This is a genomic window from Sphingobacterium corticibacter, from assembly GCF_003076635.1.
GTDB classification, from domain to species: Bacteria; Bacteroidota; Bacteroidia; order Sphingobacteriales; family Sphingobacteriaceae; genus Sphingobacterium; species Sphingobacterium corticibacter.
Map to the genome: position 1 here is coordinate 115,343 of NZ_QDKG01000008.1, position 48,057 is coordinate 163,399.

The 48,057-nt window shown below is 43.4% G+C and carries 40 protein-coding genes (1 of these 40 running past the window's edge); 24 read left to right on the top strand and 16 right to left on the bottom strand.

What is annotated here, in order from left to right:
* The 12 genes from DC487_RS16475 to DC487_RS16530 all read left to right on the top strand — a co-directional run.
* Positions 1-263: the final stretch of a cell division protein FtsQ/DivIB gene (locus tag DC487_RS16475; protein WP_116777072.1), read on the top strand. The gene continues 562 nt to the left of window position 1, outside the view; the window shows 263 of its 825 coding nt (coding positions 563-825); its start codon lies off the left edge, out of view; it ends in the stop codon at positions 261-263.
* A gap of 32 nt (positions 264-295) precedes the next feature.
* Entirely contained in the window at positions 296-1,678 is a 1,383-nt protein-coding gene (gene ftsA / locus DC487_RS16480) for a cell division protein FtsA (protein WP_116777073.1), read from the top strand.
* Positions 1,679-1,818: 140 nt separating this feature from the next.
* Complete coding sequence (gene ftsZ, locus DC487_RS16485) at positions 1,819-3,597, top strand: cell division protein FtsZ (protein ID WP_116777074.1); 1,779 nt, start codon at positions 1,819-1,821, stop codon at positions 3,595-3,597.
* Between the two features lie 189 nt (positions 3,598-3,786).
* Positions 3,787-4,332: a bifunctional pyr operon transcriptional regulator/uracil phosphoribosyltransferase PyrR gene (pyrR, locus tag DC487_RS16490; protein WP_116777112.1), complete on the top strand. Its 546-nt coding sequence runs from the start codon at positions 3,787-3,789 to the stop codon at positions 4,330-4,332.
* A gap of 24 nt (positions 4,333-4,356) precedes the next feature.
* Positions 4,357-5,292 (top strand): aspartate carbamoyltransferase catalytic subunit, encoded by a 936-nt coding sequence (locus DC487_RS16495; RefSeq protein WP_116777075.1) that lies wholly within the window; start codon positions 4,357-4,359, stop codon positions 5,290-5,292.
* A gap of 237 nt (positions 5,293-5,529) precedes the next feature.
* Positions 5,530-8,559, top strand: a complete 3,030-nt coding sequence (locus tag DC487_RS16500) for a tetratricopeptide repeat protein (protein WP_116777076.1) — start codon at positions 5,530-5,532, stop codon at positions 8,557-8,559.
* A gap of 16 nt (positions 8,560-8,575) precedes the next feature.
* Complete coding sequence (locus DC487_RS16505; RefSeq protein WP_116777077.1) at positions 8,576-10,303, top strand: TonB-dependent receptor; 1,728 nt, start codon at positions 8,576-8,578, stop codon at positions 10,301-10,303.
* 43 nt (positions 10,304-10,346) lie between these two features.
* Complete coding sequence (locus tag DC487_RS16510) at positions 10,347-12,002, top strand: HU domain-containing protein (RefSeq protein WP_116777078.1); 1,656 nt, start codon at positions 10,347-10,349, stop codon at positions 12,000-12,002.
* 39 nt (positions 12,003-12,041) lie between these two features.
* Positions 12,042-12,740, top strand: a complete 699-nt coding sequence (locus DC487_RS16515) for a MotA/TolQ/ExbB proton channel family protein (RefSeq protein WP_116777079.1) — start codon at positions 12,042-12,044, stop codon at positions 12,738-12,740.
* Positions 12,741-12,766: 26 nt separating this feature from the next.
* Positions 12,767-13,174, top strand: a complete 408-nt coding sequence (locus DC487_RS16520; protein WP_066755546.1) for an ExbD/TolR family protein — start codon at positions 12,767-12,769, stop codon at positions 13,172-13,174.
* Positions 13,175-13,242: 68 nt separating this feature from the next.
* Positions 13,243-14,067: an energy transducer TonB family protein gene (locus tag DC487_RS16525; protein ID WP_116777080.1), complete on the top strand. Its 825-nt coding sequence runs from the start codon at positions 13,243-13,245 to the stop codon at positions 14,065-14,067.
* Between the two features lie 18 nt (positions 14,068-14,085).
* Positions 14,086-15,402 (top strand): bifunctional folylpolyglutamate synthase/dihydrofolate synthase, encoded by a 1,317-nt coding sequence (locus DC487_RS16530; RefSeq protein ID WP_116777081.1) that lies wholly within the window; start codon positions 14,086-14,088, stop codon positions 15,400-15,402.
* Positions 15,403-15,439: 37 nt separating this feature from the next.
* Here DC487_RS16530 and DC487_RS16535 read toward each other — a convergent pair whose 3' ends face one another.
* Positions 15,440-18,157, bottom strand: coding sequence for a DNA gyrase/topoisomerase IV subunit A (locus DC487_RS16535; RefSeq protein WP_116777082.1), 2,718 nt, complete (start codon positions 18,155-18,157; stop codon positions 15,440-15,442).
* Between the two features lie 134 nt (positions 18,158-18,291).
* On the opposite strand from DC487_RS16535, the gene DC487_RS16540 reads away from it, so the two are divergent.
* The gene (locus DC487_RS16540) at positions 18,292-19,107 is read left to right on the top strand and encodes an alpha/beta hydrolase (RefSeq protein ID WP_239016412.1); all 816 of its coding nucleotides are present in this window, start codon (positions 18,292-18,294) and stop codon (positions 19,105-19,107) included.
* 56 nt (positions 19,108-19,163) lie between these two features.
* Here the strand turns inward: DC487_RS16540 and DC487_RS16545 are convergent, their stop codons facing one another.
* The 5 genes from DC487_RS16545 to DC487_RS16565 all read right to left on the bottom strand — a co-directional run bounded on the left by DC487_RS16545 (position 19,164) and on the right by DC487_RS16565 (position 25,807).
* A complete protein-coding gene (locus DC487_RS16545; RefSeq protein WP_116777083.1) occupies positions 19,164-20,186 on the bottom strand; it encodes an asparaginase in 1,023 nt (340 codons plus the stop codon).
* 6 nt (positions 20,187-20,192) lie between these two features.
* Positions 20,193-20,975: a TatD family hydrolase gene (locus DC487_RS16550; protein WP_116777114.1), complete on the bottom strand. Its 783-nt coding sequence runs from the start codon at positions 20,973-20,975 to the stop codon at positions 20,193-20,195.
* A 96-nt stretch (positions 20,976-21,071) separates the two neighbouring features.
* The gene (locus DC487_RS16555) at positions 21,072-22,061 is read right to left on the bottom strand and encodes an FKBP-type peptidyl-prolyl cis-trans isomerase (RefSeq protein WP_116777084.1); all 990 of its coding nucleotides are present in this window, start codon (positions 22,059-22,061) and stop codon (positions 21,072-21,074) included.
* Between the two features lie 26 nt (positions 22,062-22,087).
* Complete coding sequence (locus DC487_RS16560) at positions 22,088-23,098, bottom strand: DHH family phosphoesterase (protein ID WP_116777085.1); 1,011 nt, start codon at positions 23,096-23,098, stop codon at positions 22,088-22,090.
* An 84-nt stretch (positions 23,099-23,182) separates the two neighbouring features.
* Positions 23,183-25,807, bottom strand: coding sequence for an outer membrane protein assembly factor BamB family protein (locus DC487_RS16565; protein ID WP_116777086.1), 2,625 nt, complete (start codon positions 25,805-25,807; stop codon positions 23,183-23,185).
* A gap of 136 nt (positions 25,808-25,943) precedes the next feature.
* Here DC487_RS16565 and DC487_RS16570 point away from each other — a divergent pair, with 136 nt between their 5' ends.
* Together DC487_RS16570 and priA are read left to right on the top strand one after the other, a co-directional pair.
* Positions 25,944-26,333 (top strand): DUF423 domain-containing protein, encoded by a 390-nt coding sequence (locus tag DC487_RS16570; RefSeq protein ID WP_116777087.1) that lies wholly within the window; start codon positions 25,944-25,946, stop codon positions 26,331-26,333.
* 74 nt (positions 26,334-26,407) lie between these two features.
* On the top strand, positions 26,408-28,894 hold the full coding sequence (gene priA, locus DC487_RS16575; protein WP_116777088.1) for a replication restart helicase PriA: 2,487 nt from the start codon (positions 26,408-26,410) through the stop codon (positions 28,892-28,894).
* Positions 28,895-28,993: 99 nt separating this feature from the next.
* Here the strand turns inward: priA and DC487_RS16580 are convergent, their stop codons facing one another.
* The 6 genes from DC487_RS16580 to blaOXA all read right to left on the bottom strand — a co-directional run bounded on the left by DC487_RS16580 (position 28,994) and on the right by blaOXA (position 35,180).
* Positions 28,994-29,434, bottom strand: coding sequence for a hypothetical protein (locus DC487_RS16580; protein WP_116777089.1), 441 nt, complete (start codon positions 29,432-29,434; stop codon positions 28,994-28,996).
* Positions 29,435-29,510: 76 nt separating this feature from the next.
* Positions 29,511-30,254, bottom strand: coding sequence for an MIP/aquaporin family protein (locus tag DC487_RS16585; protein WP_116777090.1), 744 nt, complete (start codon positions 30,252-30,254; stop codon positions 29,511-29,513).
* Positions 30,251-31,756 (bottom strand): glycerol kinase GlpK, encoded by a 1,506-nt coding sequence (gene glpK / locus DC487_RS16590; protein WP_116777091.1) that lies wholly within the window; start codon positions 31,754-31,756, stop codon positions 30,251-30,253. Before glpK ends, DC487_RS16585 begins: the two co-directional genes overlap by 4 nt.
* Before the next feature lie 12 nt (positions 31,757-31,768).
* Positions 31,769-33,397, bottom strand: coding sequence for a glycerol-3-phosphate dehydrogenase/oxidase (locus DC487_RS16595; protein WP_116777092.1), 1,629 nt, complete (start codon positions 33,395-33,397; stop codon positions 31,769-31,771).
* A gap of 85 nt (positions 33,398-33,482) precedes the next feature.
* The gene (locus tag DC487_RS16600) at positions 33,483-34,340 is read right to left on the bottom strand and encodes a DUF4886 domain-containing protein (protein WP_116777093.1); all 858 of its coding nucleotides are present in this window, start codon (positions 34,338-34,340) and stop codon (positions 33,483-33,485) included.
* Positions 34,341-34,352: 12 nt separating this feature from the next.
* A complete protein-coding gene (gene blaOXA / locus DC487_RS16605) occupies positions 34,353-35,180 on the bottom strand; it encodes a class D beta-lactamase (protein ID WP_116777094.1) in 828 nt (275 codons plus the stop codon).
* A gap of 143 nt (positions 35,181-35,323) precedes the next feature.
* Here blaOXA and DC487_RS16610 point away from each other — a divergent pair, with 143 nt between their 5' ends.
* The 3 genes from DC487_RS16610 (at position 35,324) to DC487_RS16620 (ending at position 38,338) form a co-directional block, all read left to right on the top strand.
* Positions 35,324-35,980 carry a protein-L-isoaspartate(D-aspartate) O-methyltransferase gene (locus DC487_RS16610; RefSeq protein ID WP_116777115.1) on the top strand — a complete coding sequence of 219 codons (657 nt, stop codon included), beginning with the start codon at positions 35,324-35,326 and terminating at the stop codon, positions 35,978-35,980.
* A 62-nt stretch (positions 35,981-36,042) separates the two neighbouring features.
* A complete protein-coding gene (locus DC487_RS16615) occupies positions 36,043-37,866 on the top strand; it encodes a MutS-related protein (RefSeq protein WP_239016413.1) in 1,824 nt (607 codons plus the stop codon).
* Between the two features lie 67 nt (positions 37,867-37,933).
* Entirely contained in the window at positions 37,934-38,338 is a 405-nt protein-coding gene (locus DC487_RS16620) for an acyl-CoA thioesterase (RefSeq protein ID WP_116777116.1), read from the top strand.
* Between the two features lie 24 nt (positions 38,339-38,362).
* On the opposite strand, the gene DC487_RS16625 is transcribed toward DC487_RS16620, so the two are convergent.
* The 3 genes from DC487_RS16625 to DC487_RS16635 form a co-directional block, all read right to left on the bottom strand.
* Positions 38,363-38,737 carry a DUF779 domain-containing protein gene (locus DC487_RS16625; RefSeq protein WP_116777096.1) on the bottom strand — a complete coding sequence of 125 codons (375 nt, stop codon included), beginning with the start codon at positions 38,735-38,737 and terminating at the stop codon, positions 38,363-38,365.
* Between the two features lie 58 nt (positions 38,738-38,795).
* On the bottom strand, positions 38,796-39,830 hold the full coding sequence (adhP, locus tag DC487_RS16630) for an alcohol dehydrogenase AdhP (RefSeq protein WP_116777097.1): 1,035 nt from the start codon (positions 39,828-39,830) through the stop codon (positions 38,796-38,798).
* Positions 39,831-39,958: 128 nt separating this feature from the next.
* Positions 39,959-41,461, bottom strand: a complete 1,503-nt coding sequence (locus DC487_RS16635; RefSeq protein WP_116777098.1) for an aldehyde dehydrogenase family protein — start codon at positions 41,459-41,461, stop codon at positions 39,959-39,961.
* A gap of 200 nt (positions 41,462-41,661) precedes the next feature.
* On the opposite strand from DC487_RS16635, the gene DC487_RS16640 reads away from it, so the two are divergent.
* Positions 41,662-42,582: an AraC family transcriptional regulator gene (locus DC487_RS16640; protein WP_116777099.1), complete on the top strand. Its 921-nt coding sequence runs from the start codon at positions 41,662-41,664 to the stop codon at positions 42,580-42,582.
* 5 nt (positions 42,583-42,587) lie between these two features.
* Here the strand turns inward: DC487_RS16640 and smpB are convergent, their stop codons facing one another.
* Positions 42,588-43,043: an SsrA-binding protein SmpB gene (gene smpB / locus DC487_RS16645; protein WP_116777100.1), complete on the bottom strand. Its 456-nt coding sequence runs from the start codon at positions 43,041-43,043 to the stop codon at positions 42,588-42,590.
* 305 nt (positions 43,044-43,348) lie between these two features.
* Between smpB and spt the strand changes: the two genes are divergently transcribed.
* The 5 genes from spt to DC487_RS16670 are packed head-to-tail and all read left to right on the top strand — an operon-like array spanning position 43,349 to position 47,772.
* Positions 43,349-44,548, top strand: coding sequence for a serine palmitoyltransferase (gene spt / locus DC487_RS16650; protein WP_116777101.1), 1,200 nt, complete (start codon positions 43,349-43,351; stop codon positions 44,546-44,548).
* 16 nt (positions 44,549-44,564) lie between these two features.
* The gene (locus DC487_RS16655; protein WP_116777102.1) at positions 44,565-45,686 is read left to right on the top strand and encodes a hypothetical protein; all 1,122 of its coding nucleotides are present in this window, start codon (positions 44,565-44,567) and stop codon (positions 45,684-45,686) included.
* Complete coding sequence (locus DC487_RS16660; protein WP_116777103.1) at positions 45,683-46,681, top strand: NAD-dependent epimerase/dehydratase family protein; 999 nt, start codon at positions 45,683-45,685, stop codon at positions 46,679-46,681. Before DC487_RS16655 ends, DC487_RS16660 begins: the two co-directional genes overlap by 4 nt.
* Positions 46,682-46,691: 10 nt before the next feature.
* Positions 46,692-47,357 carry a CDP-alcohol phosphatidyltransferase family protein gene (locus DC487_RS16665; RefSeq protein WP_116777104.1) on the top strand — a complete coding sequence of 222 codons (666 nt, stop codon included), beginning with the start codon at positions 46,692-46,694 and terminating at the stop codon, positions 47,355-47,357.
* A 16-nt stretch (positions 47,358-47,373) separates the two neighbouring features.
* Positions 47,374-47,772, top strand: a complete 399-nt coding sequence (locus DC487_RS16670) for a GtrA family protein (protein WP_116777105.1) — start codon at positions 47,374-47,376, stop codon at positions 47,770-47,772.
* Positions 47,773-48,057 lie beyond the last annotated feature (285 nt).

Here is a 48,057-nt window from a genome sequence, read left to right on the forward strand (position 1 = left end):
GCAATCAAGTTGTACAATTGTACGTCAATGAAAAAGGAGATATCGAATTGGTGCCACGCGTTGGCGATCAAGACCTGATCTTAGGTAATGCCCAAGATTTGGATGATAAATTGCGTAGACTGGAGATTTTCTATCAGAGAATCTTGCCGCGGGTCGGCACGGAAGCGTATAGCAAAGTGAATGTCAAATATGCTGATCAGATTATCTGCGAAAGATATGGGGATTGGTTTATCGACAGTTTACAGATGAAAATGAATAAATAATACCGAAGAATAACACAGCAAATACACAGCGTATGAAACCAAAATTTACAGAACTCGAAAAAGAAAATCCAATCGTCGTCGGATTGGATATCGGTACGACCAAAATCTGCGTGACAGTGGGGCGTCGCAGTGGCAATACAAAGGTCGAATTATTGGGCGTCGGCAAAGCCGAATCTGCTGGAGTTAGCCGGGGGGTAGTGGCTAACATTCAGAAGACGGTGGATAGCATTCGCGAAGCGGTTTCGATCGCCGAAGGACAGTCGAACGTCGATATCAAAGTCGTAAGCGTAGGGATCGCCGGTCAGCATATCAAAAGTATACAACATCGCGGTATTGTGACACGTAACGACGATGACGAAATCGGACGCGAAGACGTGCAACGCCTAATCTCCGATATGTACAAATTGGTATTGCCTCCGGGTGAAGAAATTATCCATGTGCTTCCGCAGGAATTTACGATCGACAACGAGCCGGGAATCAAAGAACCGATCGGAATGGCAGGTCGTCGTGTAGAAGCCAACTTTCATATCATCTCTGGTCGCGTAACGGATATCAAAAATATCAAGCGTTGCGTCGATAATTCTGATTTGGAAGTGTCTGAATTAATCCTTGAGCCTTTGGCATCATCTGAAGCTGTGTTAGATGAAGAGGAAAAAACGGCTGGTGTAGTATTAGTGGATATTGGTGGCGGTACAACCGATGTGGCCATCTTCCACGAAGGTATTATCCGTCATACGGCGGTTATTCCATTGGGTGGTAATATTGTAACGGAAGATATTCGCCAAGGCTGTTCGGTATTGCGCAACCAAGCGGAGCAATTGAAAGTACGTTATGGTTCGGCTTTGGCAGACGAAAACAAAGAGAACGAAGTGATCTGTGTACCTGGAATTCGCGGTCGTGAGGCCAAAGAAATCTCGGTCAAAAACTTGGCGTACATCATCCAAGCGCGTATGGAAGAGATTATCGAGCATGTGCATTACGAAATCAAAGCTTCAGGTTATGAAGATAGATTGATCGCTGGTATCGTGATCACGGGTGGTGGTGCACAATTGAAACACTTGGTACAGTTGGTAGAATACGTAACTGGCATCGATTGTCGTATTGGTTATCCAAATGAATATTTGGCTAAAACCGATATGTTGAACAAGCAAGCATTTGACGAACTAAAAAGCCCGTTATATGCTACCGGTATCGGACTTTTGATTAAAGGAATCCAAGAGATCGAAGAAGGGGAGAAAAGAGAACAAGAGAAAGTAGCCAAAGTGGGCGGTGGTGCACGTGCGAAATCGAGTATTAAAGTGAGCGATATCGCTAGCGATCAAGGCAGAAAAGAAGGTTGGTTAACCCGTATTTTGGGCAATTGGATCACCGATGGCGAGGATATTGACGATGATACCTTTATTGGGAAAAAGTAATTTATCAACAACGGTCTGTTTTTTCCACAAATTGACAATTGTGGAAAACTCTTGTGGATAATTTGTTAATATTACGTTAGAATTAGAGGGTCAAATTCGTCTTTGCAATAGGTTGATTTAAAGTATAATAGGTATAAGATATGTCGATACAATTTGAAATGTTAAAAGAGCAGTCGTCTATCATCAAAGTAGTTGGTGTAGGTGGCGGTGGTGGTAATGCCGTAAACCACATGTATAAAGCTGGGATTAGTGGGGTAGATTTTATTATATGTAATACGGATGCACAAGCATTGGAGTTGAGTCCAATCCCTAATAAAGTTCAGTTGGGCGCCAGCTTGACCGAAGGAATGGGAGCAGGAGCAGATCCTGATGTGGGCGAAAACTCTGCTATAGAAAGTATCGAAGATATCAAACGTATGTTGGGTACCAATACCAAAATGTTGTTTATCACAGCAGGAATGGGTGGTGGTACAGGTACAGGTGCAAGTCCCGTGTTGGCAAAAGCAGCCAAAGAAATGGGAATTTTGACGGTAGCCATCATCACAACACCATTTACTTTTGAAGGTAAGCGCCGTAAATCGCAGGCAGAAGAAGGATTAGGTGAATTGCGTAAATACGTGGATTCTTACTTAGTAATTTCTAACGATAGATTGCGTGAAATCTTCGGCAACCTAACGATGACTGCTGCGTTTGCGAAAGCAGATGATATCTTGACCACAGCTGCTAAAGGTATTGCCGAGATTATTACCATTCCAGGTTATGTAAACGTCGATTTTAAAGATGTGCGTACGGTGATGAATGATAGCGGTGTCGCTATCATGGGTAATGCGGTTGCCAATGGCGACGAGCGCGCTTTGCAAGCCGTAACTGGTGCATTAGCTTCGCCATTATTGAAAGATAATGAGATTGAAGGTGCACGTTATATCTTATTAAATATTACTTCTGGATCGAAAGAAGTAACGATGGACGAAGTGTCTATCATTACCGATTACATTCAGGAAAAAGCAGGCTTATCGGCCGATCTAATCTGGGGTAACTGTATTGATGAAAATATGGGCGACGACCTTTCTGTTACCATCATCGCTACCGGTTTCCAAACCACAGAGGAACGCGTAAAAGATAAAGAGAAGGAAAAGATTGCACATCGCTTAACTCCGGAAGAGTCTAAGTCCGCTTTTGTAAAACCAGTTTCTCAGAATCAGTTTGCGGACAAGCAAACTTATCCAGAGCCCGTGGTAAAACCAGTTGGAGTTACCAATACAGCATTTGAGCAGCCTATTCAACAAACCGATCTATTTACGGCAAACCCGACTAACAGATCATTTGCTTCGACGCCAGTAAGTCAGCCTTCGGCAGTGCAACAGCCTCAAGCGCAGCCTACACGTCATGCAGATCAGGAAGCACATGTAGTGCGTCATACCTTAGATCTAAATGAACAAGAAGTAGAAGAGCAAGAACCTCAAGATAATCATGGTTTTGAATTGAAAACATCTCCTTCGATGTTTGAATTCAAAGTGCCTACGGTTTTTGATTCGTACCAACAACCACAATCATTAGGCGCGCAAGAGCCTTCGCAACCTGCTTATCAGCAGTCAGCAAATAACTATACTGCACCTAGCAATACGATAGCTACACCAGCTGCTTTAGAAGAAGCTAAAGTAGAAGAAGCCAATTTCGAAGATCAATTGATGAAAACGAAAGAGCGCATTCTTCGCTTGAAAGAGTTGAGTATGAAATTGCGCTCGACGAATGGTTTGCAAGAGATGGAAAATGAGCCAGCATACAAAAGAAAGCAAAAATCATTAGATGATGTGCCGCATTCTTCACAGTCGCAAGTGTCTCGTTTCACCCTATCATTTGATAGTGGCGAAACCGAAATCAGACCTAACAATTCATTTCTACACGACAACGTCGATTAGTAATTGTATTAAATATAAAATAAACAGCTTCCTTACCGAAGCTGTTTTTGTATACCCTAAGACCGCAAGGTCTTTTCAAAAAAATGGCTAAGTTTGCCTAAACAAATCCGATAACAGGATGCCTGCCCGTAGCTTCATAGAGCGATCAGAGCAGAAGTGCATCCAGCGGTGCAAGACGAGCATATACATATGAAACAATCTTTGCTTTTAGACGGACCTAAGTTTGAGATTACGCTCAAGCGTTTGTGTCAGCAGCTCATAGAAAACCACGGTGATTTTAGCGATACAGTGATCATCGGTGTACAACCACGTGGGCCATATATGGCGAACCGACTTCGCCAAGAAATCAAGACGATTTCGGGTGCAGATGTGCAAACCGGTGCCTTAGATATTACCTTTCACCGCGATGATTTTCGGATGAAGGGATCCAGCCCTTTGCAGGCAAGTCGTACCGATATCGAATTTTTGGTAGATGATAAAGTGGTCGTTTTTGTTGACGATGTACTTTGGACAGGGCGTACGATACGCTCCGCTATGGACGCTATCCAAACATTCGGCCGACCGAAGAAGATCGAGTTGATGGTGTTAGTCGATCGTCGATTCTCCCGTCAACTACCCATCGAACCAGATTACATCGGTATGCAAGTAGATTCTATTGACGCGCAAAAAGTCATTGTAAGTTGGAAAGAAACCGATCAGGAAGATAGCATCGTTTTGATCACAGAAGAAAAATAAAGAGAATACAGATCCATATAGCACATGTCAAGCACAGAACAACTCAGCACACGTCACCTATTAGGTATAAAAGATCTTAACGAACAAGATATACAATTGATCCTCGATACAGCCTCTAACTTCAAGGATGTATTGAATCGGCCGATTAAGAAAGTTCCTTCTTTACGGGATATCACGATCGCCAATGTATTCTTCGAAAACTCTACTCGAACTCGGTTATCATTTGAATTGGCGGAGAAACGCCTTTCGGCGGATACCATCAATTTTGCGGCTTCCTCATCGTCCGTCAGTAAGGGCGAAACACTGATTGACACCGTCAATAATATTCTGGCGATGAAAGTCGACATGATTGTGATGCGACATCCTTATGCTGGTGCAGGCGTATTCTTGAGTCGACACATCAACGCTCAAATCGTAAATGCAGGCGACGGCGCGCACGAACATCCGACTCAAGCTTTGTTAGATTCCTTCTCTATTCGTGAGCGATTAGGCGATTTGGCAGGTAAAAAAGTCGCCATTATTGGTGATGTATTGCACTCTAGAGTTGCCTTGTCTAATATTCTTTGTTTGCAAAAGCAAGGTGCTGAAGTCATGGTGTGCGGGCCGACAACCTTAATCCCCAAATACATCAGTGCGCTTGGTGTTAAAGTAGAACATGATTTGATGAAGGCGCTGAATTGGTGCGATGTCGCCAATATGCTGCGTATCCAATTAGAGCGTCAAGACATTGCTTACTTCCCATCACTACGGGAATATTCTATGTTATACGGTTTGAACAAGCAAATCTTAGATAGCCTAGACAAAGAGATTGTCATCATGCACCCAGGGCCAATAAATCGTGGTGTGGAGATTACATCTGATGTCGCCGACAGTGCGCATTCCATTATTTTGGATCAAGTGGAAAATGGCGTAGCTGTTCGTATGGCGGTTCTTTACTTATTAGCTGGCAAACGCGGTTAAAATTACATCAGATTCGCCGAAGCGAAATATTCCACAACTGCTGGGAATTTTGTTAAAGTATCGTTAAATACGGTGTTTATGCACCAATGTTAATAACTTTTGAGGAAAACTTTAAGGGTAACTTCTATTTTCGTATGTTGAAGGAATCTGTTGGCCAATATGGCATGTAAAGCTGAGATCGACAAACCGAAATGATGGTGGAAAAACATTATCCAATAAATAGTAGAATTCGTTTATATGTACAATAAGATATATCAAGTTGGGGTGGCTTTATGCTTGATGGGGACGACTGCAGTCGCTCAGCAAACGGCTTGGCAAGATGTGAATAACGCATACAAGTCAGGTCTGGAACTGTATGAGCGCGGAAAATTCAGCTCCGCAGCAAAGCAGTTTGATCGGGCAGAGAGCGTACGTACTAAATCTACCTTGCAGTTGGATGAAACGCAGGAATTGACCTTATTAAAGGAAAACATTCGCTACTACCAAGCGGTGTGTGCTTTGGAATTAGAAGAGAGCAATGCGGAAAGCTTGTTCTTAAAATATATCCGTGATTTTCCTTCAAGTGCTAATTCCAAAGCTGCCAATTTCCAGATTGGTAAATTCTATTATACCAGACAAGAGTTTGAAAAAGCGATTGAGTGGTTTACACGTATAGATAGTAAAAGCTTAGCCGGCGCAGAGGCGACCGAGTATCGCTTCAAATTAGCGTATGCGCGCTTCATGACCAAAGATTACGAGGCGGCAAAGCCTGTATTTGCAGATCTGAAAGATCGTAATTCATCTTATCAAGAAGCATCTATTTATTATCATGCTTACTTGAGTTATTTAGATGCAGAATATAAGACAGCGCTAAATGAATTCGAACGTTTGAAAGGTTCGAAAACCTATGAGAACAGTTATCCATACTACATTACCGCTCTTTACTTCTTAGATAAGCGCTATGATGAAGTATTGGCTTATGCCTTACCCATCTTAAAAAACACAAAACAAGAGAGCGAAACAGATATGTTCCGCATCGTAGCGGCAACCTATTTCATCAAAGGTGATTTAGATAAATCTAAGCAGTATTATGATCGTTTTCAAGCAGCTGATCAAGGCAAAACCCAGAACAATCAGGATAGCTACCAGATCGGTTATATCAACTACAAGCTGGGAAATTACGAGCGCGCTATTGCGGAGTTGGAAAAACTGGATGAACCAGATGCCTACTACCAAAGTGCCATGATTACCTTAGGTGATTCATTCATCAAAACAAACAATAAACAAAGTGCTCGAAACGCCTTCTTCCGTGCTTCTAAATTGGACTTCGATCCGCAATTGAAAGAGGAAGGTCTATTCAATTACGCGAAATTATCGTACGAATTGGAGTTTCACCAGGTGGCTTTAGATGCTGTTCAGGAATACCTACAGACTTATCCAAGTTCAACACGCAGTGAAGAAGCAAAAACATTGTTGGCAGAAGTGCTTTTAGGCACTAAAAACTACCGAGCAGCGGTAGATGTACTGGAAGGAATCAATCGCAGCAGCCGTGAAGCAAAAGCAGCTTATCAAAAAGTAACGTATTACCGCGGTTTGGAATACTACAACGAGCGCGCTTTTGAGAATGGTATCTCTATGTTCATGCGCTCGGAAGAAAACCGCTACGATGAAGAAATCTACGCGCTGTCTACTTATTGGAAAGCTGAAGCCATGTACGAAGTGCGCAAGTACAAAGAAGCAACGGCGAACTTCAACAAGTTCTTGCAGTTGCCAGCAGCGCGCAAAACGGATGTATACCATTATGCGAATTACGCATTAGCATATGCTGCCTTCCGCAACGACAACTACAGTACAGCAGCCAATTATTTTGAGCGTTTCCTATCAGGCGCTGCGCGCGATGGAGTAGATGCCAACACACGTAACGACGCGATAGCGCGTGCAGCCGATTCTTACTTTGGTACGAAAAATTATGCTCGTGCGATGTCGTATTACGATCGCCTCATCAGCTCTGGTGCACAAAGCCAAGATTATGCATTATTCCAACGCGGCATTATCCAAGGTTTGCAAGGTAACAGCCAAGCAAAAATTGCCACACTAAATTCCGTTGTTCAGAAGTTTCCGAACTCTAACTATGCGGACGACGTCGCTTTTGAAATTCCATACACTTATTTCTTGCTAGACCAATACGATCAAGCGATCACGGGTCTGCAAAAAATGGTAGAGCAATATCCACGCAGTAGCTATGTGCCACGCGCTTTAGTCACGATTGGCTTAGTGCAATACAATCAAGACAATCGAGATGCTGCTTTAGCGACATTTCAACGTGTGGTCAGTCAATACCCGACTACTGACGAAGCGAAACAATCCTTAGCTTCCATCGAGAACATCTATTTGGATAAGAATGATGCATCGGGTTACATTCGCTATGCGACCAGCACTAATATTGGTGATCTGAGCAAAGCGGAGCAAGATGGACATACTTTTGCAGTAGCACGTACTTTATTTGATCGCGGTAACTGGCAAGGTGCTGTCGAAGCCGTAAATGCGTACTTCGATAAGTTTCCAAAACCGATTAATGAGAAACATGCGCGATTTATTCGCGGCGAAAGTTATGCGCAATTGCGTAAGGATACCGAAGCATTGCACGACTTCAATATCATCATGAATGATTGGACCAGTGCATACACCGAGCGTACCTTATTGAGTGTAGCTCGCTTGCACTTACGTAACAAAGCGTACAATGAGGCCGTTCAGGTATTGAAAAAACTGGAGTTGACTTCCGAATACAAAGAAAACTACGGTTGGGCGATCAACAATTTGATGGTGAGTTATTTCAATATCAATGATTATGTGGAAACGTTGACCTACGCTAACATCATCAAAGGATATGAAAAATCATCGGAAGAAGAGATAGCGAAAGCACACTTATATGCTGCAAAGGCATATCAGGCGACAAATAAAGCGGCTGATGCAACCAAAGAACTAAGCTCAGCTGCCACAAAATCAAAAACAGAGACCGGTGCAGAAGCCCGTTACCTGATCGCCAAACAGCAAGTACAAAGCAAGCAATGGGATAAAGCCATCCAGACGGCGATGGAAATTGGAGATAAATTCTCTTCTTTCGAATACTGGGTAGCCAAAGGTTTTATCACTATGGCGGAAGCATACCGAGGAAAAGGAGACAACTTTCAGGCTAAAGCAACCTTGGAGAGCGTGATCGATAACTACGATAACGATAAAGATGGCGTTGTGAAAGAGGCGAAGGAGTTATTGCAGAAAATTAAATAAGATTAGGGTAGTGAAGATGAAATTTCAGAAGATACTTACGCAAACAGCGTTTTTGGCGATGCTTACTGGTGTCAGTTTTGAAGCAGCTGCTCAACAACGCGAAGAAACGGAAAAACCAGTTGCCATCGATTCATTTGTAATCGTTCGGGACTATCGGCCATTACTAGCCGACGCGGTCAAAATTCGCCGTAGTCCGGATATGTCCAATAAAAGAGAATACATGCCACGCCTAACGTATGGTAATGTGCCTGATAAGAAATTGGATATCAATACGGGATTGAGCGAGTTGAAAATCATGGAAACGCCTTTCATTCGCTCGCGCGATACCTATAGCAATTATGTAAAAGCAGGTGTTGGTAATTTAGGAACCATCATGGGCGAAGCATACTTCGCGGTAGAAGATTACGAAGATATTCGATTTGGCGGTTTCGTCAAGCACCTCAATCAAAAAGGTAGTCTAGATGACCAGCGCTTCAGCCGCCAAGAAGTTGGTGCTTTTGGTAGACGTATTTTTCCTGCTTTAACTATAGACGGACAGATTGGTTACAATCGTCTGGGTACAAACTTTTACGGTATTCCAGTAGATCAAAATGGTGCATCGTTAAATCCATCTCGCGAAGGGCAAGTCTTCAATGACCTGTACCTTACAGGTGAAATGGTCAGCAACTTCGATCCAGAAGATGAAGATGCATTGAGTTTTTCACTCAAGACCGATGCCTATACGTTTTCGGATCGCTACGATGCGCGGGAGAATTCATTTGCCTTAGCGGGTTATTTGAACAAACGCGTGCGCACGTTTAACGTGGGAGCGAATGTAGCGGTAGATATAAATAATGTGGAAGGTGCAATGAATATACTCGGCGCATCAGGCGTGAGTAATTCTGTCGCTTCCGCTAATCCATATATTAGCTTCAAAGGGGCTAATTACACGATTCAATTAGGTGCCAACTTGGTATCGGAGTTTGGTGACCAATCTTCATTTAATATCTTTCCAAAAGCAGAAATAGATTTCTCTTTAGTACCCGAGTACTTCTACATTTTTGGTGGTGTCACCGGTGGAGTAGAGCGTGGATCATATCGCGAGTTCGCCCGTCAAAATCCATTTTTGGCATCAGGTGTTACAATACAAAACACCATTGAACGTATGCACGCTTATGGTGGTATCAAAGGAAATGCTGGTGCTACATTTGGTTGGAAAGCCAAAGCATTCTATCGTCAATTAGAAGGTATGCCATTGTTTGTAAACAACATGGTCAATCCATTCCAATTTGATTTAGTGTATGATGGCGATGGCGACGAATCGGTAAAACATATTGGTGTAGAAGGCGAGATCAACATTCGCGTTTCTGAAGCCGTTAACTTAGGTGGTCGATTGAATATTGATAATTATACCATGGCCTATCAGGCAGAAACTTGGCATACGCCAAATATCCGCTTGACAGCGAATGCGCGTTTCAACATCTCGGAAAAATTATATATTGATGCCGAAGCCTTGTTCCACGGACAAACTTCTGCACGTGCGTTTGCCTACAATTCTAGTGGTGTAGCGATCGATCCGAGTGCACCTACGGTACAAAGTATACCATCGTTTTTAGATCTTAGCGCTGGAGCAGAATATAAAGCAACAAAGCAGTTAGGTATTTTTGTGAAAGCAAATAATATGCTAAATAACGAGTATCAACGTTACTTATATTACCCAAGATTAGGATTTAACGTGATTGGTGGACTCAATTTTTCGTTTTAATTGATTCTTTCAACTAAATTTGTGTTTTAATCCCATCATCACTATGGACTTAGGCAAGAAAATACAACAGGTACTCAAACATTATCCAAGCGTGAATGTGCATGGACTTGGTGCATTTAAAAAAGTACATCAGGCATCATCATTTGATGAGCAACATAATGTATTCTTGCCTCCCATTGATTACGTAGAATTTGACGATCGTTATCAAGACGGTTTAGATCTGGCAGAGTACCTTCGTCAGGAAAATGAAATTTCCCGTACCGATGCGCAAGAATTGGTCGCGCGAGAAGTTGCATTCATCGTTTCTAACATCAATGAACACGGCAAAGCGCATATTCCTCAACTAGGTGATCTATTGACCTATGGAGATGGCTATGTATTTCGTGCCATCGATTTATCAAGTTTTGTATTTGAGCCGATATCTAATATTGAACAACCGGTACGGAAAACGGAAACGGTAGAAGAGCCAGTTGTACCCGTTACTCCGAAAGAGGAGTCGGCTGCTGAATTAAACGATTCAGAGGAAATCGCTGATGCAAATGTAGAACCGGAAAATAGAGTAGAAGAAGTCGAGATCTCACCAAATGTCGACGAACCTGCTCCAGAAGAGCATCATCTCGAAGAAGAGGTCGCTCCAATTCCGCTCGAAGAAACAGTAACGTTGACTGAAGAAGAGCCAATTAATCAAGGAATCACGCTCGTAGAACCATCTCCTGCAGATGAGGTGTGGAAATCGCATGTCGATGCGCCTGAATTACTAGGTGATGTGGTTGAGAAAACTGAATCTGAATCGAAAATTTCGAAAGAAGAGGTTGAGGTAATCGAGGATGTCGAGCCGACTGCGGCCGTTCCTGTTGAGCCAGTACCTTCTCTGGAAGAGACTGATGTAGCTGAGCGGAAAAATATAGATGAAAAGGATGTAGAGGAAGTCGAAGCGAAAGAAGAAACAAAAGTTCCAGTCGATGAACCTACGGAAATGGAGGCTGTATCAGATGGTCCTCGCAGAGATGCTCTTGTGCAAGAAGCTCCACCACTGATACAAAATAAATATCAGGCAAATAGATATGGAGAAGTGCAAGAAAGTAGTATACCGCCAACACTAATTCCAAACAATGAAGAGCCGGATTACACCTATGCTAGCGAATACGTAGAAGATAACAATCGCTCGCAAAAGATCTGGTATATCCTTGCCGCTGTGGTTGCCTTATCTATAATTGGTGCATTGTGGTATGTAACACGTCCGGTGTCTCTGTATTCTAACGTAAGCGAACTTGATGGAGAGGACGAAATGGATGTTCCTTATCAGATAAATGAAGATGAATATCGTATTCCGGCTGCTACGACAGATGTGGTAGACACATCGTCTGTATTGCAGGAACGACCAGATACGGCAAATAGAACGACGCAGACAGCAGTAACGCCGCCTTCGGGTGCTGCTATTCAGCCAATAATTCCGGCAAATCACCATTGGTATATCGTTATTGGTTCGCGTTTGCCATTGGACGATGCGCAGGAAATGGTCGCCGAGTTTAATAAAAAAGGGCAGCCGCGTGTGCGTTTGATTCCTGGTAGAGGTACAGATAGTCCAGCGACAGTTATTTGGGACTCATATGTTTCCAAGGAAAAAGCAGATTCGGCATTACGCTTAGTACGCAAAGACTTCGTCGCAGATGCGTGGCATAAGGCGGTCAAAAAATAAATTGAATACACAAAAAAACAAGTATATCTTAATCACATGATGTCATTACTTTTACAAGCATACCCGGTAGATTCTGTAAGCCAGATGCAACAAACAGTGAATTTAGCTCCAGTACAAGAAGATACGAACCTTCTTGAGTTGTTGATGAGAGGAGGGTGGATAATGGTGCCTATAGCCCTTCTGTTTTTTATCGGCTTGGTGATCTTCGTAGAGCGCTACATAACGATTCGTAAGGCATCTAGACGTGAGACTGGATTGTTACCGCAAGTAAAATCAAATGTATTATCTGGAAAACTAGACTCCGCTATCGCGGTTTGTCGTTCAAGTAATTCAGCGTTATCGCGGATGTTACAAAAGGGGCTTACCCGTGTTGGCCGTCCGATCAAAGATATTGAGGGAGCGATTGAGAATCAAGGTAAATTAGAAGTAGCTCGTTTGGAGAAAAACATCAATGTACTTGGTATTGTAGCCGGTATAGCACCGATGCTTGGTTTCGTTGGTACGATCTTCGGAGTCATTCAGATTTTCCGTGATGTGGAAATTGCGGGCGGTATCGACATCGGTTCCGTTTCTGGAGGTTTGTATGTGAAGATGATTGCATCTGCTTCGGGATTGACTATTGGTATCTTAGCATACATCGGCTATCACATTTTAAATATGATGGTAGAGCGCGTGATCCTTCGTATGGAAACAGATGCTATTGAATTTATCGATTTGTTGGACGAGCCGGGATCATAATTCTCGCTCAAAACACTTAATCTCAGATGAATTTAAGAAATAAAAGAAATAAGCCTACGGCAGAGGTGCACACAGCAGCACTGAATGACATCATGTTCTTCTTGATGTTATTCTTCTTGCTAGCGTCTGCCGTGGCGAATCCTCAAGTGGTAAAATTATTGTTGCCGCGATCAAGTGCTGGTGAGCAATCCGTGGCCAAGAAAACCATGACGATCTCCATCACAAGTGATCTAGTCTACCACGTAGATAAGCAAGCTGTGCCGCTAGAAAGCTTGGAAGGATACATCCAAAATAACTTGGCAACGGGCGAAGAGTTGACCATTATGCTGTATGCAGATAGCACGGTGCCGATTCAAAACGTGATCTCCGTAATGGATGTAGCCAATCGCTTGCGCGTTAAACTAGTACTGGCAACAGAGCCGAAAAACAATTAATATTTTTCGGTTAGATTTTAAACAATTAGCATACGGTCTGGTCTATAGACCATAAAGAATAACAAAATATGCAGTACCACCAACAACGTATGGAAGAGAACAATATGCCGAAGGCATTGGGCATATCCAGTTTGGTGATGGCCGGTTTGTTGGCGATTGGTTTTTTTATTGTATTTGGTCAAGAAATTCCTGAATATGGTATGGGTGGTATTGTGGTGAACTACGGTACGTCTCCAGAAGGGATGGGCGACGATTATATGAGCGTTGATGAACCATCCGTAGATGAAAATGCTAACGAGGTACGACCTGATAAAATCGACCCTAATACCACACCAATTCCCACGCCAACGCAACAAGTGGCTGAAAAATCGATCGCAACACAAGATGTAGACGATGCGCCAGCGATCACAAAAACCGAAAAGCCAAAGCAGAACAATGCGGAGCAAAGTACGGTAGAGAAAAAGAATGCGACGCAGGCAGTCAATCAAAATGCGCTATTTAAAGGCAAGAAAAATAGTGGTCAAGGTGGTGGCGATGGTACGGGTTCCACACCAGGTAATCAAGGTTCGGAGCTAGGTGATCCTTTGGCCAGTAATTATGGTGAAGGAGGTTCTGGTTTCGGCAATATGATGCTTTCACTCTCCAATCGCCGTTGGGATGTTCCGCCAAATGTACAAGATGATGGACAATCGGTCGGCATTGTTGAAGTAGAATTTACGGTTGACAAAAATGGTCGTATTGTACGCGCACGCCAAGGATCTAAAACTACTATTGCCGATTATCGCTTAGTGCAGAAATGTATTCAAGCCGTAGAAAATGCTAGATTGAATTCGCTGGCTAACGCACCCGATAGCCAAGTCGGTAAAGTGACCTTCCGGTTCAAGGTAAGATAATTCTTTCATTTCGTTTTTATGAATAACTATACACAGGCCATCGAGTATCTCTATGCTCGATTGCCTATGTTTACAAGAGATGGCGCTTCGGCCATCAATAAAGGTTTGGAGCGCACCATCCGGCTTTGTGATTATCTAGGCAATCCACAACAACATTTCAAGTCTATCCACGTGGCAGGTACGAATGGCAAAGGATCCTCTTCGCACATGATCACGTCCATTCTAGAAACTGCCGGACTGAAAACGGGTTTGTACACCTCACCACATCTCGTGGATTTTAGAGAGCGCATACGTGTGCACGGTCTTCCTGTCAGCCAGCAGTATGTACTCCAATTTGTACAACAGTATCAAGCCATTATCGAAGAAATCCAACCTTCTTTTTTTGAAGTTACCGTAGCGATGGCTTTCGATTATTTTGCGCAGCAAAATGTCGATGTTGCTATTATCGAAGTGGGTTTGGGTGGTCGGCTGGATAGTACCAATATTATTAAGCCTATCGTTTCCTTGATCACCAATATTGGTCTGGATCATATGGATATGTTAGGAGATGCTATTCCATTAATCGCTTCAGAAAAAGCAGGCATTATTAAAGAGAATATACCTGTAGTGATATCGGAAAAGCACGTAGAAACGCAAGATGTTTTTCGTAATCAGGCGCAGGTTATGCAAGCGCCAATCACCTTCGCATCAGAACAGTGGGACATAAGACCGGCTGCGGAATCTATAAGCAACTATCAACTCGTCGATGCGATCAATCTTGCAGATGCGAACCATTCGATGCAGCTACAACTGGATTTGATGGGTTCTTATCAAGTGCATAACGTAAAAGGAGTGCTGTGTGTTGTTCAAGAATTGCAAAAACGAGGTTTTATGATTTCTGATGAGCATATTCGCATAGGTTTACAGCAAGTGCAGCAGCGTACGGGATTGATGGGTAGGTGGCAAACCATCTCAACCGTACCCTACGTGATTTGTGATACCGGACACAATGAAGATGGCGTGCGCCAAGTCGTACAAAATCTTGAACGCACATCTTATCGACAATTGCAAATCGTAATCGGAGCGATGAAAGATAAGGACCTCAGTCATATCTTGCCTTTGCTGCCTAAAGAGGCTTTTTATCATTTTTGCGCGCCAGCTTTGCCACGTGCTATGAATGCCGAAGTATTGCAAGAATTAGCTGCTCAATATGGTTTAAAAGGTGCTAGCCACGAAACAGTTATAGCAGCTTATCAAGCGGCAGTAGATGCTTGGCAGCCCAACGATTTGATTTTTGTGGGCGGGAGTACCTTTGTCGTTGCCGAGGTATTGGCTTCTATACAACAGGACAAATAAGCCTGTTGTATAGAAGTGAAAAGTACATCACAGTTTTTTAAAACAACGAAACCTGTCCGTCTTCATCCAGATTAATGTCATCTGGATTGGTGATCTCCATGGTTGGACCGCTATTTTGTTTCACTTCGTTGTTTTCCGCAGGTGCGGGCTTTTGCTGTTCTCCAGTCGTTATTGCTTCCGCTGGTTCTGCTTCCGTTTTTGTTCGCGTCAGCGTAGATAGGTCTATCTCCTCGGTCAAGAGCTTGATGTTCTCGACCTTATGGAAAGACAATCGATTTCCTTGTGCTTTTAAACCTTTGACATCAATAATCTCTGGTAAAAGTTGTTCGAACTGTTCTGGAGTCTGCGATTTCCCTTTTAGAATATTCAGACGAACAACTGGTTCCAGTCCATTGGTCAATAATATCAGTCGTGAACCGGCTTCTTCGTTGATGAATTTCACTCGTTTTCCGACAGGTATTTCGTCAAACTTGAAGCGCTTCACGTAATACGTACCCGTTTTACCATCTTGCTGAATCGCAGTATACACATGATCTGGCGCGAAGCGCTCTAAGCGGATCATTTTCTCATCGAAATGGTTGTTGAGATCGAAGGTCGATAATTCGTAGGAGCCATCTGGCATCACCAATAGAATCTTATCAGCACCATCAAATTCCCCCAAATACGTGCCGCGTTCATCCGCATTAAGTCGCTGCAGTGTGGCGTCATACCAGATCTTCCGTCCAGCCAAAGTTGACACGCCAGCGTTCTTAAAGGTGATCTTCTTAATCGGATATTTACTCACAATGTTTCCTTGCGATCCGCGACCTTTGATCGCCAATTCCGCAAAATCAATGTCAAAGTTTAGTTTTCTCAACTGAGAATGCGGTCGTAGCTGTATATTTACTACTTCTGCTTCGCCATTGGCGTTCGCTGTAAAGTATAGTACTTTAGATCCTTTAGCTCCCTTACTAATGTCGTAGGGCTTATCACGCGTAACGCCCGTAACCGCGAAGCGCTTAACATAGCTGATGCCTGAAGCACCGTCTTTGTAAATGGCATTGTAGGTAGTACGATCGTCGCCTTTTTTGAAAACGGCCACGTGAATAATGTCTTTACCTACAAATATTTTGTCCTGAATCTTGTTGATGGAATATTTACCATCCGAGCGGAAGGTGATGATATCATCGATATCCGAACATTCGGATACGAACTCATCTTTTTTCATGTTGGTTCCGATGAAGCCTTCTTCGCGATTCACATATAATTTTGCGTTGGCTAAAGCGACCTGAGCGGCCTCTACTTTATCAAATATGCGGATCTCCGTCTTACGTTCGCGGCCTTTACCGTATTTCTCCCGAAGGTATTCGAACCAACGGATCGCATATGCGGTCAATTCACGAAGGTGGCGTTTTACCTCTTTGATCTCATTTTCTAAGCTCTTCATTTGCTCATCGGCCTTGGCCACATCAAAGCGTGTGATGCTACTCATTGGCTTATCGATCAGGCGCTTGTAATCGTCGCTCGTGATCTCCCGATAAAACTGATCAAAGAATGGCGTGAATAAGTCATGGAGCACAGCAACCACCGTTTTGAAATCGCCCGCTTGCTCGTACTGGCTATTCTTGTACATGCCTTCCCCAATGAAGATTTTGAGTAGTGAGCTAAAGAAAATCTTTTCTTGCAACTCGTGCAAACGAATTTCCAATTCCTTTTTGAGCAATGCCTTGGTTTGCTTCGCATTTTCGATCAGGATATCATTGACCGACATAAAATGCGGTCTGCTATCTTTAATCACACAGGTATTCGGTGAGATGGCATTTTCGCAGGAAGTAAAAGCATACAGCGCATCAATGGTCATATCGGGTGAAATGCCAGGTGCCAGATGCACGATAATCTCCACGTTCTCTGCTGTATTATCTTCGATCTTTTTGATTTTAATCTTGCCTTTGTCGTTAGCAGCAACCACACTGTCGATCAAACTGCCTGTCGTCGTTCCAAAAGGAATCTCCGTGATGGCAAGCGTTTTCTTATCCCGCTCTTCAATCTTAGCGCGTACGCGAATTTTTCCACCGCGCGTTCCCTCGTTGTATAGCGACACATCGGCCATACCGCCAGTCGGGAAATCAGGATAAATGTCTGGTCGTTCGCCTTGTAGCGCTTGGATACAGCCATCGATCAATTCCACAAAATTGTGCGGCATAATCTTCGTCGCTAAACCGACGGCAATACCTTCTGCACCTTGCGCTAGCAATAAAGGAAATTTTACCGGCAGCGTAATCGGTTCATTATTTCTACCATCGTAGCTCAATTGCCATTCGGTGGTGTCAGGATTAAAAACAACATCGTTGGCAAACTTCGACAAACGCGCTTCAATATAACGCGGTGCGGCGGCCGAATCACCTGTAATGGGATCACCCCAGTTTCCTTGGCAATCGATCAGCAAATCTTTTTGCCCAATCTGAACCATGGCATCACCAATCGACGCATCACCGTGTGGGTGATACTTCATCGTGTTACCAATCACGTTGGCGGCTTTGTTATACCGTCCGTCGTCCATTTCGCGCAGCGAGTGTAAAATACGACGCTGTACCGGTTTGAAACCATCGTTGATATGAGGTACTGCCCGATCCAGAATTACATACGAAGCGTAGTCCAAAAACCAGTTTTCATAAAGACCAGAAAGTGGAATAGTATTGCTCGCTAACTCCCCATTTTGGGCATCAGGAAGTTCATCGTGGTTTTCCGCGTTCGTGTTGTTAATCTCGTCACTCATTTGCTTAAGGGTAAAATATAGTCAACGGGGTAAGTAGTATCAGCCTGCCAGCTTCTGTAAAAATACGAATTTCATTTTATTTTTTGGAGGACGGATTGGTTGGGATCTAATCAAAATATGTGTAGTTTTAATGGATGATGAAACATGTAATCACATTTCTTACGACGATCTTATTTTTATACGCGTCCAGCTTGTCTGCTCAATCTGATGGGCTTGCGAAGCAAAATGTACCCTATTACGGCCAATCCCAAGATGCATACACCAATCAACAATGTTTGCTGGATGTATATATTCCGGAGGGGAAATCTGATTTTGCAACCATCGTATGGTTTCATGGTGGTGGATTGACAGGCGGACAGAAAGAAATTCCAGACTATTTGAAAGGAAAAGGAATGGCAGTAGTTGGTGTCGGCTACCGATTCTCACCACAAGTGCAGGTGGAAACTATTATTCAAGATGCTGCGCAATCCGTCAAATGGGTGTTTGAGGAAATTGAAAAACTTGGTGGATCAAAAGACAAAATTGTGCTATCCGGACATAGTGCTGGTGGATATTTGGCGATGATGATAACGCTTAATAAAAGTTATTTGCAACATCATGCCATCAATGTGGATGATTTGCTTGGCGTAGTACCATTTAGTTGCCAAGCGATTACGCATTTCACAGCGAGACAGGAGCAGGGAATTGAGATCAATCAGCCAACGATAGATAAACATGCACCACTTTTCTGGGTACGCAATGATGTGCCGCCTGTTACGTTGATAACAGGAGACCGAGATTTGGAAATGGTTGGCCGCTACGAAGAGAATGCTTATTTAGCGCGTATGCTGAAAATAGTCGGCAATGAAAATATCAAGCTATTAGAACTCGACGGCTACGATCATGGCATGGTTTATCCGGCATTGCCCATATTGGTCAAGCAAGTCAATGAATGGCTCAAGAAGTCATAAATAATCTTAAAAAGATACATTAAATAGTAAAGGCGCCCCGAGGGCGCCTTTACTATTTAATCGTTTTGCGTAAGCTCGCCACGAATAGGTTGTTCCACATATTTGGCGACCTCCGCTTGGTCGGTAAAATGTCCTTGCAAATACATCAATTTGGTGATGGCTGTTTCAAAAGTCATATCATAGCCATTCAATACGCCGATGCCTTTCAGTTTGGCGCTGGTGCCGTATCTGCCCATTTCTACAGAGCCAACCTTACATTGCGAAATATCAATGATATTAATCCCAGCATTAATGGCTTCGCTGAGTTCATCGATAAACCATTGATCTGTCATGGTATTGCCTGCTCCAAATGTCTCCATGATAATTCCGCGCGCGCCACAGTGCAGAATCTGATGAACAGTAGTCCGATTAATCCCTGGGAAAAGCTTTAGCACCGCCACGCGATTATCTAGGCTGGTGTGCATGATGAAGTTCTGTCCGCTGTTGTCCAACAAGGCATCTTCGTTATATTGAATGTGAATTCCAGCTTCTGCAAGCACCGGATAGTTAGGCGAACGAAATGCTTCGAACTTGGCCGAATTATACTTGAAAGAACGATTGCCTCGAAATAGCTTATTATCAAATAAGATACACACTTCTTGTACGATCGAGCGTCCGTCGCGTTTTGCTGACGCTATCTCCAAAGCCGTCATCAAATTCTCTCGCGCATCAGTTCGGATTTCGCCGATCGGCAATTGAGATCCTGATAAGATCACGGGCTTTTGCAAACCTTCGAGCATAAAGCTTAGGATAGAAGCCGAAAAAGACATCGTATCCGAGCCGTGTAAGATCACAAAACCATCATACAATTCGTAGTTTTTTTGGATAATCTCGGCCATCTCCACCCAGATATGTTCTTTCATATCCGACGAGTCAATAATCGGATCAAAAGAATGCACGGTAATCTTGTAGTTTAGCCGACTCAGGTCGGGCAGATTGTTGGCGATAAGCTCAAAATCAAAAGGCACGAAAGAACCTGTTTTAGGATCTTTGACCATCCCGATGGTGCCACCCGTGTATATGATGAAAATGTTGTTCATATGCTGTTATATTCCGAAAACGTCTATTGAATTCTGTGTGGTGATCTGCGCTAATTTTTCGATGGATATCTGATGCAGATCGGCCACCTTTTCTGCTACATACCGAAGGTAACTGCTTTCATTTTCCTTGCCACGAAATGGGCTTGGAGCGAGGTAAGGTGCATCGGTTTCCAGAACAATATGTTGCAGAGATACTTGGCTAACTACCGCGTCCAATCCTGCTTTTTTGAAAGTAACTACGCCACCAATTCCGAGCTTAAAGCCGAGATCAATGGCACGTTGCGCTTGCTCTAATGTGCCGGTAAAGCAATGGAAAATTCCGAATAATTGATCGTCTTTCAACTCTTCTAGAATGTCAAAGACTTCGTCGAATGCCTCTCGACAATGGATATCAATCGGCAAACCTAATGCCTTAGCCCAGCCAATCTGAGTTCTAAAGGCATCTTGCTGAATCGCCAACGTTGTTTTGTCCCAATACAGATCGATGCCAATCTCGCCAATGGCATATATTTTATGCGATTGAATCGCTTTTTCTATGGCAGCAAGATCCGCTACATAATCTTCTTTGACACTGCAAGGATGTAATCCTAACATTGGAAAACAGTGCTGCGGATACGCTTTTACGGTTTCCATCACCGGTGTAATGGATGCTACATCTACATTCGGTAGAAATAACCGATGCACATCTTGCTCAAAACAACGATTGAGATGTTCGTCTAACTGTGGACTACCAGCATGGTAATAAATATGGGTGTGGGTATCTGTTAAGATAACGTTATGCTGACTCATGTCCAAAATTAGCATTTTATTGATAAGGAAAGTTCATCACAAACAAAAAACGCGATTCTCATAGAGAATCGCGTTTTTTGTTGAAAATTTATCAATTTATCGTGTGATCGGTGCCTGCATAGCTGGCATCTCAGGAGCTACCGCCTCTTCTTCTTTTGGTCCAGCGATAATGTCTAGTACCTCTACTTCAAATACCAATGGTGCATATTGCGGAATAGCGCCCATTGATCCTTGTTGACCGTAACCTAAGTTGGAAGGAATGATGAAAGTCGCTTTGCTACCTTTTTTCAATAACTGCAAACCTTCCGTCCAACCTTGGATCACTGGATCTTTTCCTACGCGAATACGGATCGGCTCGTACGTACGCATTGGCTGATGAATCTTGTTTTTCTTCGCTAAGTCAGCATCGTTTGTATCGAATATTTTGTTGTTAGCTGCCAAAGAACCCGTGTAGTTCAACACTACGGTGTCGCCAATAGCTGCTAATTTACCAGCACCTTCTTCTTTTAATACATACTGAAGACCAGAAGCAGTTTTCTTAGGCTCCAATTTATTTTTTTGGATGTAAGAGTTGATTTTGCCTTCTTCTGCATTTTTAATCTTTTCGATTTCGCCTTCGAAATATTTGTTGACTTGCTCAAATAAAACAGAATCAGCTAAATCACCTTTTTTGAATACTTTCTCTACTTTAAAAGTGAATTGAAGGTATTTGTCTGCAAACTCTGGTTTAGGTTGACCTGTGCGAGCGGCCATCGTATCTAAGTTGATACGGAATACAGCACTATCACCTTCACCTAGCATGCGCAAGATGCTGTTAGGATCTCCAGGATACGATCCTTGCAAGGTAGAATCTGGCATGATCGGTTGCGCCTGTGGCAATCCCATATCATACGTATTTGCCAACACCGAGTCACGATCTGTTTCTACGATCAGGTTAAATGCCAAAACATCACCTGTGGTCGCTTTCTCACCGCTTCCTTCTTTAATAAATTTGTACTCTAACCCACCGTCGCCTTTTTTGAAGCTTTGGCATGAGGTCATCGCAAGAGCGGCCACTGCCGTTAAAAATAGAATTGACTTCTTCATTTGTATTTGGATGTATAATTTTTATGTTAATTTGTTAATACTTCTGCGTATTGCGGAAGTATCGATTTAAATCTTTCCACTACGGTTAGCAAATCTTCATTAGAGCTTCCTCCCGATGCGTTTAAATGTCCGCCCCCATTAAAATGGGTTTTACAGATCTCATTGCAGGGAATTTCTCCAATCGATCGCAAAGATAACTTAATTAATTCGGTTCTATCAACAAATAATCCTGCTAAGCGTACACCTTTTATGGATAGCGCATAGTTTACCAAACCTTCGGTGTCGCCCGTCGTAATAGCAAACTGCTTCAAGTCATCTTTACTGATGGCAAATATGGCTGTATTGTACTCAGGAATCACCTCCAAGCAATTTAACAAACAATAGCCTAAGAACTTCAATCGGTTTTCTGTCGAGCTGTTGTACACCTGTTGGTGAATCTCCCAGTTGCGCACACCAATCTCAATTAAATCCGCAATAATACGATGAACTTCAGCATTAGCCGCCTTGAATCGGAATGAACCGGTATCGGTCATAATACCGGTGTACAAACAGGTCGCCATATCCGCGTTCAATTTCGCTTTACCGCCCAATTCTTCACAAATAAATCGATAAACTAACTGCGCAGTAGCAGCAGCTTGCGAATCCCAATAGCTCAGATCTGCAAAATCTTCTGGATCTAGATGATGATCAATCATCCATTTCTGTCCGGCTGCACCGCGAATTACCGGTTCTAAAATATTAGTGCGCGATAGCGCGCTATAGTCAAGGCAAAATATAATCTCCGCTTCGTCAAAAAGTCGATAAACCAAATCCGGCTGGTCGGGGAAAATGATCACTTCCTCACGACCCGGCATCCAATCCAGAAAGGTTGGAAAATCGGAAGAAACTACCACAGATACATCATGTCCTGCCGCGCGTAACCACTGTGAAAGCCCTAGAGATGAGCCTAATGCATCACCATCTGGCTTGTGATGCGTCGTGATAACAATTTTCCTCGGGGAGTCTAATAGAGTGATATTCTTTTTTCCTTCTAACATATATAATTTATGAATGCAAACCTACCAAAAAAAATCTTCTGATAAAATTTTTTTCGTCATCCTAAAACCGTGTATAACAAATTATTAGTGCTTGTAAGCATAGAGTTTGTGATCACGCTTGGTAGATAGTAGGTAATTGTCACTATTGTAGTTGATGCGGCCGTAGTAGAACAATGGAAGACTCTCTACGGGGAATCCATCCAACACGCCACCGTTTTCTGTAAAAACGTAAATTAAATTGTTGGATGGTATGCTAATGCCTAATTGCATAGTGGTCTGCGAAATCGGGAATAACATAGGCGCGCTGTATATGTCTTTGGTGAATCCCTGACTATAGCGCAGCGCCGTACTATCTGTCGTTTGATAGACGCCTAATTTACTGTCGTCGATCACGATCATGTCAGGCGCGTTGGAGGCTGACAGTGAGGCAAAGAATGCCCGATGATTTTGCGAAAGTCCCGCTATGGCTGTCTTGCTCACGCCACCAGATTTGGAGTAGCGATAGTAATTGCCCGATGCATCCGTGGTGACAAATACATCTTCGGCCGATGCACTGGAAATATGTCCTAATGAATTTTTGAATGTAGCCTCATTTGGAGCAGCAATTTCTTGTGTAATCTGTCCTGAGCTATTAAAATAATATACTTTTCCGGATGTACTACCGACCACAATTTCATCTTTAGCGAGAAATATGCCCGGCAATAATCGACCTGAAACGGGGATCGACGACCAGTTGCTCAAAGCATTTCCTTCCATGTCGTAAGCGACTAGACGATCACTCAAAGAAACGAGAATCACATCACGACGATCAATTGTCAATACGACTGGCGAAGCCGTTGGCTCTTCGGGCAAACCCAATGAAAAGCCGGGTAAGCCATCGCCATTAGGATCAAAACGATACAAACGATTCCTATCGGTAACCAGCAAAATGGAACGATCAGGAATTTGAATCATATCGCCAATCACACGGCCAGAAAAGACGGTGGACCACATTTTTTTTCCAGTCGGATGGATAGCATGAATAGTGTGATCTTGTTCTTGCGCCAGAATGAACTGACTGGTATCCGAATGCTCGAATACATATGGGCGAGTGATTAAACGGTTGTCGAAAGAGTAAGTCCACTCTGGAGAAGCTCCTAAAGCAGTAGAACTTTTGTAAATTCCATAAATACTGCTGATAAAGTCCCCACCATTACCCATGAGCTGTACAGACCACGAATAGAAATCTTGATAACCAAATTTTTCTGTATTTCGGAAGTTCTGTGCGAATGGCCTTACTAAGTTGTTATTCAACATTCGCCCCGCATTTTTGGTGTGCAGAAAGAACGTTACGTTGGCTTCATCACCTTGCATACGCTGATAATTTTTGAAACCCAACGTTCCGACCAATAGATCGCTATTTTGCCGCTGTCTGCGGTAGTTGTTTAATGTAGCTGATTGATTGGCAAATACCAGGACGTCGTCTACGATGGTAAAATAGGGGCGTTGAAAGGTCTGAAAGGCATCACCATAATAAGCATAGAGCAAATGCTCGTACTTAAAACGGTAAACGCCATCACCTGCATTTTCAGCTAATTCAGGTAGCATGCCGTCCAAAGCACTGGAATCGCGCAAAGAGAGAAAACCTAGGTAATCCCCATTATTCAATTCTGCAGTGGCAAATTCGTTTCCAACTGCAGCTTCAAATCCAGTGATTATTTTTGGTCGGCTACTGCGGGTATTTTCCAGCTGATCCAGAATACGTTTTTGATTGGGTTTGCTAGTCAGGTATTTCTCCAGATCCTGACGGTAATGTCGGAGGTCACTTACGGAGTATTCCAGATACAAGGCGGTATTGGCCGGGAAATACTGATATAGGCGTTGTGTTGTCTTTTGTTGCGAAGCAAAAAGTGCTAAATAACTTTTTTCGGTTTTGGATAGTTCACTCTCGCCCGTGAGCATGAGCGCATCTTGTTTGTAATTGATATTCCACGTAGATTGCCCGTCTAATCCCATGAATTGCTTCATGAAGTCTCCCGGTCGATTGCGCTGAAATTTCTTAGATAGGCTGTCAATTTGTTGATGCGAGAAATAGAAGCTCAGCGGCACATTTCGATTCGTATGCTCTAAGAAAAAGTTGATTTGCTGGCGACTCAACTTAGGATGTCGTTTATCCAATACTTTCTCTAAAATTGGCAGGGCAGGCGATACAAAGAAAATATCTGCATGATAAGCCGCATACCATGTAATGTCGCTGCTATCGGCACGCAAAGCGAAGATGCGTTGGCCAAGGGTGTCTAATGTCGTAAATTGATATTTATCAGAAAGTTGTGCTAACGTATTATTGACCGCGTTGTTCTTTAAAGGCTCCACCGTAGGAATAGTGAATAGCATCTCGATAGATTTGTCTACGTGATGAAACGAAACATAGACTTCTGTTCCGGAGAGATGCGACGTCAATGCCGGGCTACGCATCAGTTGCTGCTTTAGGTCGTCTATATTATCCTTTTGCTCAAATCCTAATAAAGCATCGAAGACTTCGTAATCTTTAAAAATGTTGTCGGTGGTTTCTTCGTTCTTGAATGCTGCGATAAGCAAAGTTTCATCTGGAAGAAAAGTGAGCGGCTTGGTCATGTCTTTTTGCGCGCTGCCCAGTCCCGTAAAATAAAATATGGAAGCAGCCACTACAGCTATAAATAACACAACCGAAACTATTATCGTACCCTTCATCTACTACAAACCTAAAAAAAATCTTGTAGCAAATTTCCATTAGAATGTTTAAAAAGTGATAAAAATCATGTGGAGTATGCATCAAATTGTATACATTTAGCATCAAGAAATCGGCCGCGGAGCGCGATATACTATTATGAACAAACAAATTATTCTTACTGCAGCATTTTTCGGGATGGTTGCTGTGATATTAGGAGCATTCGGAGCACATGGTTTAGAAGGCAAAGTGAGTGATTCTCAGTTAGAAACTTGGGAGACTGCCAATCGTTATCATTTTTACCATACGTTGGCCTTACTATTCCTGTCCACTTTCTCACGTGCAAAGAGTCAATCTATACGCTTATCATTTATTGCTTTCACGGTAGGCATTCTTTTGTTTTCTGGCTCACTATACATTTTGAGCACACGTGAATTGCTTGGGATTACGAAGGTCAGTATGTTAGGGCCTATTACGCCTATCGGCGGGCTATTTTTTATCATCGGTTGGATTGGTTTATTCTCCGCCGCGTTGAGACACCGCGCATAAATAAACCCTAATTTAGAAATAGAGATACCCTCGCTTAGTAGCTGCTAATCGAGGGTATTTTTTTACATTTGTATATGTCATCACCCCAGCTTTTCGAATCCGCCGCTGCGCGGCAGACGCTATTTGTAGAGGTTGTATTGCCACTGTCAATAGCTAAGTCGTATACGTATCGTGTGCCCGAAGCACTCAACGAAAAAGTGAAATTGGGCGTGCGCGTGATCGTGCAGTTTGGGAAAAACCGGATCTATGCGGCCATTGTGGAACGCGTAACAGAGGAAGCACCACTACGATACGAAGCAAAATACATTCTGGATGTGGTGGATGAGCAAGGAATTGTTGGTGTGCAACAGCTCGATTTCTGGCACTGGATCGCTGATTATTACATGTGCCATCTTGGGGATGTGATGCAAGCGGCTTTGCCAGCAGCGTTAAAAATGGCTTCTGAAACGAAGATTCGCTCCGCGGATCAAGAAGATCTGGATCGAAGCGGATTGAATGATAAAGCATTTCTTGTGATGGATGCGCTGGATGTGGCAGGTGAACTCCGCATTAGCGATGTCATCAAAATATTAGGGCAGAAAACCGTTTTTCCGCTGTTAAAAAGTCTGTTTGATAAGGGTTTTATCCTGATTTCCGAAGAGATTAAGCAAAAGTATAAGCCTAAGGTGAAAACCTTCTTTACCTTGTCGTCTCTATATTCAGACAGTGAAGGCAAGCGTTTGTTGTTAGATTCTTTGAATCGTGCACCCACGCAGCAGGATGCCGTGCTTGCTTTCATGCAATTGCAAAAGCAAGGGGGCGAAATCACCCGTCAGGATATCATGGAAGCATCCGGCTGCGGTTCGTCGGCCATCACTGCATTAATCGATAAAGGCGTTTTCGATGTCAAAGAAAAGGTGGTGAGTCGTTTTCAAGGTACTGATATTGTCTTGCAGAAAGATTTCACGTTTAGTACGCCGCAACAGCAAGCATACGATCAAATCAACGAATTTTTTGAAGAAAAAGACGTTGTCTTATTGCACGGAGTGACGGCTTCGGGTAAAACGCAATTGTATGTTCGGCTGATCGAAAAGGCATTAGCACAAGGCCAACAAGTACTATTTCTATTACCGGAGATCGCCTTAACGGCGCAGATCACCGAGCGGCTAAAATTATATTTTGGGGATCAGTTAGGCGTATATCATTCCAAATTTAATGATAACGAACGAGCAGAGGTATGGTACAAGGTATTGAACGGAGAGCTTAAAATTATTGTAGGCGCGCGTTCAGCCGTGTTATTGCCGTTTCAAAATCTCGGTTTGATCGTAGTCGATGAGGAGCACGAAAGCTCGTACAAACAATTCGAACCAGCGCCCCGATATCACGCACGGGACGCGGCGATTTATCTGGCAAACTCCTATGACGCCAAGGTATTATTGGGCTCTGCTACCCCTTCAGTAGAAAGTTTCTATAATGCCAAAGCGGGTAAATATGGTTTGGTAACGCTATCGGAGCGCTTCGGAGAAGTTCAATTGCCGGCCATCGAGATCATTCATGTGACGGAAGAAGGGAAGAAAGATCAGATGGTGAATTACTTCAGCAAAACGCTGTTGAAGGGCATCGAAGACGCAGTAGCACAAAAGGAACAAGTTATTCTCTTTCAAAATCGTCGTGGACACACGCCTTTTTTGCAGTGTAAGACCTGTGGCTACGTCGCCAAATGTGTACAATGTGATGTGAGCCTGACCTATCATAAATCCAGCAACTTATTGCATTGTCATTATTGCGGCTTCTCCGAAGATACGATGCAGGTTTGTCCGGCTTGTGGATCTACGCATTTGGAGAATAAAGGCTATGGTACCGAACGAATAGAAGAGGAACTGGAATTGTTGATGCCAGATTTGCGCATCGGTCGCTTGGATTTGGATTCTACACGTGGTAAGCATGGATTTGATAAAGTGATCACAGCATTCGACGACCACGAATTTGATGTGCTGATCGGGACACAGATGGTGGCCAAAGGTTTGGACTTTGGTCGCGTTAACCTCATCGGCATCATCAATGCAGATGCGATGATCAATTTTCCAGATTTCCGGTCTTATGAGCGGGCATATTCCTTGTTTTCGCAAGTAGCAGGAAGATCCGGTCGTCGGCAGACGCAAGGTCGCGTAATTATCCAAACTTATTCGCCTAATCATCGGGTGCTGGAGCAAGTCGTGCAGCACGATTATTTAGCCATGTTTACCAACGAAATCACCGAACGAAAAAGTTATCATTATCCGCCATTTTACCGCTTGATCCGATTGGATGTGAAGCATACCGATCAGGATAAATGTTTGGATTCGGCGAATAAATTAGCCAATCTGTTGCGTACTACTCTAGAGCAGCGTGTTCTTGGTCCGGAGCAACCTTTAGTGGCGCGCATTCGCAATTATTATATTCAGACGATTACCTTAAAGGTGGAACGTACCGGCATCAGTATTGTCAAGGTCAAGGAATTGATTCGCCAAGCATTGCTCCATTTCGAATTGGATAAGAAGAATTCTGGCGTGCGTGTGGTGGTGGATGTAGATCCTTATTAAAGAGTATTTTAGCTTAATCAGATGGTAGATTTCTGTACTGCCCAGAAATTGCCTTTTTAGTTTGGAACTTCTTAGCATGCCTGAGCGTTCTAGCAAGCATTATTCTTTGCTAAATACTCGTTGATTTTCGCTGGGCGTAAATATCCGATGTGAATCAAAGCTGAGTGATGTAGGTGGAAAATAGGGTACACCCATATAGATCGTCTGAATCCCTTTTCCTTCGTAGAGCTTGTCGCCCGACTTCAGTAAAGCGAAAGCTACTTTTTTGGAATTTTTGTGGCCATACGGTGTGTATACCAACATGCCGGACAAGGTGTCTCCAGCGGTTTCGCCCTTGAAATCTCCTCTAACTTGGTAGCTATTGCCTTTGGCAAACACATAATCACCAAAAAAGCGACCTTCACTAATCTGTAATCGCAAAAATGTCGTGTCCCGATTTTCAATAGCTTGGTAATAGCTGTATTGATCTTCGACTTTAGCTTCTTGGCAAGCGCCCACAAGCAAGATGATTAAAAACGATAGACCTGACTTGATGTGCATACCTCAAATATCTCTTTTTTATTTGGGATTATGCACATCGTAATTACGCCCTGCCTATTACAAAGTATCACTTTGTCTAACTTCCCGAAGTAAGCATCTGATACAGCAACGTCGCGATCGCAGATCCTATTAATGGTGCTAAAACCGGAACCCACGCATAGCTTGCGTCAAATCCAGCTTTGGGTTTGATGGGTAAAATGCTGTAGATGATGCGAGGGCCAAGATCACGAACTGGATTGATGGCGTAACCTGTCGTACCACCCAGTGCTAAACCTATTCCCCACACTAAAAATGCGACAGGTAACGCACCGATGGATCCCAATCCAATGACGCCAGCAGTCTCTTCCAGTTGCATAGAAGGTTCTTGGAAAAATAAAATAGTAGAGATGAGTACAAATGTAGCGACTAATTCTGTGATGAAGTTCGAAGGGCGATCACGTATGGCTGGCGCGGTGCAGAATACCGCTTGTGTAGTCGCTCCATCTTGCGTGCGATCGAAATGCGGACGATAACAAAGCCATACCACAACAGAAGCTAACATGGCGCCCGCGAATTGTCCACCAACATACGATATAGCAGTACTAGTATCTATCTCATCAATCATCCAAACAGATAGCGTGACAGCCGGATTGAGGTGCGCGCCACTATATGGCCCAGCAACAGAAACACCGACAAATACCGCCAAAGCCCATGCGGTGGTGATCACAATCCAGCCACCTTGGTGACCTTTCGTGTCTTTCAATACCACATTGGCTACGACTCCACAGCCCAGTAGGATCATTAAAAATGTTCCAAATAATTCAGCTACAATCGGACTCATGATTTTTTGTTTTTAAGCGTTGCCCATACTTTTGTTGCCTCCACAGCAGCGTGCCACTCTTTTAAGGCAGCTGTGCTATCAATATCTTTTTCAGGCTCAATTCTCTTATCGACCGACCATTTTTGCTGCACTTCTGCGATGTCTTTCCAGAATCCAGTTGCTAGTCCGGCAAGATAGGCTGCGCCCATAGCAGTCGTTTCGGTATTTTCTGGGCGTACGACCGTAGCACCTAATAATGTCGCCTGAAATTTCAATAAAACACTATTTGAAGTCGCTCCGCCATCCACACGAAGTTCTTCAATCGCATGGCCCGCATCGTGTTGCATGGCTTCGAGCACATCATAGGTTTGAAAAGCAATTGATTCTAAGCAAGCGCGCGCCAAGTGCGCGTCTGTCGTGCCACGCGTAATACCATACACACTGCCGCGTGCTCGCGCATCCCAATGTGGAGCACCAAGTCCAGCAAAAGCAGGTACAATATAGACACCACCGGTATCAGCTACTTTTTTTGCCAACGAGGTAACGTCCTTTGATTTTTTGATCAATCCCAATCCGTCGCGAAGCCACTGTACTACTGCGCCTGCTATAAACACGCTTCCTTCGAGTGCATACGTCACTTCATCGCCGATTTTCCAAGCGATTGTAGTGACCAGTTTATGTTCTGATTTAATCGCTTTAGAACCCGTATTCATCAACATAAAACAACCGGTGCCATAGGTATTCTTTACCATGCCTTTTTCGATACATAGTTGGCCAAATAAGGCAGATTGTTGATCGCCAGCGATACCAGCAATCGGTATAGCCGTCTTCAATACATCGACAGAAGTTTCTCCGTATATCTCGGACGATGATTTTACTTCCGGCAGTATAGCTTCTGGAATGCCGAATAGCTCCAGTAATTCGCTATCCCATTCACAGCTGTGAATATTAAATAGCATCGTACGCGAAGCATTGGTAATGTCGGTGAGATGCAGTTCACCATTGGTCAGGTTCCAGATCAACCAAGAATCTACTGTGCCGAAGGCGAGTTCGCCTGCTTTGGCGCGCTCGAGAGCGCCATCTACTTCATCCAATATCCATTTTATCTTCGTAGCCGAAAAATAAGAGTCAATCAATAAGCCCGTTTTATCACGGACCGTATCTTCCAGTCCTTTTTCCTTCAATTCATCACAGTAATCCGCGGTGCGACGATCCTGCCATACAATGGCGGGATAGATCGGTTTTCCTGTTTTTCGATCCCACACAATGGTAGTTTCTCGTTGGTTGGTGATGCCGATGGCGTGTATATCTGCCGAACGAATTTTGCTCTTGGCAATCACAGAGGTGATCACGGCCAATTGAGAAGACCAGATTTCCATCGGATCGTGCTCTACCCAGCCAGATTGCGGGAAAAGCTGCTCAAACTCTTGTTGTGCTATATCTATAATTTTTCCGTCGTGATCGACTAAAATAGCACGCGAGCTAGTGGTGCCTTGATCAATAGAAAGGATATAAGGTTTCATACAATACGGGATTTAGGAGGAAGAAACGTCTAAAAATGTAGTCTGATTTTGGGCATCGCTGGTCAGATAACCTTGGGCCAGTGCTTCGAATGAGCGAACTTGTTCCGCTTCCCAATCTGCGTCACGATTCAGTTCTGTCGCCAAAACGTGAGCGACAACGGGAGCTGCCGCCATGGCCAGTTTCGCATCAAGAAACAGCAAACGTAAGCGCCGAGCAAGTACATCTTCGACGGTACGCGCCATTTCGGAGCGAATAGCCCATACTACTTGAGCGACAGAATGAGACGATTCGGGTACAATTAGCTTGGCGTAATCAGGATTCTCTTGCTCTAAAGCGACGATATGAGCAGCGTCACTTCCATAGATCGAAAGGCGTGATTGCTCTGAAGTGGACAAATGCTCCGATCCATGTATCGCTAATGAAACTGTTTTGCAGTCTGACCAAGGCATGTTCAAAGCTTGAATGCCTTTATCGACCGTGTCTTCGGCCATTTTGCGGTAAGTTGTCCATTTTCCTCCGGTGATCGTGATCAACTTAGATTCGTGGATGACGAGTTTGTGATCTCTTGATATCTCTTTGGTTTTCTGGTTATTCCCAGAGGTTGCCGCTAGTGGCCGTAAGCCGGAAAATGTACTTCGTACATCGGCTCTGGTCGGCGCATTTTCTAAGTAATCTGCTGCCGTCGATAAAATGAAATCGATCTCTTCTTCGAGTGGAATCGGTTCTTCGCTTTTCTCTTCGATAGCCGTGTCGGTGGTGCCCAATACGAGGTAGTCGTGCCACGGCACACCAAAGAGTACGCGGCCATCACTGGTTTTCGGAATCATCAAAGCGTCTTGTGCTTCTGGTAAGAAAGAGCGATCGACCACCACATGCGTACCTTGACTTGGCCGCACCATTTGTGGATGCTTCGGGCTAGCCATCGACAATATGTCGTCTACAAAAATTCCCGTTGCATTGATGATGGCTTTACCGCTCACTTGATAAGCACGATCTGTTTCCAGATCTACAAAGGCAACTCCATCTACCTGACCATTGGCATTTTTGAGTACGGCCGTCACCGAAGCATGATTGAGCACACAGGCTTGATGTTCGATCGCCGTTTGCGCCAAATTAACGGCCAATCGCGCATCATCAAACTGACCATCATAATAACGTACGCCACCATGGAGTTTTGTTACTTTTAGATTGCCTAAATGTTTGGCCGCCTCTTTTTTAGAGAGAAAAACAGATCGCCCAATGCTATACTTCCCTGCTAACCAATCGTATAGTTTCAGCCCGATCAGATACTTCCATTTTTCTAAAAAGCTATAACAAGGAATGATAAAAGCTTGTGTACGGGATACGTGCGGTGCATTTTTAAAAATGCGCCAACGCTCTCGCAATGCACCGTATACTAATTTGATATCGCCTTGTGCGAGATAACGTACACCACCGTGCACCAATTTGGTGCTGCGGCTGGACGTCCCTTTAGCAAAGTCTGTTTTTTCTAAAAGAAGGGTTTTAAATCCGCGACTTGCCGCATCAACAGCAACACCTAATCCGGTCGCGCCACCGCCGATCACGATAAAATCCCATTCGGCTGTTTCTGTTAATCGGTTAGTTTGCGTATCTCTTGAAAACTTCGAACTGTTTGTCATTTGCTCGTTCCATTTGTGGATATTTTAAATATAAAGAAAATATACCGAAAGAAACGAAAGGTGTAGAGGACAAACGCTTTGCTAACTATTTCTTAATCTTGCTGACTTTAAATGGTTTTTTAACGGCAGCATGCGCAGCTGCTTTAGCGATTTGCGCTTGGCTTTCCGTGATGCTTGCTGGCTTATAGGTATTCTTACGAACGTCGAGTCGGAATAGCTTCTCATACCAGGTACAGGCTGCGGTAAATCGACCATAATTTAACTCTAGATGGTAGCCGTCGCGCGTGTAATGATCGCCAATACTACTGCTCCGTGCATTTTGAATCGCCGTGCCGCAGGGTACGACAAAGGCAAATCCTTTCTGTTTGCTTATTTGCTTTGTAGAAGATGCAATAGCATGGTACATCTGCTGCTGACTTTTTTGATAATTAGCAAATCCATCATGCTGACTATCGGCTTGATAAGCCCAAGTTTGGTGATACACCAACTGCGTGTGTGGCGCAACTTTACCCTTGACATAGTCCATTAACGCCGGCAAACTTTCCATAATCACGCTGTATTGCCCAGATAGCGGACTAGCCTGTTGTAGGCTTACGTAATCCCAATCTTCGTCGGCCAGCGCTTTAGAGATGGATGTGTTTTCCAGCGTAGCTTTGTTACCATCCAACGCTACTTTCCGATAACTGTAGATGGCCTTATCTTCTTGCGCATTGCGAAAATGTAGGTCTAGCGGCGCGCCACCTATATAAAGATTGCCAATAATAATTTCCCGATCGGCTGCTGCTGCTAGGTCGTGCAAATAATTTTCCAACGCATCTTCGGAAAAGCTATTACCAATCGCCAGTACTTTTAGGACTTGCTTGTTTACCTCATCGCGTACTTGGGCAAAGCCAACTTGTAAGGAGAGTAGAAGGAGTAGGGTATAAATCGTGTATCTTTTCATCAGTTTTGTTTTTTAATTTTTTTCTTCAAAGGCATGCATGACCTGCAATGCTTGGCGCACTACCTTTTCGCGGGCTGGCAAAAAATCTTCTACTTTGCTGGCGTCTTTTGGCTCAAAGTTGGCCGCAAAGAAGTATATACTATCGCCACTTCTTAAGTAGCCGACAAACCAGCCATTGTCTCCGTGATCGGTGCTCCATCCAGTTTTCCCACTTAGAGAATAGCTAGGAGTCGATTCTATTTCAAATACTTGAAGCATGGTATTATAAGTATGATCCGACAGTTGGAGTTTCCGATAATAGAAATCGCGCAAAAATTGCACTTGTTGAAAAGCAGATATTTTGGATGCGCCGACCAGCCAAAAGTTTTGTAAGGTTTCTTTTCTTACATCCATACCAGTATAGGAAAATCGGCTAAGATGCTGTCTCATGCGTGATAAACCGATCTTACCGGCAATTTCTTGGTAACAAGGTACGCAGGATAAGCGGAATGCATCTTTCAATGCGAGATCCTTCTCCCAAGCCTTCATATTGCGTTTCTTGCCATCCCAAGTCAGTATGCTGTTGGCATTGGTAACTACGCCGGTCTCTAAAGCGATTAATGTATTGGGTATTTTAAACGTAGACGCGGGCAAGAAACCTCGCGTTGCGCGCTGAAAATCATTAGAATAAAAAGTATCCTGCGCTACATCGAAAATGAGGATGGTGCCACGCAAATGGTATTGGTCGATGATCGCTTGAAATTGGGTGGCATATCGATCGGATTTTGACTCTTGTGCACACGCGAAAGCGCTGATGCTGGTCAATAAGATAAACAAGGTGATAATCCGAAGGTAGTGCATTACTAATAAGATTGTTCGGTAAAGCTATTGAAATTTTCAGGCATTTTTGCTGTTATTACGCGGTGAAATGTAAAATAACTCGTGGCCAATGATTTGTAACTAAAGTGCGAAAATGTGGCTTAACAATGTTATTTTTGAGGCAAATGGCCTACAAATTCATCGATAATTATAGAGAAAAGGGTGCGCGCAAGCAACTGGTTAAACTGTTGGAAAAGCGCGGTATTCAAGATCAACGCGTACTCGCGGCCATCGGCAAAGTGCCTCGCCATTATTTTTTCGATGAAACATTTTGGAATCAAGCGTACCGCGATATCGCTTTCCCTATCGGCGACGGACAAACGATTTCACAACCATATACCGTAGCGTATCAGTCGGAATTGCTGCATGTGCGCTCTGGTGACAAAATACTGGAAATTGGCACTGGATCGGGGTACCAAACCTGTGTGCTACTGGAACTAGGTGCTGAGGTATTCACCATCGAGCGACAAGAGAATTTGTACAATCGCACTAAAATGGTTTTGCCTTATATGGGCTATCATCCTCATTTTCATTATGGGGATGGCTCGAAAGGAATTGCCGCGAGCGCACCATACGATAAAATTATTGTAACGGCAGGAGCACCGCTAGTGCCTGAAATTATGCTCAAACAACTTAAGTTTGGCGGGCTGTTAGTCATTCCCGTAGGGGATGAAAAAGAACAAAAAATGGTGACCATATTGCGCGTCGGCGAAAATGACTTCGAACGTATAGAACTCGATACATTTCGTTTTGTACCTTTGGTAGGCGATCAGGCCTGGTAATACCAAATGGGATATCGGGTTATTGATCGTGTAGTATTCATGATTCAAACCCGATAAAATTCGTGTCAATAAACTTCTATCAACAGAATATTTCTCAGACTAAGGCAGAGATTGCCCTGCTGGATAAGCAAGTAAATACGTTCAGTTTACTACGCCTTGCCGTGATAATTGGTGGCGGAGCAGCGCTATTCGTACTTTTCCAATCCAATAACGTTACCCAAGTACTGTTGTGTACCATCCTGGTGATCGTACTTTTCTTGTACTTGGTGTTCCGACAGGCCAGACTGGAAAGGTTGCGCGACGAAAAGAAAGCCTTTTTGCAGGTCAATGAAAACGAACAACAGATGATGAGCGGAGGGCGGAGTCTGTATTCTAATGGCGCAGATTATGAAGATGGAAAACATCCTTATTCGTCGGACTTAGATATATTCGGCCCGCACTCCTTATTTGAAAAAATAAATCGCTGTGCTACGCAAGATGGGCGCAATGCCTTAGCGCAGTGGCTTGATTCGGCGTCAGATCGGCAGACCATAATAGATCGACAAGTGGCCGTGCAGGAGTTCGCATCCGATGCGCCCTTCAATCAGCAATTGCAAACCAAACTGCTATTCAACGTAAAATCGAATACCAATCTCCGAATGTACCTTGCGGCCTATTTTGAAGGCAAAGCCATGACGTTCGGCAATCGCTTTATGCAGATCTACACCGTCGTAGCTCCAATCTTGATTGTTGGCGGAATTGGTGTTTCGTTGTTCGGATATAATGTGATGTCATATGTTTTGATGCTGGCTATTGCGCATTTGTTATGGACGTTAGCGCTGGGTGGCCGCGTCTCGGTATTTTCGAATCGGATTGATAAGATCGGTGCGATTATGATGGCCTATAGTGGGGCGATTGAAGCAATCGAAAAACGGGCTTTCACCGCTCCACTCAATCAAAAATTGCAAGAGCGCTTGCGTACCGAGAATGATGCGCCGCTCTCGCAAGCATTGCACAAACTTGGTAAGCTCATTGATAAATTGGATGCGCGCAATAATATGATCGTGGGAGCTCTGCTCAATATGTTTATGCTGTGGGATTTTCGGCAAGTGTTGGCAATTATGCGATGGAAGAATGAATACGCAGAAGATACCTTGCAGGCTTTCGAGGTGATGGCATCTTACGAGGCGTTGATCTCACTGGGGGTTCTGTCTTATAATCATCCCGATTGGCAATTTCCAGAAGTCGGGACCGATGCGCAGCAAGATCGGATTGAAGCGCGAGATTTGGCACATCCGCTTATTCCGGCAACTAAATCGGTAGCCAATGATTACTCCGCACAAGATCATCGTGTGGCTTTGGTCACCGGATCCAATATGGCTGGTAAAAGTACTTTTTTGCGAACTGTCGGTATCAATGCGGTACTCGCTTATGCTGGATCGGCAGTGTGCACTTCGTACTTCAAACTTCCAATTTATCGCTTAGTGACGTATATGCGGATTAAAGATGATCTAAACGAAAGCACTTCCACGTTTAAAGCCGAGTTGGATCGAATGAAATTCATCTTGGGTGTGGTGGATGTGGCTAAGGATAGCTTTTTCTTGATTGATGAAATGCTGCGTGGTACCAATTCAGTCGACAAATACTTGGGTTCAAAAGCCATCATCAAAAAACTATTGCAAATGGATGGCAAGGGGATGGTGGCTACGCACGATTTGCAGCTATCGCAATTGGCGGATGAATATCCGCAGGATCTCGTCAATTATCATTTCGATATACAAATACAAGAAGGGGAGATGTTGTTTGATTATCGCCTCAAATCAGGCGAGTGCAAAATATTTAATGCCTCGATGCTGCTGAAAGGTATCGGTGTGGAGGTAGATGCGCAATCTGGTACAGCAGGTTAGATTTGTGTATCTTTGCCCAAATTATTAAAATCAATACAATTTGCAAACGATAGAAGAAGAAACAGCGGTGACGATAGCAGAAAGAATAGAACGATCAGAAACCCGTGTTTGTATTACGGTTTTCCCATTCATTACGAATCATCATGATACGCTTTTTGGTGGTAAGGCATTGGCCATTATGGACGAAGTAAGTTTTATGGCAGCCACCCGTTTCTGTCGCAAACGATTGGTGACCGTATCTACCGATAAGATTGATTTCAATAAGGCCATTCCGGCAGGCAGTATCGTAGAAGCAGTCGGGCGTGTGGAAAAGGTGGGAAATACAAGTGTGAAAGTGCGGGTACAGATTTACTTGGAAAGTATGTACGAAGACAGCCGGGAGTTGGCAATTCAAGGTTCATTTACATTCGTGGCGCTAGACGATGACAAAAAGCCGATTCCGGTATTGCAAGGCTTAGACGTATCTTCTTAAAATTGTGTAAGTAGCCTTAGGCTTCTAAAGACTTCTGATGACAGGTGCTAAATCGGCTAATTCGCTTTCTGTAAATAAGCGATAATGTACTTTAAACGTTTTGCCGAGAGGAGTTTCCAAGGAGAAACCGCCAGGACCAAAGCCTTGGAGCACATCTAAGGTGAAATGTGAATATTGCCAGTATTCGAATAGATCACGATCAATCCAGAATTCAAATCCTTCTGCCAAGCCGATCATCGCATCATTGTATCGCGGATAATATCCGCCTTTTTCGAAACATTGCGGCTGTGTACCTTCGCAACAACCACCCGCTTGGTAAAACATTAAATCCCCATGTTTATTCACTAATTCGCGGATCAGTTCTTTGGCGCCTTCTGTGAGTGATAATCTTTCAGTCATAAATACAAAACGTAAGAATATTGCCTTTCGGCGTGATGAAAGGCAATACTCGATCAATTTAGTTGGTTCCTGCAATATCTAGCACGATTCTGCCATCAATTTGCCCCTTTTTCATTTTATCAAATACATCATTGATGTCTTCGAGCTTTGCCGGCGTAACGGTGGCTTTTACCAGACCTTCGTTGGCAAATTCAAGAGCCTCTTGCAGGTCTTTTCTCGTCCCGACTATAGATCCTCTAACCGTGATGCGCTTGAGTACGGTCTCGAAAATCGGTAAATCAAATGCGCCTGGAGGCAGTCCATTCAAGGCAATAGTCCCTTTCCTGCGTAATACCTCAATCCCTTGCTTGAAAGCAATGGGCGAAACGGCGGTAATTAGTGCCCCGTGCATTCCTCCAACTTCTTTGTGCAGGTATTCGCCTGGATCCACATTTTTGGCATTGACCACGAGATCTGCACCTAGTTTTTTAGCGAGTTGGAGTTTGTCGTCGGCTACATCGATGGCCGCGACATGCATACCCATGGCTTTGGCGTATTGTACGGCTACGTGTCCCAGTCCGCCAATTCCTGAAATCGCGACCCATTCGCCCGGTTTGGTTTCTGTTTCTTTCAATCCTTTGTACACCGTAACACCGGCGCACAGGATCGGTGCTATTTCTAGAAAATTGACATTGGATTTGAGATGCCCGACATAGCGCGAATCGGCAATGACGTATTCTGCAAAGGTGCCGTCAACACCATAACCTCCATTTTTCTGCGATTCGCACAAGGTTTCCCAACCTGTGATACAATACTCGCAAGAGCTGCATGCGCTGTATAACCAAGGTACGCCCACGGCGTCGCCTTCTTTGACAACGGCATCGGGTCCGGCGGCCACCACATAGCCAACACCTTCATGGCCGGGTATGAGTGGCATTTTGGATTTGACAGGCCAGTCGCCCTCTATCGCATGCAAATCAGTGTGGCACACACCCGATGCGATTATTTTGACTAATACTTCGTACCTGCCTGGTTCGCGTACGTCAACTTCTTTGATTTCTAATGGTTTTCCGTAGCCTGGTGCAACAGCGGCTTTCATCTTCTTTGGGATCATAACTTGTAGTTTTTAAGTTTAAAAAATACCCTACATAAGCTGATCGCTGCTGTAGGCTTTGATTAGGATGAAACTATATAATCGCCCAGCCCTGAATTGGAATTGATGGGGATGGGCGATCAGTACTACTAAAAGAAACCAAGTTTCTTTTTGCTATAAGAGATCAACATATTTTTTGATTGACGGTAATGTCCGAGCATCATTTTATGATTTTCGCGACCTACGCCAGATTGTTTGTAGCCGCCAAAAGGTGCTCCAGCTGGATAAGCATGGTATTGATTGACCCACACACGACCCGCTTGTATCGCTCTTGGTACGGTGTACAATTGATGGGCATCTCGAGTCCACACGCCAGCCCCCAACCCGTAAATGGTGTCGTTGGCAATTTCGATAGCTTCTTTTTCGTCTTTAAAAGTCGTTAAAGAAACCACGGGGCCAAATATTTCTTCTTGGAAAATGCGCATCTTATTGTGCCCTTTAAAGACGGTGGGTTGTATATAATAGCCCGCATCTAATCCTTCTCCTACCTTATTCACTTCGCCTCCGGTAAGCACTTCGGCGCCTTCTTCTTTACCTAATTTAATGTAAGACAGGATTTTGTCTTTCTGTATTTCAGAAGCTTGCGCTCCCATCATCACATCAGGATCTAATGGATTGCCCACCTTAATCTGCTTAACGCGTGCGATGACTTTTTCAATAAATTTGTCGGCGATATCTTCTTGCACTAAGATTCTGGATGGGCAGGTACAGATCTCTCCTTGATTAAGGGCAAACAATACCGCGCCTTCGATGGCCTTGTCTAAGTAGTCATCATCGTGATCCAGCACCGAACCGAAGAAAACATTGGGCGATTTGCCACCCAACTCCAGCGTTACAGGAATGATGTTTTCGGTGGCGTACTGCATCACTAATCTTCCTGTTGCGGTAGATCCGGTGAAGGCGGCTTTGGATATTTTCGGATTGGTGACCAAAGCGCGGCCGAGCTCTGAACCAAAGCCATTTACAATATTAATCACTCCGGCCGGAACAAGGTCTTCAATCAACTCCATCAACACCAAGATCGAGGTCGGTGTGCTTTCTGCCGGTTTAAGTACGACGGTACAGCCTGCGGCTAATGCCGGAGCAAGCTTCCATACCGCCATTAGAATCGGGAAATTCCAAGGAATAATTTGTGCTACCACACCCAACGGTTCGTGAATGATCAGCGATAAGGTATCCGAATCCAGTTCAGTGGCGCTGCCTTCTTCGGCGCGGATCACACTGGCGAAATACCTAAAGTGATCAATGGCTAACGGAATATCGGCATTTAGGGTTTCGCGGACAGCTTTACCATTATCAATGGTTTCTACGGTTGCCAGATATTGTAGGTTTTCTTCCAGTCGATCAGCAATTTTGTTGAGGATGATACTGCGCTCGGTGGCAGAGGTTTTACTCCAAGTTATAAAAGCTTTGGCACCAGCTTCTACTGCTAAATCCAAATCTTCTTTGCTGGAGTGCGCTACTTTTGTAAATACTTTGCCATCTATAGGGGAGATATTGTCGAAGTATTTGCCGTTTACTGGGGCTACGAATTTCCCACCAATGTAATTGTCGTATCGTTCTTTGAACGATGGTCTTTCTAATACACTCATGATTACCAAAAATTTAGTTTTATAATACGATTATGTGAATCGTCAATACCTCAAATTTAGAAGTTTAGTGAGTTGATATTTAGCACTATAATCCCAATGAATAGCACAATTGTTTTTCGTGGTTAAACAATTATTTTTTTTTCTTCCTGTCATTTTTTATCGTAACTTACCTAGATCGTTTACGGCTAAATTGGATCGGTATGATTTATAATTATGCATTAGATGTGTTGCCCCTTTCTACAGATAAGCAATTATCTACGCTCGTAGAGAACCGGCGCGTGGCTACCTTTGAAAGTTTTGAGTTTAATGTTTTTGAGACTTATCAACCCACGCTTGCAGTTCCCCTCCAATTTGATGATGTCGTGATGGTCAATATGTTGCGTGGTAAGAAAGTCATGCACCTGGAGAATACGCCTTCTTTTGATTACGTGCCAGGCGAAACACTAATATTGCCGGAGAACAAGTTGATGAAAATAGACTTTCCGGAAGCGAATGTATCGGCTCCTACGCAATGTGCCGCATTGACGATCGACCGTCGTAAAGTTGAGGGGGTGGTTCAGTTTCTGAATGAGCGACTGCCATCCAGTGATCATTCGGCAGAATGGCATTTTCGATGGGATAAATTCCATTTTAAGCACGATGCCGAAACCATGTACCTCACGAATAAGTTGTTTCGACTGATGTCAGGCAACGATTGCTTTCACGAAGCGTTAGCAGAACTAACCATTCAAGAACTGTTGATTCGCACGTTGCAAACGCAAAACTTATTACATTTAATGACGGAAGAGGGTAAAAAAACTTCATTGCTGAATTATCTTACCGAATTTATCCGAGAACATATCTCCAGCGAATTGACGATCGATCTCTTGAGTAAAAAAGCGAATATGAGCCGATCAGCTCTTTTTAAGGAATTTAAGTCACAGGTCGGGATCAGTCCTATGGAATATGTGATTCGGGAACGAATAGCATTTGCCAAGCGGTTTCTTGAACAGGGCCTAAGTGTAAAAGAAGCGGGTTATGCCGTTGGTTTTAACGACGTAAATTATTTTGTACGTTTGTTTGGAAGGCGAGAAGGGTTAACCCCAGGGGCATATGCCCACAAGATGGTAATGGGGCAGTAATCACGTTAGCGTTTCATGGCGCGATCAAGCTCTCGCTTCGATTCACGTTCTTTAATGGTATCTCTCTTATCAAAATCTTTTTTACCCTGAGCCAAGGCGATTTCTACTTTGGCAAAACCACGTTCGCTGATGAAAATACGCAATGGCACGATCGTAAAGCCTTTTTCTTCGCCTTTGTCTTTTAACTTCTTGAGTTCACGTTTGGTCAATAAAAGTTTACGGTCTCGTTTGGCTTCGTGATTATAAAAAGAACCGAAAGAATATTCTGCAATATGCATGTTGCGGATGTAGAGACCATCTTCAAAAAATGCACAGAAGCTATCATTAATATTTGCCTTGCCTTCCCGAATAGATTTAATCTCCGTACCCAGCAACCCCAATCCAGCCGTGTAGGTGTCTAAAATGTGGTATTCGAATGTTGCTCTTTTATTTTTTATATTTATTCTTGATGCGATAGCCATACTTGCAAACCTTAATCTGCAAAAGTACGAAATACCAGTCGACAACGAAAGTTGTAACAAATAATTGTTTTTTATGTTAAAATTGAATTAATTTTTTGATATTTATCTGGCATTGTATGTAAAAATATTTGGTCTAGTTCCGTACATTTGCCAGCCTAATATCCAGTGGATTTTTCGAAATCATCTTCAAACAGTCAAATTTTAGTAATTTGTATTAGGTTTGCAGTAAATTTCTGACATTTGCATCCGGATGTTCAAAAAGTATAAACATCTGTGCGGAATAGTACATAGCACATCACAATAGAATGAGCAAAGGAAAGTTGAGCGGTAGAATATCGCAGTTTACGGAAGTTGATTATTTAAAAGCAAAAGGGCTTTATGCCTTCTTTCGTCCCATACAATCTCGGCAAGATACCGAGGTCATTATTGATGGCAAGCGTGTATTAATGTTTGGATCCAATTCCTATTTGGGTCTAACGACCGATCAACGGATAGTTGAAGCTGGTCAATTAGCACTGGAGAAATATGGCAGTGGTTGTGCGGGCTCACGCTTCCTAAATGGTACGTTAGATATCCATATTGAATTGGAAGAACGTCTGGCCAACTATGTAGGCAAAGAAGCAGCGATTCTTTTTAGTACTGGTTTTCAATCAAACTTAGGCCCTTTGTCTTGTCTTACAGGTCGTAATGATTATCTATTGTTAGATGACCGTAATCACGCCTCTATTATTGATGGAAGTCGATTGTCATTTTCTAAAGTGATCAAGTATGCGCACAATGATATGGCAGATTTACGTGCTAAACTTTCCCGTTTGCCGGAAGAAAGTTTGAAGATGATCGCTACCGATGGTATATTCAGTATGGAAGGTGATATTGTAGATTTGCCTGAAATGGTTAAGATAGCAGAAGAGTACGATGCTGCGGTGATGGTTGATGATGCACATAGCTTAGGTGTAATTGGCCATTTAGGTGCCGGTACTGCAGACCATTTTGGACTTACTGATCAAGTGGATCTCATTATGGGAACTTTTAGTAAATCCCTAGCTTCACTTGGAGGATTTATTGCAGCAGATGCTGATGTTATTGAATATTTGAAACACAAAGCGCGTTCACTCATGTTCAGTGCTAGTATGACGCCAGCGTCTGTAGCTTGTACACTGAAAGCGCTAGATATTATACAAACGGAGCCAGAGCATATTGAGAAGCTTTGGAAAAACACCCATTATGCAAAGCAATTATTATTAGATAATGGTTTTGATTTAGGGGATACACAAAGTCCAATCCTTCCGATATTCATCAGAGACAACGAAAAAACGTTTTGGGTGACCAAAGCGCTACAAGAAGATGGCGTTTTCGTCAATCCTGTGGTTTCACCAGCCGTACCTGCGGAGGAGTCTTTGATTCGTTTTTCACTGATGGCAACGCATACTTTTGACCAAATTGATGAAGCAGTAGAGAAAATGGCAAAAATTTTCAAAGCAGCCGATGTTGAGTTATTGAGCTAAAAGCTCCTATCTACCTATGATTGAAATTGTACCCGTAAAAGATAAAAAACAGCTTGCTCGTTTTATAGACTTCCCGCATGATCTATATCAAGGGGATAAAAATTACGTGCCTGAACTTTTCTTGGGGCAACAAGATTTATTATCATCTGACAAACACCCTTTTTACAAACATTCTACCGCACAGCCTTTTTTAGCTTTTAAAAATGGCGTGTTGTCTGGACGCATTGTAGCCATCTGGAATAATAATCATAATGCGTACGTGAGCGCGACCGAAGGACACTTTGGTTTCTTCGAATGCATTAATGACCAAGAAGTGGCCAACGCACTATTCGATCAGGTGACAAAGTGGGTACAAGAAAAAGGTGGAAATCAAATCGTAGGTCCGATTAACTTAACGACGAACGATACCTGTGGTTTATTGGTGGAAGGTTTCGACCGCCCACCGATGGCTATGATGACCTATAATTATCCTTATTACGCAGACCTTATAAGTAATTATGGTTTTGCGAAGAAGGAAGATCTGCGTGCATATTATATCGATACCGATACAGTCAGCGGGCGTGCATTAGATTTAATGGATCGTTTGGAAGAACGTTTAAAACGTTCAGGCATCATTCTTCGAGAAATAAACCTCAAAGACTTCAAAAACGAAGCCGAGAAAATAAAAGCGGTGTACAACACCGCCTGGGACAAAAACCTAGGATTTGTGCCTATGACGGATGAAGAATTTAATCATACGGCTAAGGATTTGAAAATGGTTTTGGATCCGCAATATGCTATCGTAGCAGAGAAAGCAGGGGAGATTATCGCATTCACACTGGGAGTGCCCGATATCAATCAAGTGCAAATAAAGATCAAGCGTGGTCGCCTACTGCCGACAGGCATTTTTAAATTGTTGTTCGGCCGAAAAAATATAGATCACGTTCGAGTATTGATGTTAGGTGTATTAGAGCCTTATAGAAAGTTGGGTATTGAAGCCTGTCTGTACGGAAAATTGATTAGAAACGGAAAGAAAAGTGGCCTAAAAGGGGCAGAATGTTCCTGGATGTTGGATAGTAATTATTTGATGAATAGTGCTATCGAACAGATCAACGGGCAATTATACAAGCGATATCGCTTGTTCGAGAAATCGGTATGAAACAACCAAAGCTGTTAATAACCGGTGCCAGTGGATTTGTGGGATATCATCTGGTACATGCAGCAAAAACGGCCGGTTATACTATTCATGCAACTATCCGCCGCTCCAGCAAAACGGATGATATTGTCCACTTGGTGGATAAGTTCGTCGAAGCTGATTTCTCCAACGTGGAGAAACTAGGGGAGTGGCTAGAAGTAGAATCCTATACTTATATCATTCACGCTGCAGCGCTTACCAAAGCCAAGCGTGAATCCGACATGCAAACCGTCAATATAGATTATACGATTAATTTATTGACAGCCGCATTTTCTATCACAAATCCGCCAATCGGCGTACATATTTTGAGTAGTTTGGCCGCAATCGGTCCATTATCCTACAATGGAAAATTGATTGACGAAAGCTCTGCATACCAGCCTGTGACGGTATACGGGCGTAGTAAAATGCGCATGGAGCAGTTGGTGCGCGAACAATTTGCGGATAAACCAATCCGTATTTTTCGACCAACGGCGGTTTATGGTCCAAAAGACAAAGATATCTTTATCTTGCTGCAAACCCTAAACAAAGGCATTGATGCTTATATCGGCCGAAATCCCCAAGCGCTGACTTTCATCTATGTGAAAGATCTCGCAAATCTTCTGATAGGAAGTCTAGATATGCCAGTGGCAAAATTAGAATGCTACAACCTGACCGACGGGGGAGTTTATGATCGGTATCAATTAGCAAACTTATTTAAACAGATTACGCAAAAGCGCATGTTGCGATTGCATGTTCCTTTTGCCATAGTCAAACAAATAGCCAGCATTTCAGAATGGCTTTATAAATCTTCTACCAAAACACCCGTATTGTATGCAGAGCGGCTAAAGGAAATTACCGCTGGTAGCTGGGCATGCGATATTGCGAAAGCAAAACAAGAATTACTCTTTGAGCCGCGCTACGATTTAGAAGCCGGTCTTACAGAAAGCCTGACGTGGTACAAAGAACACCATTGGCTTTAATACAATCACTATGAAAACAAATAAAAAACTTTTTGCAGACAGAAAACGGACGAATATATTAAGTGTGCCAGAGCAAAAGTTTATCAGTTACCTCGTTCCACGCATACCGCAATCCATTACATCAGACGGCCTTACCGCTATTGGTTTATTAGGTTCACTTATCATCTTTGCCAGCTTTGTTTTAGCGAATTATTTTAACATTAACTATCTATGGTTAGCGCCCTTTGGATTTTTTGTACAATGGTTTGGTGATTCTTTGGATGGGCGTATCGCATACTATCGCAATAAGTCGCGGAAATGGTATGGGTTTGCACTGGATATCGTGATGGATTGGATCAGTACCGTATTTATCGGACTTGGATTTCATTTATACGTGGAATCTGAGTACGAAATTATGGGCTTCCTGCTAGTTGCTCTCTACGGTTGGGCCATGATCATTAGTCAGCTTCGTTATAAAATCACAGACAAATACACGATTGATGCGGGTCTTTTGGGGCCAACCGAAGTACGGGTTATTTTATGTTTAGTGATTATTCTAGAGATTCTCATACCCGGTACCATACTTTATGCCGTATTTCTTATCTGCGTAGCTTTGTTCTTCATCAATTTGGTAGATACCAAAAAGCTGATGGACTTGGGTGATGAGCGAGATGCCGCTGAAAAGACAAATCTCTAAGTTGTAAGAATACCACATGGCTCAAGGTGTAAAACAGTTTCTGAAAGCACAGCTATCCGCATTTGTTGGCGGCATGGTAGATTATGGTGTCATGATCTGTGGTGTAGAGTTGTTTGGATTACCTGTTAGCACATCGATTGTGATCTCTGGAACTATTGGTGCGGTGGTGAATTTTTCAATAAATCGGTATTGGACATTTAAAGATCAAGACACTGCAGTAGGCGATCAATTGTGGAAATTTGTCATAATGGTTGTTGGAAGTATTCTTTTGAAATCTCAGGGAACACCTTTTTTAACAGATATAACAGGTATTGATTATCGCATTACACGCCTGATGGTAGAGTTGGTAGTTTCTTTAGGATTCAACTTTACCCTGCAAAAATACTGGGTGTTTAGAAAAGGGGCGAATCAATAATGATTCCGTCTCAAAAAAATCTCCCTCTTTTCTAGCGAGTTAGCTTTGCTATAACAGGAAATAGTAAAAAAGGTTTTGGAGGAGCGAAAGTTTATTCTACCTTTGCACCACTCCGCAAGGGAGGAACGATATTGAAAGGATAGAAAAAGCGAGTTTACGGGGGCGTTAGCTGACAAAACGAGCGGATTCGGGAAGAGGAGATCACCAAAAATATTTTCAAAATAAATTTGGAAGATCAGAAAAGATTCCTACCTTTGCAATCCCAACCACAGAGGAAGGGAAACA

Excerpts from the sequence above, each read along its gene's own strand:
- DC487_RS16580 (WP_116777089.1), bottom strand. The coding sequence starts at position 29,434 with ATGCACATCAAGTCAGGTCTATCGTTTTTAATCATCTTGCTTGTGGGC.
- DC487_RS16635 (WP_116777098.1), bottom strand. The coding sequence starts at position 41,461 with ATGAGTGTATTAGAAAGACCATCGTTCAAAGAACGATACGACAATTAC.
- spt (WP_116777101.1), top strand. The coding sequence starts at position 43,349 with ATGAGCAAAGGAAAGTTGAGCGGTAGAATATCGCAGTTTACGGAAGTT.
- DC487_RS16550 (WP_116777114.1), bottom strand. The coding sequence starts at position 20,975 with ATGAGTCAGCATAACGTTATCTTAACAGATACCCACACCCATATTTAT.
- DC487_RS16545 (WP_116777083.1), bottom strand. The coding sequence starts at position 20,186 with ATGAACAACATTTTCATCATATACACGGGTGGCACCATCGGGATGGTC.
- glpK (WP_116777091.1), bottom strand. The coding sequence starts at position 31,756 with ATGAAACCTTATATCCTTTCTATTGATCAAGGCACCACTAGCTCGCGT.
- DC487_RS16595 (WP_116777092.1), bottom strand. The coding sequence starts at position 33,397 with ATGACAAACAGTTCGAAGTTTTCAAGAGATACGCAAACTAACCGATTA.
- DC487_RS16625 (WP_116777096.1), bottom strand. The coding sequence starts at position 38,737 with ATGACTGAAAGATTATCACTCACAGAAGGCGCCAAAGAACTGATCCGC.
- DC487_RS16665 (WP_116777104.1), top strand. The coding sequence starts at position 46,692 with ATGAAAACAAATAAAAAACTTTTTGCAGACAGAAAACGGACGAATATA.
- DC487_RS16520 (WP_066755546.1), top strand. The coding sequence starts at position 12,767 with ATGAATTTAAGAAATAAAAGAAATAAGCCTACGGCAGAGGTGCACACA.
- pyrR (WP_116777112.1), top strand. The coding sequence starts at position 3,787 with ATGAAACAATCTTTGCTTTTAGACGGACCTAAGTTTGAGATTACGCTC.
- DC487_RS16670 (WP_116777105.1), top strand. The coding sequence starts at position 47,374 with ATGGCTCAAGGTGTAAAACAGTTTCTGAAAGCACAGCTATCCGCATTT.
- DC487_RS16525 (WP_116777080.1), top strand. The coding sequence starts at position 13,243 with ATGCAGTACCACCAACAACGTATGGAAGAGAACAATATGCCGAAGGCA.
- blaOXA (WP_116777094.1), bottom strand. The coding sequence starts at position 35,180 with ATGCACTACCTTCGGATTATCACCTTGTTTATCTTATTGACCAGCATC.
- priA (WP_116777088.1), top strand. The coding sequence starts at position 26,408 with ATGTCATCACCCCAGCTTTTCGAATCCGCCGCTGCGCGGCAGACGCTA.
- adhP (WP_116777097.1), bottom strand. The coding sequence starts at position 39,830 with ATGATCCCAAAGAAGATGAAAGCCGCTGTTGCACCAGGCTACGGAAAA.
- DC487_RS16610 (WP_116777115.1), top strand. The coding sequence starts at position 35,324 with ATGGCCTACAAATTCATCGATAATTATAGAGAAAAGGGTGCGCGCAAG.
- DC487_RS16560 (WP_116777085.1), bottom strand. The coding sequence starts at position 23,098 with ATGTTAGAAGGAAAAAAGAATATCACTCTATTAGACTCCCCGAGGAAA.
- smpB (WP_116777100.1), bottom strand. The coding sequence starts at position 43,043 with ATGGCTATCGCATCAAGAATAAATATAAAAAATAAAAGAGCAACATTC.
- DC487_RS16570 (WP_116777087.1), top strand. The coding sequence starts at position 25,944 with ATGAACAAACAAATTATTCTTACTGCAGCATTTTTCGGGATGGTTGCT.
- ftsA (WP_116777073.1), top strand. The coding sequence starts at position 296 with ATGAAACCAAAATTTACAGAACTCGAAAAAGAAAATCCAATCGTCGTC.
- ftsZ (WP_116777074.1), top strand. The coding sequence starts at position 1,819 with ATGTCGATACAATTTGAAATGTTAAAAGAGCAGTCGTCTATCATCAAA.
- DC487_RS16660 (WP_116777103.1), top strand. The coding sequence starts at position 45,683 with ATGAAACAACCAAAGCTGTTAATAACCGGTGCCAGTGGATTTGTGGGA.
- DC487_RS16510 (WP_116777078.1), top strand. The coding sequence starts at position 10,347 with ATGGACTTAGGCAAGAAAATACAACAGGTACTCAAACATTATCCAAGC.
- DC487_RS16585 (WP_116777090.1), bottom strand. The coding sequence starts at position 30,254 with ATGAGTCCGATTGTAGCTGAATTATTTGGAACATTTTTAATGATCCTA.
- DC487_RS16515 (WP_116777079.1), top strand. The coding sequence starts at position 12,042 with ATGTCATTACTTTTACAAGCATACCCGGTAGATTCTGTAAGCCAGATG.
- DC487_RS16640 (WP_116777099.1), top strand. The coding sequence starts at position 41,662 with ATGATTTATAATTATGCATTAGATGTGTTGCCCCTTTCTACAGATAAG.
- DC487_RS16530 (WP_116777081.1), top strand. The coding sequence starts at position 14,086 with ATGAATAACTATACACAGGCCATCGAGTATCTCTATGCTCGATTGCCT.
- DC487_RS16565 (WP_116777086.1), bottom strand. The coding sequence starts at position 25,807 with ATGAAGGGTACGATAATAGTTTCGGTTGTGTTATTTATAGCTGTAGTG.
- DC487_RS16555 (WP_116777084.1), bottom strand. The coding sequence starts at position 22,061 with ATGAAGAAGTCAATTCTATTTTTAACGGCAGTGGCCGCTCTTGCGATG.
- DC487_RS16600 (WP_116777093.1), bottom strand. The coding sequence starts at position 34,340 with ATGAAAAGATACACGATTTATACCCTACTCCTTCTACTCTCCTTACAA.
- DC487_RS16500 (WP_116777076.1), top strand. The coding sequence starts at position 5,530 with ATGTACAATAAGATATATCAAGTTGGGGTGGCTTTATGCTTGATGGGG.
- DC487_RS16540 (WP_239016412.1), top strand. The coding sequence starts at position 18,292 with ATGATGAAACATGTAATCACATTTCTTACGACGATCTTATTTTTATAC.
- DC487_RS16495 (WP_116777075.1), top strand. The coding sequence starts at position 4,357 with ATGTCAAGCACAGAACAACTCAGCACACGTCACCTATTAGGTATAAAA.
- DC487_RS16505 (WP_116777077.1), top strand. The coding sequence starts at position 8,576 with ATGAAATTTCAGAAGATACTTACGCAAACAGCGTTTTTGGCGATGCTT.
- DC487_RS16535 (WP_116777082.1), bottom strand. The coding sequence starts at position 18,157 with ATGAGTGACGAGATTAACAACACGAACGCGGAAAACCACGATGAACTT.
- DC487_RS16655 (WP_116777102.1), top strand. The coding sequence starts at position 44,565 with ATGATTGAAATTGTACCCGTAAAAGATAAAAAACAGCTTGCTCGTTTT.